The sequence below is a fragment of the Pararhodobacter oceanensis genome (assembly GCF_003076755.1).
Classification (GTDB): Bacteria; Pseudomonadota; Alphaproteobacteria; order Rhodobacterales; family Rhodobacteraceae; genus Pararhodobacter; species Pararhodobacter oceanensis.
Map to the genome: position 1 here is coordinate 1 of NZ_QDKM01000014.1, position 42,320 is coordinate 42,320.

General features: G+C 57.2%; 37 protein-coding genes and 1 pseudogene. 8 read left to right on the forward strand and 30 right to left on the reverse strand.

Translation table 11 applies throughout. The features are described from left to right. Positions 1–458 precede the first annotated feature (458 nt). Complete coding sequence (locus tag DDE20_RS17710; RefSeq protein ID WP_116559866.1) at positions 459–1,343, forward strand: ArdC family protein; 885 nt, start codon at positions 459–461, stop codon at positions 1,341–1,343. 211 nt (positions 1,344–1,554) lie between these two features. On the opposite strand, the gene DDE20_RS17715 is transcribed toward DDE20_RS17710, so the two are convergent. The 8 genes and pseudogenes from DDE20_RS17715 to DDE20_RS17755 form a co-directional block, all read right to left on the reverse strand. Beyond that, positions 1,555–2,388, reverse strand: coding sequence for an ATP F0F1 synthase synthase (locus DDE20_RS17715; protein WP_116559867.1), 834 nt, complete (start codon positions 2,386–2,388; stop codon positions 1,555–1,557). A 721-nt stretch (positions 2,389–3,109) separates the two neighbouring features. Continuing rightward, positions 3,110–3,346, reverse strand: a pseudogene (locus DDE20_RS17725) (transposase); the annotation flags it as partial. 93 nt (positions 3,347–3,439) lie between these two features. Beyond that, a complete protein-coding gene (locus tag DDE20_RS17730; protein ID WP_116559868.1) occupies positions 3,440–4,369 on the reverse strand; it encodes a DMT family transporter in 930 nt (309 codons plus the stop codon). 1 nt (position 4,370) lies between these two features. After that, positions 4,371–4,961 carry a TetR/AcrR family transcriptional regulator gene (locus tag DDE20_RS17735; protein WP_205961704.1) on the reverse strand — a complete coding sequence of 197 codons (591 nt, stop codon included), beginning with the start codon at positions 4,959–4,961 and terminating at the stop codon, positions 4,371–4,373. A 414-nt stretch (positions 4,962–5,375) separates the two neighbouring features. Further along, entirely contained in the window at positions 5,376–6,452 is a 1,077-nt protein-coding gene (gene rsgA / locus DDE20_RS17740; protein ID WP_116559869.1) for a ribosome small subunit-dependent GTPase A, read from the reverse strand. 4 nt (positions 6,453–6,456) lie between these two features. Beyond that, positions 6,457–6,996 (reverse strand): GNAT family N-acetyltransferase, encoded by a 540-nt coding sequence (locus tag DDE20_RS17745; RefSeq protein WP_116559870.1) that lies wholly within the window; start codon positions 6,994–6,996, stop codon positions 6,457–6,459. 29 nt (positions 6,997–7,025) lie between these two features. Continuing rightward, on the reverse strand, positions 7,026–8,195 hold the full coding sequence (locus DDE20_RS17750; RefSeq protein ID WP_116559871.1) for a MerR family transcriptional regulator: 1,170 nt from the start codon (positions 8,193–8,195) through the stop codon (positions 7,026–7,028). Between the two features lie 227 nt (positions 8,196–8,422). Further along, positions 8,423–9,310, reverse strand: a complete 888-nt coding sequence (locus DDE20_RS17755; RefSeq protein ID WP_116559872.1) for a cation diffusion facilitator family transporter — start codon at positions 9,308–9,310, stop codon at positions 8,423–8,425. A 238-nt stretch (positions 9,311–9,548) separates the two neighbouring features. Between DDE20_RS17755 and DDE20_RS17760 the strand changes: the two genes are divergently transcribed. Then, entirely contained in the window at positions 9,549–10,088 is a 540-nt protein-coding gene (locus tag DDE20_RS17760) for a recombinase family protein (protein WP_116559873.1), read from the forward strand. Here the strand turns inward: DDE20_RS17760 and DDE20_RS17765 are convergent. The 10 genes from DDE20_RS17765 to DDE20_RS17810 form a co-directional block, all read right to left on the reverse strand. Then, entirely contained in the window at positions 10,085–11,029 is a 945-nt protein-coding gene (locus DDE20_RS17765) for an O-methyltransferase (protein WP_116559874.1), read from the reverse strand. The genes DDE20_RS17760 and DDE20_RS17765 overlap by 4 nt on opposite strands. Next, positions 11,029–12,396 carry an ATP-binding protein gene (locus tag DDE20_RS17770; protein WP_116559875.1) on the reverse strand — a complete coding sequence of 456 codons (1,368 nt, stop codon included), beginning with the start codon at positions 12,394–12,396 and terminating at the stop codon, positions 11,029–11,031. The genes DDE20_RS17765 and DDE20_RS17770 overlap by 1 nt, the downstream gene beginning before the upstream one ends. A 50-nt stretch (positions 12,397–12,446) precedes the next feature. Beyond that, the gene (locus DDE20_RS17775; protein WP_116559876.1) at positions 12,447–13,235 is read right to left on the reverse strand and encodes an endonuclease; all 789 of its coding nucleotides are present in this window, start codon (positions 13,233–13,235) and stop codon (positions 12,447–12,449) included. Continuing rightward, positions 13,228–14,559: a DNA cytosine methyltransferase gene (locus DDE20_RS17780; protein WP_116559901.1), complete on the reverse strand. Its 1,332-nt coding sequence runs from the start codon at positions 14,557–14,559 to the stop codon at positions 13,228–13,230. Before DDE20_RS17780 ends, DDE20_RS17775 begins: the two co-directional genes overlap by 8 nt. 44 nt (positions 14,560–14,603) lie before the next feature. Next, positions 14,604–14,882: a chromosome partitioning protein ParB gene (locus DDE20_RS17785; RefSeq protein ID WP_116559877.1), complete on the reverse strand. Its 279-nt coding sequence runs from the start codon at positions 14,880–14,882 to the stop codon at positions 14,604–14,606. Then, complete coding sequence (locus DDE20_RS17790; RefSeq protein WP_116559878.1) at positions 14,866–15,534, reverse strand: ParA family protein; 669 nt, start codon at positions 15,532–15,534, stop codon at positions 14,866–14,868. The genes DDE20_RS17785 and DDE20_RS17790 overlap by 17 nt, the downstream gene beginning before the upstream one ends. Positions 15,535–15,645: 111 nt before the next feature. Continuing rightward, a complete protein-coding gene (locus DDE20_RS17795) occupies positions 15,646–16,680 on the reverse strand; it encodes a replication initiator protein A (protein ID WP_116559879.1) in 1,035 nt (344 codons plus the stop codon). 225 nt (positions 16,681–16,905) lie between these two features. Continuing rightward, complete coding sequence (locus tag DDE20_RS17800) at positions 16,906–17,454, reverse strand: hypothetical protein (protein ID WP_116559880.1); 549 nt, start codon at positions 17,452–17,454, stop codon at positions 16,906–16,908. A gap of 18 nt (positions 17,455–17,472) precedes the next feature. Continuing rightward, positions 17,473–19,134, reverse strand: a complete 1,662-nt coding sequence (locus tag DDE20_RS17805; protein ID WP_240608218.1) for a type IV secretory system conjugative DNA transfer family protein — start codon at positions 19,132–19,134, stop codon at positions 17,473–17,475. A gap of 11 nt (positions 19,135–19,145) precedes the next feature. Continuing rightward, positions 19,146–19,433 (reverse strand): mobilization protein, encoded by a 288-nt coding sequence (locus DDE20_RS17810; protein WP_116559902.1) that lies wholly within the window; start codon positions 19,431–19,433, stop codon positions 19,146–19,148. Positions 19,434–20,076: 643 nt separating this feature from the next. Between DDE20_RS17810 and mobQ the strand changes: the two genes are divergently transcribed. After that, positions 20,077–21,363 (forward strand): MobQ family relaxase, encoded by a 1,287-nt coding sequence (mobQ, locus tag DDE20_RS17820; protein ID WP_116559882.1) that lies wholly within the window; start codon positions 20,077–20,079, stop codon positions 21,361–21,363. Here the strand turns inward: mobQ and DDE20_RS17825 are convergent. The 3 genes from DDE20_RS17825 to DDE20_RS17835 all read right to left on the reverse strand — a co-directional run bounded on the left by DDE20_RS17825 (position 21,353) and on the right by DDE20_RS17835 (position 25,425). Then, entirely contained in the window at positions 21,353–21,691 is a 339-nt protein-coding gene (locus tag DDE20_RS17825) for a hypothetical protein (protein WP_116559883.1), read from the reverse strand. The genes mobQ and DDE20_RS17825 overlap by 11 nt on opposite strands. Positions 21,692–21,887: 196 nt before the next feature. Continuing rightward, the gene (locus DDE20_RS17830) at positions 21,888–23,138 is read right to left on the reverse strand and encodes an IS256 family transposase (protein ID WP_116559884.1); all 1,251 of its coding nucleotides are present in this window, start codon (positions 23,136–23,138) and stop codon (positions 21,888–21,890) included. 64 nt (positions 23,139–23,202) lie between these two features. Continuing rightward, the gene (locus DDE20_RS17835) at positions 23,203–25,425 is read right to left on the reverse strand and encodes an SNF2-related protein (RefSeq protein ID WP_116559885.1); all 2,223 of its coding nucleotides are present in this window, start codon (positions 25,423–25,425) and stop codon (positions 23,203–23,205) included. Positions 25,426–25,723: 298 nt separating this feature from the next. Between DDE20_RS17835 and DDE20_RS17840 the strand changes: the two genes are divergently transcribed. Then, positions 25,724–26,038, forward strand: a complete 315-nt coding sequence (locus tag DDE20_RS17840; protein WP_116559886.1) for a hypothetical protein — start codon at positions 25,724–25,726, stop codon at positions 26,036–26,038. 542 nt (positions 26,039–26,580) lie between these two features. Here DDE20_RS17840 and DDE20_RS19355 read toward each other — a convergent pair. The 4 genes from DDE20_RS19355 to DDE20_RS17860 form a co-directional block, all read right to left on the reverse strand. After that, positions 26,581–26,955, reverse strand: a complete 375-nt coding sequence (locus tag DDE20_RS19355) for a hypothetical protein (RefSeq protein WP_116559887.1) — start codon at positions 26,953–26,955, stop codon at positions 26,581–26,583. Positions 26,956–28,061: 1,106 nt separating this feature from the next. Next, positions 28,062–29,333: a dicarboxylate/amino acid:cation symporter gene (locus DDE20_RS17850; protein ID WP_165814564.1), complete on the reverse strand. Its 1,272-nt coding sequence runs from the start codon at positions 29,331–29,333 to the stop codon at positions 28,062–28,064. Positions 29,334–29,759: 426 nt separating this feature from the next. Next, entirely contained in the window at positions 29,760–30,620 is an 861-nt protein-coding gene (locus tag DDE20_RS17855) for a hypothetical protein (protein ID WP_133240372.1), read from the reverse strand. Positions 30,621–31,678: 1,058 nt separating this feature from the next. Continuing rightward, on the reverse strand, positions 31,679–32,143 hold the full coding sequence (locus DDE20_RS17860; RefSeq protein WP_165814565.1) for an HNH endonuclease: 465 nt from the start codon (positions 32,141–32,143) through the stop codon (positions 31,679–31,681). A 155-nt stretch (positions 32,144–32,298) separates the two neighbouring features. On the opposite strand from DDE20_RS17860, the gene DDE20_RS17865 reads away from it, so the two are divergent. Further along, entirely contained in the window at positions 32,299–33,315 is a 1,017-nt protein-coding gene (locus DDE20_RS17865; protein WP_116559891.1) for a nucleotidyltransferase family protein, read from the forward strand. Positions 33,316–33,434: 119 nt separating this feature from the next. Here the strand turns inward: DDE20_RS17865 and DDE20_RS17870 are convergent, their stop codons facing one another. The 3 genes from DDE20_RS17870 to DDE20_RS17880 form a co-directional block, all read right to left on the reverse strand. After that, positions 33,435–34,055, reverse strand: a complete 621-nt coding sequence (locus tag DDE20_RS17870; protein ID WP_116559892.1) for a GNAT family N-acetyltransferase — start codon at positions 34,053–34,055, stop codon at positions 33,435–33,437. Positions 34,056–34,143: 88 nt separating this feature from the next. Then, positions 34,144–34,608 (reverse strand): peptidase S1, encoded by a 465-nt coding sequence (locus DDE20_RS17875; RefSeq protein WP_205961705.1) that lies wholly within the window; start codon positions 34,606–34,608, stop codon positions 34,144–34,146. A gap of 601 nt (positions 34,609–35,209) precedes the next feature. Continuing rightward, positions 35,210–36,103 carry a recombinase family protein gene (locus tag DDE20_RS17880; protein WP_165814566.1) on the reverse strand — a complete coding sequence of 298 codons (894 nt, stop codon included), beginning with the start codon at positions 36,101–36,103 and terminating at the stop codon, positions 35,210–35,212. Between the two features lie 499 nt (positions 36,104–36,602). On the opposite strand from DDE20_RS17880, the gene DDE20_RS17885 reads away from it, so the two are divergent. Together DDE20_RS17885 and DDE20_RS17890 are read left to right on the forward strand one after the other, a co-directional pair. Further along, complete coding sequence (locus DDE20_RS17885) at positions 36,603–36,998, forward strand: helix-turn-helix domain-containing protein (protein WP_116559895.1); 396 nt, start codon at positions 36,603–36,605, stop codon at positions 36,996–36,998. A gap of 642 nt (positions 36,999–37,640) precedes the next feature. Next, on the forward strand, positions 37,641–38,753 hold the full coding sequence (locus tag DDE20_RS17890) for a zinc-binding dehydrogenase (protein WP_116559896.1): 1,113 nt from the start codon (positions 37,641–37,643) through the stop codon (positions 38,751–38,753). A gap of 257 nt (positions 38,754–39,010) precedes the next feature. Here DDE20_RS17890 and trpS read toward each other — a convergent pair whose 3' ends face one another. After that, the gene (gene trpS, locus DDE20_RS17895; protein ID WP_116559897.1) at positions 39,011–40,012 is read right to left on the reverse strand and encodes a tryptophan--tRNA ligase; all 1,002 of its coding nucleotides are present in this window, start codon (positions 40,010–40,012) and stop codon (positions 39,011–39,013) included. 399 nt (positions 40,013–40,411) lie between these two features. Here trpS and DDE20_RS17900 point away from each other — a divergent pair, with 399 nt between their 5' ends. Beyond that, positions 40,412–41,482 (forward strand): hypothetical protein, encoded by a 1,071-nt coding sequence (locus DDE20_RS17900; RefSeq protein WP_116559898.1) that lies wholly within the window; start codon positions 40,412–40,414, stop codon positions 41,480–41,482. Between the two features lie 158 nt (positions 41,483–41,640). Here DDE20_RS17900 and DDE20_RS17905 read toward each other — a convergent pair whose 3' ends face one another. After that, positions 41,641–42,258: an SDR family NAD(P)-dependent oxidoreductase gene (locus tag DDE20_RS17905; RefSeq protein ID WP_276308541.1), complete on the reverse strand. Its 618-nt coding sequence runs from the start codon at positions 42,256–42,258 to the stop codon at positions 41,641–41,643. Positions 42,259–42,320 lie beyond the last annotated feature (62 nt).

Consider the following 42,320-nt stretch of genomic DNA (forward strand, 5'->3'; position numbering starts at 1 on the left):
TCGGAAATATGGGTGATGGTAGACTCTGGCATGTGGCATATCCCTTTCTCGGCTGAGAATTGACGGCGTCTGAACACCGCCATGATATGCCGCCCCTCAGGGCATCACCAACTTCCGCGCATTTCTCGGCTGACGCCCGCTCACCCCACCCCTGACAGTTTTCAAATCCTGTTGATCCGCCTGCCATCCTGTCAGGTCCGAGAAAACCGGCAAGCGCCGCCTTTGGCGTCGGTTCCGGTCGAGAATTCCGGTTCCTCCCACGCGCAGGCGCGCGGTTCCCTCCCAAATTCACGCCCTCCACCCGGTTGTCACGGCCCCGCCAGGCCGCAGGACGGGCTTTGCCCTTACCTGCTCTGCCCTTCGGAATGCATGGGCATTCCAAAGATCAGAACAGGAAGGCCCGCCCATTGGCGGAAAGGGGAAGAGACCCGGCCCGCGTCCTCAAAGGAGGGTCACAAATGACCGCAGAGAAGTTTGACGTTTATTCCCATGTTACCAACCAGATCATCGCGCAGATCGAGGCGGGAACGCCGCCCTGGCGCAAGCCGTGGACCGGTGGCGGGGCATCAGTGAGTTTGCCGGAACGGTTCAACGGCGAGGCCTATCGGGGCATCAACATCCTGATGCTTTGGGCCACCGCGATGGCCAAGGACTACAGCTCAGCCCGCTGGATGACGTTCAATCAGGCCAAGCAGCTTGGGGGCCATGTCCGCAAGGGCGAGAAATCCGCCACGGTCGTGAAATACGGCACTGTCGAGCGCGAGGACGAGAGTGGCGAGGAACGCCAGATCCCCTACGCGAAGGCTTACCGCGTGTTTAACGCAGATCAGATCGAAGGTTTGCCCGCTGAATTCTACATCCTGCCCGATCCGCCCCGTGATCTTGGCACCGTCGCTGATCCGGCGTTGGAGGCATTCTTTGCCGCGAGTGGCGCGCAGATCGACAGCACCGAGGAGCCGCGCGCCTATTACAACATCAAGACCGACCGAATCCACATGCCGCCGATTGCAACCTTCCACAGGGCCGCAGGATATTACGGCACCTTGGCGCATGAGTTGACCCACTGGACAGGGGCGACAAAGCGGCTGGACCGCTTGGGCCGGTTCAATGATCGCAAGGCATACGCGTTCGAGGAGCTGGTCGCGGAAATTGGCAACTGCATGCTGTGCGCGCAGATCGGGGTGGAGCCTGAATTCGACCAGAGCGCTGCCTATGTCGAAGGATGGCTGGAAGCGATGAAGGAAGACAGCCGCGCAATATTCCGCGCCGCGTCCGAGGCGCAGAAGGCTGTGGATTATATTATGACCCGAACCGCGCAGGCCGATAGGATGGCCGCCGAGTAACAGCCCGCACCGCCGCAATGATCGAGGCCCCCGTCAGCAGGCGGGGGGCTTTTTGCGTTGCGGCGTGACTCTGTGCGGGGCGGTTTCAGGGTGACCTGTCGGCGGGCAACCTGAAGGCCACCCGCCGACAGGCCCGGCGCTTCGCGCGGACGGGCATGAAATGCCCGGAAGCGGGGGAATTCCAGATCGGCGAAAACCGTTTAGCGCAAACCTAGCCGATCGCTTGGACGGAGTTCGCCAAACGCTTCTCTTGGCTATGCATTGTTGTGTAGAAGCGCTCTTCGATCCCATACAGAATAAGCTTTAACTGTTGGTCCGTTGACAGCTCGAAGCACTTTCCGTCGGCGGTAAGGGTGACACCCTCCTTGCAGTAGTTTTTGATATATTCGACAAGGTTTTCCCGCTGTGCAGCAGGCATTGCCTGAAGCGTATCGGTAACAAGAGCAAGCCGTTTTCGATTAGGCTTGGAAACTGAGCTATGATCGTATGGTTTCACTAGCTGAATAAATTCAGAATTGAGGAAAGCTTTCACCTCTGCTTCGGTCGCCTCCTTATATAGCTGGTCGATCCCCGGAAATATTGAAGAAACGGAAGCTATGTCCCTGAACAAAAGAACATCGCTGCCTTTAATAAACACGGCATCCGGAACGGATTTTACAACTATCCTGTTCGCGCTTTCTTCTAGGTGCGCAGCCTCCCCAAACTGGATAATCTTGCGCGTGATAAAAGATGATGGCGTAACCTTCTGAAAATAAATGTCTTTTCCTTGGGTGCTGATTATGCAAGAAATGTCCCGAAATTTACCTTTGCTCAGATCGTCGTAATCCTTGGTGTCGAGATCTCCACTTAGTTCGCCAATGTAAAACTCTTGCTCGCTGAATTTTTCGATCTTAAACCATGCATCCTCGTCCAGATTGTGGTCCGGATTGTAGTCCACCATAGATACTGCAGTCGGGTCGAGCGTTGGATACAGTTTCGTATCAGACAGAAGTTTTTTGTAAGGATTCTTTCTTAGGCGTTTCACACGCACCAGTACCTGATCCATTCTATCTCCTTTCAATAAAGGTGTAGTCATTTATCCGTCGTGCCACGGGTATTATAACTGTGCTGGGCTTTTTATACCTCTCGCGGCTTATCAAGAAGATAGTTGTGCCAGATTGAGTTTTGACATTGTAGAATTCGTACCCAAAAAGAAGAAAGATAGGATTGAAATAGAGGGCTTGCGAAAGGAAAGTGAAGACAAAAAGAATCCCGTAAACGAAGATGAGCGCTTGCCAATCCGAAATGCTCAGCGCGACAAAGAAATAGCCCAGGTAGCTAGGAAGAAAGCTGTTGTTCGCGTGCTCAATGGTTTCTGTTTCGCCCTCTTTGAACTCATCTTTGCCGAGGAAGCTGGACAAAGCCAAGCTTAACCAGGTCAGCAGAACCGGCGCTATGGTGTAGGCGAGATATGATAGATAGTCAGGCATGCCCACCGTTACCGGATGGGGATAAAAATATTTAACTGAAAAGTTGTTCTGAATGCAGAAAATGATGACCAGGAGAGATGTTGCGTTGAACGTAAGCAATAGCCTGAAGGCAATATTTCCCATGTTATGCGTCTGCCTCCTTACATAGGTTCTATCAGAAGATGAGGGAATGTCAGGGTAAACAATACAAGTGGGCGTCTCACAGCCGCTTTTTCTTTTCCGGTCAGAAACGGTGGTAAGCGCCGGTGACAAAAACGTACGGGTTTGGGCCCATACTGCGCTGCGGAGAACGTCCGGAAGGAGCCGATTCTGTGGAATACCGAAGCAATAGCCCACCAGGAGCATCCGGATCAGCAGCTCGGGATCGACTGACGGACGGCCCGTATGGCTGTAGAAATCGGCGAGATAGCTGCGGATGCTGCTCAAATCCACGAACCGGTCGATAGATCGCAGAAGATGATCTTCAGGGACGTGATCCTCCAGCGAGAACTCGTAGAACAGCGCCGGCTGCGCCTCCTGTCGCGGTCCCATCATCGCCGACCCTCCCACCCATCAAGGGAATTGAATCAGCGAGATGCCCCTCGATCAAGCGAGAGTTTTTCAACGAAATAAGCCCAAATCCGCTATTCAGGCGGACCTCACTCCGAGTTCAGTCTCTATTTGTTTTCGCGAATAAGGCATCGTGATGATGCCGAGGCATCCCACGACCAGTGCCACGCCAACCCATCCAAGGACTGGCAAGCGCTCGCCCACGATGATCACGGCCAGAACTGCGGCAATGACAGGCTCCAGCAGCGTAATTGTGGTTGCCATGCTAGCTTGCACACGAGCAAGGCCATAGCCGAAACACAGATATCCTAGGAACATTGGCACGGCAGCCATGTACATCCCGACTGCCGCATTTTCCCACGACGCAAGGAATGGCCCGCCTGTCGCAACAAGCACTGGCATCAGCAGAAGGCCACCAAGCCCGAAGGTTGCTCCCATCGCTACGGATGACCTCATGCCTCGGAGCATCATCCTGCGCGCGGTCCAAGAGTATAGGGCGTAGGTTAGCCCCCCGATAAGGCCTAGGGTCACACCAAGAGGAACGTCGTTCCCGCCGACCACCTCGCTATGCGACGCGCTTTCCGCCACACAGATGAAAGTCATACCAATCAGTCCGACCAAGGCTCCGATGGCCAAACGTGCCGTCAGACCTGCCCGATCCAAAACATATTCAATAAGAGCTGATAGCAGCGGTGCGGACCCGATGGTGATGACGGTTCCAATCGTCACGCCCGCCAACCTCATCGAACCATAGAAGGCCAAAGGATAGGCTGCGACAGCAACCGCCCCGATCACGAGCAGCCTGCGTTGATCCCATAGTACTGCGCGGGAACGGCTGATGCCGCGCAGAGCGATCAAGGCTTGCGCGATCCCACCGACCCCCATTGCTGCCGCGCCGATGGCGGCAGGGCTGACATCTGGCGCAAAGGTTGCAGCAGTCCCGGTTGTGCCCCAGACAACGGCTGCGAACAGGATCGCGACAACGCCCCCGACATATCCTGGCGTCATGTCAAAGCGCCTTCAGCATGTCGGACACCATGGCCCGCGCCGATATGACCCTTGCGCTGTTGCCCTCAAGTCCTGCCCGCGTCATGGCTCCTTCCAGCAAGAAGGCGATGTGTGCTGCAAGGCTAGACACACGGTGAAAGTCATCTGGCACAATCTCGGAAAGATGCTGAGCGAGGATGTTTTCTACCTGTTCCTTGTGCCGCCGAACGGCCACGCGACCGGCATCGCCCGCCTCAAGTTCGGCCGCCGCATTTAACAGCCCGCACCCGCGAAACCCATGCTCATAGGCGTGTTCAGCGTGATCCTGATAGGCGTCAAAGACGGCTAGGATGCGTTCTTTCGGATGGGATGCCGTAGCTTCTCGCGCGGCGTAAAGCGCCAGCCATTCCGCATGTCTCGCTTCGATATACTGGTTCACCAGATCAGCCTTCGAGGCGAAGTTATTGTAGAGGCTCTTTTTCGCCACCCCCGCGCGTTCCACGATGGCGTCTATGCCGGTCCCGCTGATGCCATGATTGTAGAATAGGATCATCGCGGCCTGCATGAGGCGGTCGTGAGCACTACCTTTCGGTGTGGCGTCTGGCATGGCCATCAAATTCCCCTAATTTGTAGGTAGATCGGTATACCTACAAAACGGAGGTGGGCACAAGAGCGAAGTCCGTGGTGCACGAATGTCGCGAATGTCCGCTCAGCGGACATAAACCTCCTGCCAGAAGGTGTGCGCCAAAAACGGTGGTAAGCGCCGGTGATAAAAACGTACGGGTTTGGGCCCATACTGCGCTGCGGAGAACGTCCGGAAGGAGCCCATTCTGTTGAAAAACTCTTTGCCGCAACTGCAAATTTTGGGAATGTGGGAAACCGTTCTCCGAGGAGCGGACTGCGCTCCTTGACGCCTTCAAAATTAGAGTAATTCGAAATTCTGTTCTTCCAATCTGACCCCCACCCGCTGTCTGAGGGTTTTTCAACACAATCCGCCCAAAGCGGACCGGATCGGCAGCGGTCGGAGTTATCGCTTTCGATCCGATTTTGCCTTCATTGCGCTGCGGACGAGCTTGCCGAAGGCGCGGTCCTTTTCGCGGCGTTCCGCGAGGCTGGCAGAGTTGAAAGCCTCCTCGGCTTGGAGCTTGCGCCAGCGGGCGAGCCGTTCAGGGTCGAGGCTGTCGTCTTCGATGGCGGCCAAGATGGCGCAGCCCGGCTCGGTCTCATGCCGACAGTCGGCGAAGCGACAGCGAGCGGCCAGCGCCTCGATATCCTCGAACACGTCGGCGATGCCGGTCGCGGCGTCGGTCAGTTGAAGCTCGCGCATGCCGGGCGTGTCGAGGACGAGGCAGCCGCCGGTGGTGGCGTGCAGTTCGCGTCGGGTCGTGGTGTGCCGGCCCCTCGCATCGTCGTTACGGATGCCCTGGGTGGCGATGTCTTGCGTTCCAAGGAGTGCGTTGGTGAGGGTCGACTTTCCGACCCCGGAGGAGCCGAGGAAGACGATCGTCCGTCCCGATTTGCACCAGCTGGCCAGCGCCTTCGCCGGCTCTTCGCCACGGGCGTCGAGCGCCACGACTGGGACCCGCTCCGACACCTTCTGTGCCTCTTCGACATAGGGCGCGGGGTCTTCGGCGAGGTCCGCCTTGGTCAGCAAGATCACCGGCTCGATGCCAGCCTCGAAGGCCATTGCGACGTAGCGCTCCAGTCGCGCCACGTTGAAATCCTGGTTGCAGGAGGTGACGACGAAGACGGTGTCGATGTTCGCCGCGATCAGCTGCACCTCTCGGCCCGTGCCCGGCGCGCGGCGCTTGATCAGGCTCTTGCGCTCCAGCACGCGGCTCGACCGTGGCCGTGCGCGGTTGAGTAGCAGCCAGTCGCCCACGGTTGCGTCGGGCCCCGGCGGGATCGTCTCGTCGATGCCGTCGCCCGCCACCTGTAAGCCGCTGCGATGCACGGCGACCACGCGCACAGGGGGCGTCGCGGTCAGGGCGTCAGTGTCGATCTGGCTTGCGAAGGTCGGGCCCCAGCCTAAGCGCTCCAGCGCTGTGGGTTCGCGGCGCGCCGGAGTGCCACCCGGCATGAAGGCAGAAAAATCGCGGATCATCGGCCTACCAAAGCGCCGGATCGTCGAACGCGGCGACGCAGTGCGCCGGCCCGCTGAGGGGCGTCAGCGGCGCGCCGGTCAGGGACTGGGCGATCCAGCCCTGCGGCTGGCCGAGCGGCTGTGGCGCGGGAACGACGGTCTCCAAGACGGGCCTGAACCCAGCCCGGCCATAGAAGGCCGGGTCGCCATATGTCACGGCGATGTCTACGCCCTCCTGCCGGAGCGCGTCGAGACCATGGGCGATCAGCCGTTGCCCGATACCCTTGCCCTGATGCGCCGTGGCGACCGCCACGGGGGCCATTAGGAAGACCGTGCGCGGATCGCCCGTGTAGGTGAGGCGGGTGAAGAAGATGCCACCGAGAAGCGCGCCGTCCTCCCAAGCGGTGAAGACGCGCAGATCCTCGGTCGACGTCTCTAAGATCAGGCGGCGCGCGAGGGCGCCGATCAACGCGCCTTCCTCCGCGCCCTCCAAGGCTGTGAAGGCGGCCGCGAAGATCTCCACAATTGCTTTGGCGTGGGTGGTGTAATCTGTTGAATAGTTCATGTCTTGATCCTCTCTGGTGCCGGGCTGGGTCAAAGCCGCTCCAGCACGAACATCTCGTAGCCAAATTGCCCGCGCCCGGCCTCCAGCACAGCGATCTCGCGGCGCAGGTCGTCAAGGACACGGGCACCCGCAAGACGCGGCTCGAGCGCGTCGAGCCGCGCGGCGAGCGGACGGTAATAGGTCTCCATCCCCTCCAGCCCGATGTCGAAATGGCCAACGACGCTGTAGCCCGCGCGCCTGGCTTGTGCTGCGTGGGTCGCGGGCGTCGCCATTGCGGGGTATTCCGCGGTCCAGAAGGCGCGGATGGCCTCGTCGGGCGTGTCGGTCCGCCAGACCATGTCGGAGAACACGAGCGCACCGCCGGGCCGGATAAGCGCCCGCCAGGCCGCAAGCGCCTTTTCCACTCCGAGAATATAGGCGCTGCCTTCGGACCAGATCACATCCCAGGGACGCTCGGGCGCGGGAAGAGTGGCCATATCGACGTTCTGCACTTCGATCCGATCGGCAAAACCGCCCGCGTCAATCCGCGCGCGCAGCTTGTCCAGCGCGCCTTCGGCCGTGTCGGTTGCCATGATGCGCGCCGTGGTGGCATCGGCCAGCGTCATTGTCGCCATGCCGGGGCCGCAGCCGATCTCGAGGATCGTCTCGGGCTCGAACGGCACCATTGTCAGCGCCCGGCGTGTCGCTTCGGTCGTTCCCGGGCCCCACCAGTCGAGGTCGGCGAAAACCTCCATGAACCCGGCCATGTAGGCGTCGTGGGTATTCATGTCCTTGGACACCAGCGCGACCAGCCCCGCCTCCGCGCTGGAAAAGCCCTGCGACATGAGCCAGGCGCGGTGCAGATCGGGCGCGACGCGCTCGACCTCTTCGTGCCAGTCCTTGAGGCTCGACTGTCCCAGCAGAGCCGCCAGAAGGTCGCGCGACCGCGTCTTCTCGGCGATCTCCGCGTTTAGCACGGCGAGGCGCTGTCCCAGCATGTCGCGGTCGAGCTTACCATCGAGACAGGCCTGGCATTCCTGAAGGCTCAGTCCGCCGGCCTGAAGCTGCTGCATCAGCCGCAGCCGCTGTCGGTCGGCGTCGGTGTAGACGCGATAGCCGTTCGCCCGGCGCTCGCTCTTCAGTAGCCCAAGCTTCTCGTAATAGAGCAGTGTCGCGCGCGAGAGCCCTACGCTCTCCGCCAATTCCGAGATCTGATACATCCGCCGCCGCCTTGTTCACTCACACCGATTCTCGACCGTCAAGAACTTCCTAAGGTGTAAAGCTATAGACAGGTCAAGTTTGGTGACGCTGAAAGTCGGCTTCGTCCGCACACCGGACATAAACCTCCTGCCAGAAGGTGTGCGCCAAAAACGGTGGTTTTTGGAACAGTGAGAATGCCCTTTTGGGGCCACACCGATACTTGTAGCACAGCAATCAAATTGCACCTTCAATCCGGAATTATCGCTCCAAAATGCTTTAACTTGTGTTCCGGTTCGACATGGATCGTGATCTTGGCTCCATCCAAGAGATCTTTCAGAGAATTCTCTATCCGGTCGCAGATTTCATGCGATTGAAAAACCGTCGTTTCACCGGGCACGACCAGATGGAAATCAATAAATATTGCCGGGCCTGCGTGTCGTGTCCGAAGATCGTGTGCTTGCATTGCGCCATCCAATTGTGACGCGATAACATTACGGATCGCGTCAAGTGTCTGCGCTGAGACGGCCTCATCCATCAGGCCGCTCAGGGACTCTTTGACGATTTTCGAACCTGACCAGAGGATGTTGACAGCCACGAGTGCGGCCAATGCCGGATCCAGTATCCACCATCCTGTTGCGACAGCCAGAATAACGCCAGCGGCAACCCCGACAGAGGTAAGAACATCCGTAATCAGGTGTTTTCCATCGGCTACCAAGGCTGGTGATTTCTGGGCTCGTCCACGCGTGATCAGCACCCAAGCCCATAGCCCGTTTATGACTGTTGCCGCCATGTTCACAAGAAGCCCTGCTACTGGGGCGTCAAGCATGACTGGCTGCATGAAGCCGTGGTAGGCCTCACGAAAGATCAGCAGTGCGGCAACGATGATCATTACACCTTCGAGGACAGCACTGAAAAATTCTGCCTTGTGGTGTCCATAGGGGTGATTGGCATCAGCGGGTTTGGCCGCGATATGGATCGCGACGAGCGCGGCGAACGCTGTTGCTACATTGACCGTGCTTTCGAGTGCGTCTGATAAAAGTGCGACCGAACCAGTTATCCAGTAGGCGAGGGCTTTCAATCCCAAGACAGCAAAGCCGACGAAAATACTGCTAATTGCAAGCTTGATATTGGTCATGTTGGCCGCTCCTCCAGTCCTGATCACGGCAGTTAGTTTGCGCGATACAGTGATGCAAGCCGCTGACTTTGCGAGTGAAAGTCATGTTCAAATTTATCTATATTTTTATAGCTGGGATGCTCCAAAAACCCTCGTTTTTGACCGCGCGCACTGCCCTGCCTAGGATCAACCGCTTAGCTGGGACAAAAACCTCCGGCAAAACCTTTGCGGTTTTGGCAGGTTTTTGTCACACTGAGGCATGATCATCGGATATGCCCGCGTCAGCACTGACGACCAGAGCCTAGATTCACAGACTGATGCCCTCTCGGCAGCCGGTGCCGAGAGAGTCTTCGCAGATAAGATCAGCGGATCAAGGCGCGCCCGCCCGGAACTGGACAGAATGCTGGAGCAGCTCCGGGACGGCGACGTTGTGACCGTCACGAAGTATGACCGCCTGGCGCGCTCGATGAAAGACCTGCTGGAGATTGTCGAGACGATCCGCGCGCGCGGAGCCGGCTTCCGGTCCCTGGCTGAGGACATCGACACGACGACGCCGGCTGGCCGTCTTGTGTTCCATGTTTTTGCTTCCATTGCCCAGTTCGAGCGGGAACGGATTTCAGAGCGGACCAGAGAAGGTCTGGCATCCGCCCGCAAGCGGGGCCGGATCGGAGGAAGGCCCCCTGCCCTGTCGCCCGCTCAAAAGGACGAGGTGCGTCGTATGCGAGATGAAGACCACCGTGCCATCTCAGAGATTGCCCGCTTGTTCAAAGTCAGCGAACGAACAGTGCGACGAGTTTAAGAAACGATTTCGGCGAAGTTTGGTAAGTATTTGTAATATCTTTGAAAAGAACGTATTTGATGCTCCAGGAGATCGAAGCCAAGCTCCTGTACTCTAGCGCGGGTCAAATCCTCCAAGCATGGCAACTCGGCTTGAAGGGTGGCAACTTCCTTTAGCGTCATCGGCGGAGCCTGGATCATCTCATCGACGATACCCTGCCACTTATGATCCGCGATGACAGCTCGTGCTGCTGGTGCTGTGCCAAGAGCTGGTAAGACACCGCCGACAGTTACCATTCCAACTGAGTCGAAGTATGGAATCTTAAAGGAACGAATGAACCCCCCAGGACGAGCGTTGTCGGCGACGACCGAGCTTAGAAAATCCATTGTCAAAGATGCTAGCGTTTGCGGCAGGTTCTCTTGGTTGCAATCCTCGCGACTGAGTTCGTCAGGAACTACTGGACCCAAGATGTCAGCCACGCGCCCGGGACGCTGCGCAGGCTTTCCATAAGCATTTTGTGTGGCACTAAACGTAAACAAGACGATGCTGTTTGGTGGTGCGTTGAGCAATAGCCACCGCATTTCTTCCACCTTTTCCTCATCCAAAGCGCCATCATAGTCGAGCCACACGATCCATGGCCTGGCTTGGTATTCCCCTTGGTTCAGAAGTTCTGGAAGTTTGTCTTCGGATCGTCCTTCGACAACACTTATTGACCGGTAAACCTTGTTAAATTCTGCGCGCCGAAAGCCAACGTCGTTGGCCTCGATCGATATCATCTCATCAATTTCCAGTGCTTTGTGAGCCATCACAAAGTCAGTGAACCATATCGACCCGAACCCTATATATAATGAGTTTTGCAGGGCCATGGCGTCGCTAAGAGCTTTTAGCCCATGAAAAACAATGCCGCGTTGCACACTTTTACTCGGCCGAAGGCTGTAGTTAATCGAGTCGAAGGATGCCATTAGTCTTCCCCGACCAAATCAGCGTAGGCATATTCGAAAGACTGAAGCCCAACCTCTTTGTAGGGCATCCGGATATTCCCCATTGCGGTAGCCAGCTTGAGCAACCTTGGTTTTGGTACGCTGTATAAAACATTCGCTTCTGGAACCCGTTTCTTCGTCGCAACCTGCGGCAAAACCACTGCCGGTTGTGCGGCGACTTCATAGATGGGCACTGATTTGGCTTCCTGCTCCTGCCCTACAACCTCGTCTCTTTCTCTTTGCCTTCGGGCATTGGTGTAGGCGATCCAAGCCTTCGAAGGTTCGCGCATGTTAGGGCGATAGCGTCGATAGAGTTGGGAAGTCGCGTCAACACTTCTTTTCGTTGTGGTCAATGGAAGAAGATCGGCTCGCCGCGAGGAAAAAATGATCAACCCCATAAATCCAGTGTATTGGGGGTGCCATATAGGCCAACTCTCCGTACCCCATCCGGTTAGCGTGGTCTTGTCCGCAGCCAGAACAATCCTGCCGTTACAGACGACATACCAACCAGAGCGGTTTTGGTCCTCGTCCCAGTCGCCATCTGGATCACTGTCCTCCGGGGGAATGGCCTCCATACCAGCAAGAACTTCTACATAGACCTTTTCGCCCTCTATGTTCTCTTCGAAGCTGGCTCTCATGGGCGAAAACTCTCCGCCCTGTCGTAGCTCGATTGCCCAGCCGTTTATCGATTTTCCTTCTACCTCAATAGTCAGGCCGCGATGTAGATGAAGGGCGTAATCGCGTGCAATCGCCCTGCGAAGATCTTGGATGAATCTTGGACTTTCAAAAGATTGGGCTGCCGCTTCGTTGAGGTCTGTCACATCTATTTGGACACCAGGCGCGGCTAGATTGTCTGCTCCTTCGATGTCAAAATCCCAGTTGCCATCGCCAGCCGCCAGCCAAGCATTCACGTCGACAGGAACACGAAACGACATCAAGCCGCCATTATCAGTGAATGTGCTTTTAATACCAATTTTAGAGCCTATTTTGAAAACGGCTCGCTTCATTCCGATGCCGTATACGCCGATGCTGAAGTTTTCGGTTTCTGCGTCGTCCTTGCGGCCAAAAGTGAACGCGTAATTGGCAGCATCGTCTAGCGAGATGCCTCCGCAATTATCATGAATTGAGAATCTATCTGGCTTAATTTCGATGCTTATCTTGTATGCTGAGAGATCAGTATCATCGGCCAAACTCATTGGTCGACCACCAGCCAGCTCCCAAGCCCCGTCGATGCTGTTGTCGATCAGATCAAAAATACAGTCTTCTAAAGTAATGTCCCGTGTGATCATCCTGACAAAGAATGCCTTGGTCGGGTTTGCACTCGCTTTGGATTTGTCACCTGGTATCATGTAAAACTCCCCAAAACCAATGATATAGAAATCACGATAAGGGCAATCTATCAGTCTCGATAGTCCCGTATCGCGTCAGGGTTGAGCTTTTTCGCCGGGACAAGCCGATAGTGCCGCTCTTCCACAACCTTTACCTCATCGTCCTGCAAGGTGAGCTCGAACAGCGCAACCACCTGTGCTTCCATGAATTGCGCGGCGATCGCTCTGCTCCGCATGCCTGGGAACTTCTCTTCGACGAAGCGAATGTCTTGGCTCGTCTGTACGATGCCAATCTGATCCTTGCCACCTTTGGCCTGCACGGGGATGACATAGTGGCAGCCACGCTTGTCGAGCCCGACATAGAGCTCGTCGATCTCGATCTGCCCAATCCCTTTGACCGTTGTACGAAGGTGGTTCTGAAGGCTGTAGGTCGTGAGGCTCAAGAATGTGTCGATCAGCCGGTTGTAGCGCACGATAGCCAAAAGCGCCTGCTCGTCGTCGAGCGCATAGGCCCGGATCAGCTCGGGCGTAGCATCGGGAATGTTGATCGTCACCAAGTCTTCGCGGGGTAGGACGCGATTGATCTTGACCAGGCGAAACTTATAAACGGCACGCCCTGCGAGTTCGATCACCCATTCCATACCCTCGGGCTGGGTATCAACGATGCGCTCGGGCAATGCCGACCGAAACCGAAAAGAGTAGAGCACGTCGCCCAAGTTCTTCGGGAGCTTGATGTCCAAGGCTTCAGCCGCATCTTCGATATCGGTGCGGGCGAATTGGAGTTCGGTTGTTCTGTCACTGTAGCGGTCGAAGAAAATCTTCTCGACGAGAGCGCCATAACGATTGGGCGACTTAGCCATAGGCTACCCTCCCCGCATTGATCTCTTCCTCGATCTGTTCCTGCGTGCGCTTCTTCGCCCCGCTCTTTCGGTCGCGCTTGCTTGGCGGTGGTGTGATCCCGAAGCGGCGCGAGGCTTGTGAAAGGTCGAGCGTCAAAAGCTTTTGGTCACCTAGTGATAAAACTTCTTCAGGCCTAGTGGGCTCGATACCCAGAGCTTCGATCATCTTCGCGGCTATCGCCCTGGCTAAAGGCGGCGGGACCGCGTTGCCGATCTGGCGCGCACCATGCCACTTGGTAGCATGAAGCCGGAACCAGTCAGGGAAACCATGTAAGCGAGCCATCTCGCGAACGGTGATGCAGCGCGCATGGCGATAATGGATAGGTCGCGGGCTGGTGAAGGCCCCCCTCGCTCCGTCTGTTCCCGCACGAAGCGTGTTGGAAACTCCGCCTTGCGGGAGCTTGAAGAACCGGCTGATTGGCTCAACAGCCCCTTCTTCTGTTTGGCCAAATCGCCGCCGTGAAATTTCCGTGTGTTTAGTACGCGCGCTCGATGTCAGAATCTCGGGACTCCACTCGCGCATATAGCCAAAATGCCACGCGTCGTTCTTCAGCCCGCGAAGGCCAGCCGCGTAGACGGATGGTTCACCAAAACGGTTTGTTTTGACCGCATCACTAACATTCAGCGTTTCGAAGGAGTCGGCATCAGGAAGATCCCCGATCGCCTCGGCGCAAGACGGCCCATAGACCAACTCAGGAAAGAGCTTTGGCCGACCGGCAATGTTCGTCATAGGGGTAGGATAGTCGGGAAGCACCCCACCCTTCTTTACACCCATGAGGATGAAGCGCTCGCGCGACTGTGGTGTGCCATAGTGACCGGCATTAAGCACCTTCCACGGCAAGCGGCACTCGTAACCAACCCGCTCGAAGGCCTCCACCAGCTCCTTCAGGAAGGTCTTGTGCCTACCAACCGTGAGTCCTTTGACATTTTCGAAGACGAAGCTTTCCGCGTCGAGCTCATCCACGAGACGTACAAAATCAAGAACTAGCTTGTTGCGAGGGTCGTCGAGCGCTCTGTGACCAATCAGGGAAAAGCCCTGGCATGGCGCACCGCCGAAGACACAATCGATCTTATTTCCCTCAAGGCCAGCACGTTGTCTAATTTCTTCGCCGGTAAGCTCAGCGACCGAAGCGGGGATCACAGTGGTTTCTGGGAAGTTGAACTCGTGAACGGCACAATGCACGGGATCGATCTCGATCGCGGCCCTCACATCAAAGCCTGCTTGCTCGAAGCCGAGGCTCAGCCCCCCTGCCCCTGCAAAAAGATCAATTCCGATTGGTCGCATTGCGCTTATCTTTCTCAACATTTGCCTAGCATCACACCCTTTGGTTAATGCGATCCTTCATATTTTTCCCACATCAGCTCGATCAACTGGCCTTGCGTGACACCGAGTCTTTCAGCTTCTGCTGCAATGGCTTCCCCTACCCAAGGAAAAACCTTGGGGTGTAGTTGATGCGTCCGGGGACTGGGCTTGCGGCCAGGCTTCTTGCGAGGTGTCCTGTCTAAAAACCCCCTCGCCTCTCCGACCTCATCCACGCGCCGGACTTCTTCAACAGTCGTATCCTTGGGGCGTGCCTTCAATCCTGCAAGTCTATTTGAGCCGCTCATAAACAGCCTCCGCGAATGCTTGGGCGTTGATCAACGCCTTATCCACTTTTCCGCCTGTCATCATCTCAGGGTCGTTCATCATCGCGGTCAGATCGCCGCCATAGGCAAACAATTCCGAGAATGCCGCGCGTGCTACCAAGGATGGCTCGATCACGTCGATCCCAGCTCCTCTGAGCTGTTCCTCCAATTCCTTTTGGACGCGGCTTTTGACTGCAGCGCTGGTTTTGGTCAAAACCACGGCATGTCGGATCGAACGTCCGAGCGCCTCTTCTTCCTCTCGCACCAATGCCAGGGCTTCGGAACCGATCTCTGCGTCGAGAGCGGTCGGCTGCATCGGAACAATAACCAAGTCGGCTTGTGAAATCGCACGGCTGACCAGCTGTGATGCGACGCCTTCCAAGTCCACAATGACGATCTTGCCGTCGCCATCAGCACTCCGAATAGTGGGAACGATCTCTGAACGGCCGATCTCGCTCTTGAGCGTCACGCCAGCGGGCAATCCATGTGAAGCCCATCTGGTCAGAGATTTGTTCGGGTCGCAGTCCAACACTGTGACATCCGCTCTCATGCGCGCGAATTCTGACGCAAGCAGTACGGCGCATGTGGATTTGCCGACCCCCCCTTTTGGGCTTGCCATGACGATGACGGGCATTGCTCGATCCTGCTAGTTTTATGTTACCGGATTTATATCTCTTACCAGAAAAAATTCCAATACCTGAATTTAATCTATAACCGGTTTTATTTCGCATACCGGTTTTTAATCTCATGGCCTCCCGCGTTTCTCAAACCACTTCCGGCAAAACCCGACAAAAGCTCGATCAGCATTGCGAGGGGGCTCTACGCACCAGCTGCGCCATTCCTGTTCAAGAAAACGTACATCCCATCCAGGAGCAGCATGGCGCGCTTCTTCGTAGGTATCGGACTGCAAAGGCGGAATGCTGCCCTCTACGATCGAAGTAGGTGACATCGTGCCACGATTGGTGAAAACCACCATGTCGGCTTCATCCTCGAAGGTGACGTGGTAGTCCGGCAAGTGGTCATGCTCTACAAGCTGCCGGATCATCTGCCGGAAGCGCTTCTGAGGGCTTTGAGAACCAGTCTTGAGAAGCAGTTTAGCCAGTGTGATGCGCCAGTATTTCTGTTGGCCACAGTGTTTACGAGCAATTTCATACACCCGCCGTTCAATGGGCTTGCGCAGACGGAAGTAGTCCTTATGCAGAGTCAGAACTTCTTCGTTGCGTATCGCGTTAAAGACCCAATCCGACAGCTTCACCTCACACCAGAGCAGACGACCATCGAGACCATGCTTGCGGCGGATTGAGGAAGCGTCGATCAGGCCGAACCCATCGACCTGTTCTTCGTCCCCGGTCACAATGTTCGTCCTGATACGGGTTCCTTCAAGACGGTCCAGGGCATCGAGAAGGGACTGATACTCTCGGCCACTTGTACCGCGATTTGTGAAGATAAGCAGCTCTCTGGAATTGATCCGAACACGGGGCGAAACTGGAAGGCCCTCTTTCAGTTTCGCCATGATCTGGCTAATGCAGTAGATCAAAATATCTTTGTCGTAGATCGTTGCGAGACCCTTCACACTAGGCGTGATCTGCAGCCACTTATTGCCATTCTCGTATCGCTTGATCGTCGTTTCCGGCTTCTTTGAAAGCGAGTAGAACGGATGCTCCATATGTTGCATCACGTCCTTCAACACAGCGTCAGCCACATCGCAGATGAAGAGGTCATGCTGCGGGTGACGATCCGGGAGGAGCGGGGCGAGGGCGTTCGTGTTATCAGTTACCATGGGCCCACATTCGTGGTTTTAGTTACCACAGTCAAGATTCGTGTTATCAGTTACCCAAAGCAGGATTTCAGTTACCAAGATTCGTGTTATCAGTTACCGAGGATTAGAAGAAGTCATTAAATTTCAAACGACTAAGAGTAATCTTCTCACCCGTAACACAGATTCTAACACATATATAACACCCAGCCTGTCAAGTTGAGACAGTCACTGACAGCACTTCACCCATCACCTCTGATAGAACACACACGCATCAACACCCGTGGTTGTCGTCGTCCAGGACGCTCCAAGAACAGCGCATGTGGCCGCGTTGTTGGCCAAGAAACGAGGAAGCGTCACCGTCAGCACCAAAGCCAGAACCACTGCACCCAGACCAAACCAGGGCAGGCGGCTTTTGAGGCGCTCCGCTTTCTGTTCGCGTTCGAACACCTCTCGATAGGCTTTGGACCTGTCATCTTCAGATTTGGCCAAGGCCACGATGGTTTTTTCTGTCTGGACGCCAAGGTGTCTGACAATCTCGGTCATCGCGTCTGCGGTTGCCCCAAGGTGGCTGTTGAGGGTCTGACCCAGAAGATCCCCGTAATTTTTCGGATTGGTCTGGTCACGTGCGGCGAAGGCCGCGATCCGCGCTTCCGTCGCAACCTTGATCTGCTTGTCCGCCACGGCGGTCAGATCGTCGATCCTGTCGGACATGCTGGCGACAGCCGTTGCCATCAGATCGAGCGTTTCGCGCAGATCATCGTCGGAGAGAGCAGGGGGGTCGGGTTGGTCTGGCATCGGGAGGCGTCCTTCGGATTACTGGTCCTGCGGGACGAACAGCCCCTTGAACTCGGGATCGGTGTAGTAGCGCAGCTTTTGGGCCACGGCGGTGGCTTGCCCCTGCACGCGCAGGAGCTGGTTTTCCGGGCGGAGCTGCATGATTTCATCTGGGGTCAGCAGATCGCGGCCCGTGAGGTTGTTGCTGAAGCTGGGGCCGTCACCGGGCTTGAAGCTGTCGGTTTGGAACCCGGCAGTTTCCTGACCCATCATCTGGCTCAACCACTTGGCCGTCTCGAAGTCATTGACCCCGAAGACCTGCTGCACCCCGGCATTGGCAATGAAGGTGCCCGCGCGTTCGCCGTAGAGGTCCTTGAGCTGGCTCATATCCTGTAGGATCGGCCAGAGCTGTAGCCCATAGCCCGCCATCAGCCCCATGGCGCGCTCCACGGCCTCCAGGCGGCCCAGGGCGGCAAACTCGTCCAGGAGGAACAGCGTGGGCGTCTTAAGGCGCTGTATGCCCCCCTGAGCGCCTGCAGGGTCGCTCTGGGGCCTCACGGACGCTTCTGCGTCCCGTGCGATGTCCTGGAGGGCCTGAGAGACCAGAAGGCGCAGCCAGCGGCTGTAGGCGTCCATCCGGTTCGGTGGCAGCACCAGAAACACCGAAGCGATCCGGTGGCGCAGATCGGAGAAGTGGAAATCCGACTGCGAAAGAACCCTGGCAATACGCGGGCTGTCCAGGAAATGCGTGTGGCGCTGCGCGTTCGACAGCACCGAGGCGGCTTCGCGATCCGCCTTGCCGAGGAAGCGGTTGGCGGCGCGGGCAATCAGCCCGCCCGCCGCATCGCTGTCCTGCATCAGCTCCAGCAGCGCGCGCAGCTTTTCCGGGGGCAGGGCGAGATATTCCCGGACGGTGGCAAGCGTCCGGCGGTTGCGGTCCTCGTGGCAGACGCAGAACATGATCAGCCCGCCGAGGATGGCCTTGGCCTCCTCGTTCCAGTGTGCTTCCGTCACCTGTCCCGGCGGGTCCATGACCAGCGCCTCTGTCAGGGAGGCCGCATCCTCGCCCAGATCGAGGCTGTCCGGTGCCAGCCGGTCGAGCGGGTTGTAGGCAGCAGACGGCATCCCGGAGACCTCAAACGGATCGAGGACGTGGACCGTTCCGAACCGCCGCCGGGCTTCCCCGGCGATACGGGCGTTCTCGCCCTTGGGGTCGATGACCAGCACCGAGCGTTCCGCCGCCAGCAAGTTCGGGATGACGGTGCCGACACCTTTCCCGGCCCGTGTCGGGGCGAGGGTGATCAGATGGGCGGGGCCGTCATAGTGCAGCAGTCGTCCGGTGTGCGGGTTGCGCCCGATCAGAAGGCCGTCTTCCCGCTGGAGCTTCTTCAGCTCCTTGCGGTTGGCGAAGCGGGCGGAGCCGTGGCTGTCGCCGGTCAGCCCGAAGAAGGCATCGGCCCCGGAGGCCATGCGCCAGTACTGGAACCCGAAGACAACGCCTATGAGCATGAACGGCCCAAAGACCAGCCACTGCCATGCGCTTTCGCCGGGCGGTTGGTCGAAGAAGGCGAAGACGAACGGCGTGGCGACAAGTGCCCCGATCATCGCGCCGAACAGGACAGCGCCGATCATCCAGCCCAGTAGGATGGGCGTGAAGATCAATCGACCGAAGAGCCGGAACAGCCCTCCGAAGACAAGCATCACGCCCCGCATCAGGACGATGTGTCCGGATCAGAGCTGGATGGGGCAGGGGAGGGCATGTTCCAGTCGGCGAAGGCCTTGCGATCCTGTTCGCGGGGCAGGTTGCGGATCAGCCGGTCGAGCATCGCGGCAGCCCCGGAATCCCGTTCCGCCAGATCGAGGAGCGCACCGCCCAGGATCACCTTACGCCGCGTGTCGAGTTTGCGCTGTCTGGTACTTTCCCTGTTCTTCAGCGCTTGGAGCCGGGCCTTGGCCTGGGCATATCGTTTCTCGGCGCGCTCAAGTTCTGTTTCTGCCAAATCTCTACCCTCGCCACCAAACATTCTTGTGGTTGAAGTTGTTCTTGCCAGATCAACCGATAGCGCTTACCCGTAGGCCTGTAAAGGACAAGGGCGCACTTATGCAAACTCTTCACCTGCGGTTCCGAGATTTGCGTGCGATCTCTCTGGAGCAAAGCCCCGGCCGATGGCCATCCCCTTCGCTGCGTGCCGCCGCGACATGGAAGGGCGCGCTGCCCCTTCCAAACCATCCCAGCCCAACCTCAGCGGTTGGATCGCGTCCCGCCCGATGCCCCACGGTGGGGGTCGGTCTGCCGCTGGCGTCTCCCTTGCGGGAGGTTCGTGTCGGTGCGAACGCGCACCCCGGCAAACCTGACGGTGCCGACACGAACCGGGTTTGCCCCCAGCAAACCGCCAGTGATCTGTCCCCATATCCCGCCCCCCATGAGGCTGGGGATCTGGGGGCAGATCACTGGCAAGCCCGCGCGTCGGAGAGCTGTTGGCTCGCCTCAAGCGGGCTGTCTTTTCCAGTCGTACCGCGCCGGGGCAGGGCGCGATCCATCGGGGAAAAGACGGCTCACCCGGTGGCCCATGTCGGGGCCTGGGCCGGGGTCAGCAGCGGCGCGCGTCGGTATCGTCTGCATCAGAGGGCGGGGTAGTCAGCATGGCCAGCTACCACCTCTCCGTAAAGACGATCAAACGCAGCGCCGGGCGCTCCGCCACGGCGGCGGCAGCCTACCGTGTCGGGGAGCGCATTGAGTGCCAGCGCGAAGGCCGTGTCCACGATTACACCCGCAAGCAGGGCATCGAGGAGACCTTCATACTGACCCCGAAGGACGCCCCCGACTGGGCCTCGGACCGGTCCCGCCTCTGGAACGAGGCCGAGGCCAGCGAGACTCGCCGCAACTCCGTCACCGCCCGCGAATGGGAGCTGGCCCTGCCCTCCGAGATCAGCGCCGAGGCCCGGTCGCAGATCACCCGCGACTTTGCCCAGGAGCTGGTCAGCCGCTACGGTGTGGCCGTCGATGTTGCGATCCATGCGCCCCACCGCGAAGGCGATCAGCGCAACCACCATGCCCACGTCCTGACTTCCACCCGCAAGCTGGAAGCCGGGGGCTTCACCACCAAAACCCGCGTGCTTGATTCCGCCAAGACCGGCGGTGTCGAGATCGAGCAGATGCGCGGCCTCTGGGCCGAGTTGCAGAACCGCGCGCTGGAGCGTGTCGGGGAGGTCGAGCGCGTCGATCACCGGTCGCTTGAGAAGCAGCGCGAGACGGCGCTGGATCGTGGTGACAAGCTGACGGCCGAGGAGCTGGATCGCGACCCCGAGCTGAAGCTGGGGCCAGCGGCTAATTCCATGGAGCGGCGCGCGAAAGCTGTGGCTGAGCGTCAGGGCCGGGAATACGTCCCCGTTACCGAGCGCGGGGCCGTGGTCCATGCCGCCCGCCAGGCCCGCGCCGCTTTCCGCGAAATGCGTGAGCGGCTGGATATTGCGCGGGAGACTTACGGCATCGAGCGCGAGGCGGGGCAGGGCCGCGTCTCTGCCGGTCTGGCCGCACTCAGGGCCGCGACTGCGAAAGATCGCGACGGACGCACATCGGACGATATCCGGGAGCGGTTGTCGCAGGTTGTGGGCCGGTCGCGGGACCAGGACGACACGCCGAAGCCGGAAGGCCGCAATTATGCGCGCGAGCGCCTGAAGGCGATCATGGAGAAAGACGCCGGTCGCGATGGCCAAGCGGCGGTTCACAAGCTGGACGGGTACAGCGAAAATGACCTTGGCGAAGACACAAGCCGCGAGGCGCGCAAGCCGTCCGTCAACGAGCGGCTGAAGGATGTGCTGAACAAACCGCGCGAGCGGCTAGAAATTGAGGACGAGCGCGACCAGGAGAAGGATCAGGAGGTCGAGAAGGATAGGGACATCGACCGTGATCCAGGTCTCAGTCACTGACGAGGCGATGAGAGGTCGTTTCCCCATTCTTCATGGGAATGCTCGCCTGAGAGAACCCGACACCAACAAGGAATGAAATCACGCCGGTTGCCGTCTTGAATTCGCGCACCCTGATCGCATTCTGCGTCACTCGCGTTCTGGCAGTGACAAGGATTTTCTCCTGCCCATCACTCCCAACCGTCCGCATGATCCACAGGCCGTACCAGCTTGGTCCCTTGCGTTCAGGATCGGCTTTGCACAGCACTTCGACCGTGTGTCCCTCCTGAGCAAGTCCCCGAAGGCCTTGTTCGGTGGTGACGTTTAGTTCGAGGTCAATCGTCTGGTTCATCGCGCATACCAACAGAAACAATGATGGTCGTCTTGTGCCTGAATCTAACGAAGGCATCAATCGTATATTATCGATGTAGATATGGCTCGATAGAGTTCAGTGATCCCGGCAGTGCGCCGGTATCGCTTTGAGCGATAGACAGGACAGGTGATCGACGGGCTGACGCGAGATATCGGCAAAAGTTGGTGACGCTTGATCAGGCGGCAGCTTGAAGTTGGCGGAGCCCGTCGCGGAACTCAACCCCTTGGATGATCTCTGGCAGGCGGTTTCGACCGTCGAGTTTGCGCCATTTCTTCTGCGCCGAGATCATCAGCTTGAAAGCCATGGCCAGGCCGGTCTGTCGGCTGAGGCAGCCCTTGGTGCGTTTCGTGCGATGCCGGACGGTCGCGAACGTGCTCTCGATCGGGTTTGACGTCCGGATGTGTTTCCAGTGTTCCGCAGGGAAGTCGTAGAATGTCAGCAACGCCTCGCGGTCCTTGACCAGCTTGGCAACCGCCTTGTCCCATTTCACACCGTAGGTTTCGATGAAGAAGTCGAAGGCCGCGTTCGCCTTGGCCTTTGTCTCGGCCTGCCAGATGTCGTGCAAATGACCCTTGGCCTTGGCTTGGATGGATTTCGGCATCGCGTTCAGCACGTTCATGGTTTTATGCACCCAGCAGCGCTGCTCCTTGGTGGTGGCGAACACCTCGCGCAGTGCCGCCCAGAACCCCAAGGCACCGTCACCGATGGCCAGCTTTGGTTCCTGTGTCAGGCCGCGGCGTTTGAGATCGAGCAGCAGCTCGCGCCAGCTTTGGGTGCTTTCTCGGAAGCCGTCGGTCATCGCCAACAGCTCCTTGCGGCCATATTCATCCGCCCCGACAATCACCAGAACGCATTGTTTTTCCTCAGCCATGCGTGGCTTGAAGTAAACCCCGTCGGCCCAGATGTAGAGAAAGCGCCGATTGCCGAGGTCACGTTTCTGCCAAGCCTCGTAGTCTGCCCACCAGTCAGCCTTCAGCCGGGAGACGGTCTTGGCGGACAGGCCCTTGGCGTTCGGACCCAGCAGCGCTCCCAGAGCTTCGGTGAAATCGCCGGTGGACACGCCCTTGAGATACAGCCAGGGCAGCAGCTCCTCGACCGATTTCGCCTTGCGCAGATACCGCGGTAGAATGCTTGGCGTGAAGGTGATCTTGTCTTCGCCAGCACCCCGATCCCGCACGCGCGGCACCTTCACGGGCACCGGGCCAATGCCGGTCATTACCTCGCGTTCTGGGAGGTGACCATGGCGGACCAGGCGCGCGCGCCCGTCCTCAAGCATGTCCTTGGAAAACGCGGCCATGAGATTGGCCAGCTCCGCATGGATCGCCTGTTCGATCAGCTTGCGCGCTCCATCGCGCAGGACGTCAGTGAATGGGTCGGAGCCAAATCCTGATGGATCGGAAATATGGGTGATGGTAGACTCTGGCATGTGGCATATCCCTTTCTCGGCTGAGAATTGACGGCGTCTGAACACCGCCATGATATGCCGCCCCTCAGGGCATCACCAACTTCCGCGCATTTCTCTGGGCAAAGAGGTAATTGGCCGTATCTGCGAAGGCGGTGAAGACGACTACCTTGCGGTTACCTGCGTTCAGCGGATTAGCCATCTTGCCTTCAATTTCGGCTATTAGGTGTTGAAGTTTGGCGTCGTCCGCTGGCGTGACACGCTCCATTTCGGCAATCAGGGCGTCGATGATAATCTTGTCGGCCGCCAGCTCGTGCTTCCATGCCTTGATATCCATGTCCGCCAGATCAATCTTGATCTTCTTCCCAACAGAGAAGTCTGCGAAATCGTCGTCCTCTTCAGCGGTGCGCTCGAAGTCGACATTCAAATCACCCACAAGTCCGTCGCCCCCAGATGCTACGAACCGATCGATCGCTTCCAGCGTGCGCCCAATGTTCCCTGAAAGGGCACCAAGGGTCTTGCGGAAAGCGTAGACAGAGCTTTCCAGCCGCTTGAGCAGGTTGGTCGTCATCAGAGCTTGTAGGCTTTTCTCGCGATCTGCCTGCTTCAGCGTGCCTTTACCACCATCGGTCTTGGTATCATAAAGGTCTTCATATTTTTTTAGCCTGCTGGGCTGGATGTAATTGACTGGGGCATATACTGCCATTTTGAGCGCACTTAGCTGCGCAAATATGTCGTTAAACCCAATCACGTCTAATCGATGGGTGATAGGCAGGTGGTGCGACAGCGGCTTTAACCGCGTTGGGAACCTCCCGATGTCAGCGGTGTCGTAGAAGGTCTCGATATGTTTGCGAGATCGAGCGATTGTCACCGCGTCCAAAAGTTCAAAGAAATCAAAATCTAATGCGCGTAGGATCGAAGCAGGGGTTCTCTGACTAGGAGGCAACTCGGACCAGATGTTGAATGCCGCCTGAGCACGGCGAAATATTTCTTCTACGCTGGTCTTGGTCTTGAGGTTCTTACTGAGCGCGTCCGAATGTCCTTCATAGGCCAAAGCCAACTGGTTTCGCAGATCCGTGAAGCGGTTATTCACTGGCGTGGCTGATAGCATCAAAACCTTTGTTTTCACCCCCGCCTTGATGACCTTCTCCATCAATCGCTGGTATCGAGTTTCACGGTCCTTATATACGTCGTTGTTCCGGAAGTTGTGGGACTCATCGATGACAACCAGATCGTAATTTCCCCAATTTACACGATCGAGACGCATCCCGAAAGATTCACCTGATGTCCGAGATAGGTCAGTGTGGGACAGGACGTCGTAACGGAACCGGTCTTTTGCAAAAATGTTCGTGGTCAGATTTGCATTGTAATTTCGCCAATTGTCCGCGAGCTTCTTGGGGCAAAGGACGAGCACGTCTTTGTTGCGCAGTTCGTAATATTTGACGACAGCAAGGGCCGTAAAGGTTTTTCCAAGGCCAACACTGTCCGCAAGAATACAACCGTTGTAGGTCTCAAGTTTGTTAATGATACCGACAGCGGCATCTCGTTGGTAATTGAACAGCTTTTTCCACACCAAACTTTCCTGATACCCAGTGCGATCCTTTGGCAAAACGTCTTCATCGATCTCGCTCAAAAAATCACTGAATAGATTAAAGAGGATCATGAAGTATACTCGTTCCGCTGAGTTTTCCTGATATACCGCCTCGATATACTCCAATACTTCAGTAGTCACGTCGTTTAACTTTTCATCGTCGTTCCAGATTTGGTCAAACAGATTCAGGTAAGTTTGCGCAAATTGAGGCTCATCCATTACTTGTGTGTAATTTGAAACTGCGTTTCCTTGTTGATATCCTAGATCAACAGCGGTGAAGCCAGAGAGCGGCATGTAGGCTGTATGCGCTCCGGTTTTCTGAATATGTGCAAATTGCTGCATTGGACCAGAGGTAGCGTTTGATTTAAAACGTGCCTTCCTACGTATCCAATCAGCGCACTCACGGGCCACTGCCCGCTGGGTCATTTTGTTGCGCAATTGGATTTCGAACTCGCTACCCGACAGAACACTACTGGAGCGCCCATTCGGAATGAAAAATTGGCGCTTCTCTTTTTTGATGCGATCAATCGCGCCGTTTGCCACAAATGTCGGTTCAGTGAAAAGGAACTCAAATTCGTCCAACTTTTCCAACTCGGACCTTAAGGCCTCAAAAGCGTAGATCGAAAAACAACCCGCAGCGACACGGAGTTTCGTCCCCCCAGTTAGCTCGCGCTTGAGGTCGTCGCCCAAGAGGGTCGTAGTGTTGTCGATTATCCGCAAAGTTGAGCTCCATTACCAGATAACGTTGACTTATCCACACCTTATCTGGAAGGCGTAAATGTGCAATGTGATCAGCAACTTTGGGCCGGTGATTCCGTGCGCCCTTCAAGCTTGGCTAAACATGAAAAATCGACCCTGACCTGCCTCTGGGTCAAGATCCATAAGCAGAGCAGAACCTTGGCGGCGAGGGCACAGGCAAGTAAGTCGGCATGGCTCTGATGCGAGATTGTCGGACAATCGGGTTAGCGAGAAAGTATCACGGATCACACCTCAGCCCATCGCCCCGAGGTGCCGGAAAATGCAGGCACCTTCAAGGTGCCTGCGTCGGTCAGGCAGCGCGCCGACCATTTTCGTCAAGCCGGATACCGAAGGATCGCTCAAGCTGTTCAAGCCGGTTCATGCGCGCGCGGGCGGATTTCAAGAACTGCCTGCGACCAACGCTAGTATTGAGAACTCGGCGAGCTACTTCACTTTCAAGGCGCCGCCTGTGGCGGGCGAGCGATGCGGTGCGGTCGTAGTGGGACATCTTTTCGAGAGCACTTGCGCGGGGCAGATACTGGTCGCGCGGCGTCTTGCAATATCGCTCGGCAGTCAGATGAACCAAATTTTGTAGCAACGGGTTTAGGGTCATCACGCAACCTCGCTGATGAAGGCTTCGGTCTGGGCGCTGGTGCTGTTAATCGCCAACAGGAGTAGCATTGCGGGGTCAGGTTTCTTCGTAGTGTCAGGTTTCATTTCGGTGCTTTCGATGCAGTGGAGGATGGTCGACTTTGGGCGTTCGTTAATTTCTGAACCTCCTAGGAACGTTTCGTGGCAAGTAGGGAGCCAGCCGGAGAATGCTTGTGGCGACTGCAATTGCAGCGAGCAAACCTACTAATAAACACGATTTTTCCTCCTGTCGCCCGGCAAATGAGCGGCAAATTTACATTCTTAACTCATTGATAATAATGGATATGTGTGGTGAAAAGTCACCAAAAAGCCACAATCTAACAGTCAGTGGTGCGCTCAGGCCATTCGAAATCATCCCTGAAGCCCTCATGACCTGCCCTTTTTTCAAGGCCATTCGTAATTCGAGCCTGTTCTCCATTGGGGCCGCCAGCACATTTGCCGATTTTATTTTGGATCGCCATCTATCTCAGGCCTCTCCCGAGGCTGCTAACTGTAGATTTCCACGCGGAAGTGACCCAGGTTTTCCATCGAGAACTGACCGACCTTGAGGTTATGTTTTCGAGGGGCAGTCTGGGGGCAAGACATCAATACCCTCCCGCTTCTCTCGTGCCGCGACGGATGCGTTTGCTTTGAAGTGGAAGCTGTCTTGCCGGTTTTGAGGGTGTGGCAGCGGTGGATCAGGCCGTCGAGGAGTGCGGTCGTCATCTTGGGATCGGCGACGTCCTCGAGAAAACTGGCAAGCCAGGCTCCGGGGTTTGCGCCGTTCATGCGAGCGGTTTCGATGAGCGTAAAGGCGTTCGCCGCAGCTTTGTCGCCGCCTGTCAAGCCCGTGGAGAGGTAACGCCCCGTGCTTCCGCCCAAGCATCTCGGTCCCGGACCGATTAGGTATGCGCACCTCCCCGCTCGTCAAGTGCAACGGCGTGTAGCGCGACAATCTGGGTGAGAAGAGCGCGTCAATCACGAGCGACAAACCCCTTGCCCGCGACAATGGAAACCGTCATCGTCCCTTTGTCGCGACCAAGGATTCTCAACCTGATTGACGCTGGATTCTCATCTTGTTTGTCGCGCTGCAACGCATTAACGTAGCTCGACAGGATGTGGTTTGCCCATCTCTGACCTCCGCATCCACTTCAACAGCAGAGAAACACAGATCACTCCTTGTGAGGACCGGTAACCACTCCTTTTTCTTCACCTAATAGCTGCGGAAATAGGTCTTTCCCCCCAAAGGGAAACACGAACGCCAATCCATGTCACCTTGAGGGGGAATCTGCGTCTAACAGGTTGTGAAGGGCTCGTGACATCAGGTGGCTTCCATTGACCTGACAGCGCCCCGCTTCCCGGTCTTTCGACCAAGCGGTTACAGTCTCACGACTGCGCATCGCGACCGGCTCACCAACGACCGAACCGCGATCGGTTGTTGTGGCCCAGAACCGAAGTTCACCGCACAGAGCAACCGTCTTGCTGTGCCATTTCGCCCAAAGGGCCGGCGGCAACTACTTGGGGCGTCCGATGTTCTCCACCGGGGGGCGATCCAAAGCAATCTTTCCTGCGTCTCCAGCTAGACGACTCGCTGCCCGGTCATGTTCCCGGTGCCGGCGGTAATTACGGTGCTGGTATATTGATGAGTGCTTTGTGATATGATGTGCTTTGTGCTTTCAGATTGCCCTAAAGTAATCTGCGATTGCAGGATAACGGTTTCGCATGAGTTGTGCAATAGAGCTATCGCTATATATGCGTTCTGCCAGCTTATTATTGTAAATCAACTCGAGTAGTTCCACCAAGGCCGGCGCGCGTGTGCACTCTGGGGACCTCAAGAAACAAGTGTGCGGTAGGGAGCTCAAGGAGACTTTACTCTGCTAACGACTGTGATGCCGCGCACCGGGCGTTTTTGCTGCGATACAGTGCGCAACTACCCGACCAATGCTAGCGTGCGATTCTATTCTGTCGGCGCGAGGCGCGAACCAAATTCAACTCGCCCGCGCCGGTTCTCGCCCGACAGACCGCAGCAGCACCGACGCGACCAGATCGCCGGTGACATTGACCGAGGTCCGGCACATGTCGAGCAACCGGTCAACGCCCAGGATGATCACCATGCCCTCGACCGGGATCCCCATATTCGTGGCGACGCTGACCAGAATGGCGATACTCACCCCTGGTGTGCCAGGTGCGCCGATGCTGGAGGCGACAAGCGTCCCAACCACTACCGCGATCTCAACCGGTGTCGGCTCAATGCCGGCGAGTTGCGCCAGGAACAAGATCGCCACCGCCTGATACAACGCGGTGCCGGCCATATTCATCGTTGCGCCCAAGGGCACGACCAGATTAGCGATATTTTCCGGCACACCGAGCTGTCGCGCGGACTGGATTGTCACCGGCATCACCGCCGAGGAACTGGACGTCGAGAACGCCAGCAGCAGATTGCTGCCTGCGGCCTTCACAAACCGCATAGGCGTGATCCGTGCAAAGACGAAAGCGATCAGCAGATATAGGGCCAGTAGCAGCGCCAGCCCCAGCAGCACGGTTCCGACGTAGCCCGAGATGCCAATCATGGTCTCGAACCCCATCCGCATCACCAGCTGCGCCATCAATCCGAAGACCGCGAAGGGTGCCAGAAACATCGCCCATTTCACGATGTTCATGGAGATCGACAGCAAGGCATCCATGAGGGCGAGAAAGGGCTTTGCGCGCACCGGCTGCACCTGCGTGACCGAGATGCCAACCAGCAACGCCAGAACCACCACGGCCAGCATGTCGCCCTGCACGATCGAGGCGGTGGGGTTCGTCGGTAGAATTTCCACAATCATATCAGGCACCGAGACCTGCGCGGGCGGGTCCGGCAGGTCCGGCATTTCGCCGTTCGAGGACGGTGTGTCGGCGGAGGTTCCTTGCGAAAACCCGGCCAACCCGACACCGGGCCGCAGCCACTGCGCAAGCGCAACCCCGATCAGTGCCGCCGCTGTCGTGGTCGCAAGGATGAAGGCCACGAGCCGCAAGCCAACCGAGCGCAACTCCTCGCCGGACCCTGCCCCTGACAGTCCGCCCACAATCGACGAGAAGATCAGCGGAACCAGCACCATCGCGATCAACGCCAGAAATATGCGTCCCGGCATGGCCAGCCAATGCCCGACAATCTCGGCGGTTTCAGGGTCTATCAGCCCTGCAGACTCGCTCAGCAGTAAGCCAAGGCCAAACCCCAAGACCATGCCCAGCATCACCTGCGCCCAAAGCCGAGAAGTCATCCAGACCCGCAGCTTGAACCGCTGCTGAGAAATCTGTATCGGTGTATCTTGACTATCTGCTGCCATGTGTGGGCTTTCTTGTGACGTGTATCGGCTCGGGCCATCATATGCTGCGAGCGTTTACCGGGCCAATCAACGCGCTACGTCACGCAGCCGTTCCTCGACAAACACTAACCTGCAATTCTATGTCTCTGCGATGACATACGGCCGGTGAGCAAGAAGCTCCAGAACGGCTCTACCCTCACCGCCGCACTGACCGCCCTAATTTCGGAATCGGCGACACTTTAGAACCGAGTCGCTTACACACTGCAATGCAAATTCAAATCGTGATCGCCCCCTAGGGAACACTCCTTGCTTCCAGCGCGAAGGGCCGGTTTGTGCCGAATACGTTTTGCCCCCTGATTCAAACAGGTTGTTTGCTACCGCCTATTCCGTTACGCGGCGCTCTTGATGGATAACAGGACCAGCTCCGCGAATATGTGGGGTTCTGAAACTTAGGCCACCGGCGGCGGTTCGCATCCAATGGCCGCGAACCCAGTGCGCGCGGCGCTTACCTTCTACGGCCGGATCATGGTTCCGATCTCGGCTCATAGCGGCCAGCTGGCCTCGGCCTGCTTGGCCCAAACTAATCTTTGAAACACGGATATCTGGCAAGGGGCGTCCGGCCCTTTCGGCGCGACGGCGTTCCGCGCGAGGATAAGCCGATCCTTTTTCCACCTCAAGCATACCCTTATATTTCAGAAGAGTAGCTATCCCGACACCCATTGAGAGCAAGGTGAGTGCATTGGTCCGGTCTTGCACCATGCCGCCAGAAAGGTTGGTTATGCTTGAAACTACACTCGCTAAATCTGCCGTCGGTGTAGGGGTGACTTTAAACGGAAAGCTGTCTGTGCTAATTATTGTCAAGCTGGGCATTAACCCACCAGTATGGACCGCATGAAACTGAGCTTCGATCGCAGCATCTATTTGCGTCAAAAGCCCTATTCCCATAAAATCTAGGACTGGTGTTCTCTTTTCAATTATCATTGCAGGAAACGGCAGTTTAACGTGTTGAAACGTGTCCTCCAGAGCTTCACTCGACATTTCATTCATCAAGCCAGCCAGCATTGCCTCGGCTTCGTCATCGATTTGAAAAATCTCCGCCTGGGATAGGTTGTGTATTTGAACATCTCGATATTGAGTGAGCCTATCGAGCAGGTCGGGAGAAATTTCAGATCGTCTTTTGCCGAAGACGCTTAGCAAGCTATCCGGGAAACTATTGTAGAATTCGATGAGCGCTTGAAGCATAGAAAGGTCTTCCCATAGTCTTATGTAACTCTCGGAGCCGTGGACAGACGACGCGGTGGTGCAGGCGGGCATTAGGATCATATGCATTTCTACAACGCAACTGCAGCCTAGTAATGTAACCTCCAGTTTGCCAAGGACACTATCTGCGCACAGATGCCGTTCATGGCCGGTGTCGCGAATGCCTGCTTCCTGCCGATCCAGTTGTTGACGCCAAGAACGGACGAAGCCCCCTCGCCAGCAAACCGTAATCATCAGGAACGCCTGCGTTGCGCCTGAGACAGCATCGCGCAAGATGCCGGAGGTCTAGGGCGGCCGCCGAGATCGACGGAGGACCGAAGCGCCTGATAAGCCCTCCACCGATTCGATACACGCTTCAGCGAAGGCGCAGCGGCAAAGCTAGTTAGCCCTCACCCACAAGCACCTCATAGGCGCGCCAGGGCGGTCGCTGAGTCGCGCCTTCACCAGAAACGAGCCCGAGGTGCAGAGGCAATGTGGAGCCAGCCAGTGACCGCCCTATGCGCTCAACGCACTCAGCGCCATGCCGGGACCGAGGGTGGTCTAATCCCGATCCGGTTTTCATCATATATCAACAGTCAATTACTCAAGTAGTATAGTTATAGTATATGAGAGAAGGATTGGGATGGCGCAGGATTTGACCACCTCCGATCATGACCGATCCCCTGGTTGTCCCGTGCCAAATCCCATCGTCCTTGCTCCATTTGGGTCCGACCTCGAGCGAGCTGCTTTCGATTTGTCCGCGCCGAATTTCGATCCGAGGTGCTGTCCTTTCATCCGTCTCTTCGGGGGAATTTGAATTTTCGGCTCAAAAACGTAAACTTCGTGTTAAGCGCGCAAGTGTATGCCCTTATAAATATGGGTTTCGCTTTGCGTTGGGCTTAACGTTCTGAGGTCAGCCCACACCGTTTTCCGACCGAATGTTAACCTTCTGACCGCGTTTTGGCCGTCAAACCTACCCGTGTGAACACATCTGCCTGACGTATGGACAGTTTCGTTAACGCACTCGGCACGAATGTTAACCTGTCACGCTGCTATTTGCCTTATAGACTGTCGCTCACGACTGTGCGTAACCGTCCAGAGATTGCGCTCTCTGCCGCTTTGGCTGTAGAAAATCTACCGAGGTTGAGCACGCCATCCTCAGCTACGATCAACGCTTCAAAATGATCCCCGATGCGGACAACGCCTCGCCGTCCGGTCGGTTCAGCATAGGGCGTGCGATGATCTCTTTTCTGCGCGCGGTCGCCTTCACGCAGGTTGGCCCAGCGATTGTTACTCCGCACTCCATCGATATGCTCGATGTTCCACCGGGGCATCAATCCCGTCATCCAGAACCATGCCAGCCGGTGCAGCGGGTATCGCTTGCCATCGATCGAAACCTTCAAGCTGCCGCGCGAGTCATGGATGGTTCCGGCGATCCGACCCGCCCTGAGCCCCCGCGCCCAGGTGAACTGGCCGGTGGTGGGATCGTAGCGAAGCACCGCCCGCAGGCGCTGTTGGGTGAGCATGGCGTGTCTCCTTTGGCGTTGCCCGCTGCCTCGACGGGCCGGAATACTCTTGCGCAACACCATACCACACAATAAATACTTTGTGTGGCAATTTGCGGCGCCATGCCGTATACCACACAACGAATCTCTCGTGTGGCATCAACCGGAGTCCCCTCATGAAGCACCACTCCCTGATCGGACAATCCGCGTGGCAGGATCTTCGCCGCCTACTCGGTGAGGCCGTGGCTTCGGATCTGCGCGGCAAGCCCACGCTGCGCAAACGCGAGGAACGGGGGTATTGGTATGACCGGTTTCGCCAAGGAGATCAGATCGTTGAGCGCTACATCGGTGAGGATACCGACGAGCTTCGCAGCCGATTGGAACGCTACGAGGCCCTGCGCGACGCGGCTAAGGCTCGCAAGGTCGAGACCAGCCGCCTGATCCGCCTGTTGCGCAGCGAAGGCTACCTGACCCCTGACCTTGCCACCGGGCAGATCCTGATGGCGATGGCGAAGGCGGGGGTGTTTCGTCTTGGCGGCACGGTTGTCGGCACGCAGGCCTTTCGGCACTACGAGGGCGTCTTGGGCGTGCAGATCGGCGCTGATCAGGCCGCGCAGACCAATGACATCGATATCGCCAGCTTCGAGCGCCTGTCGCTGGCCGTCGATGACCAAGTCGATCCCACACTGGGCGAGGTGTTCAAAAGCCTTGATTTCGAGCCGCTGCCCTCGACCGACAAGCGCAAGGCCTGGCGCTGGAAGCAAACCCGGCAGCAGACTTTGGTCGAGTTCCTGACACCCTCGTTTCGTGAAAACGAAGAGCTGCGTGACCTCCCCGCGCTTGGCGTCAGCGCGCAGTCGTTGCATTTCCTCAACTACCTGATTGCCGAGCCCTTAACCGTGCCGCTTCTCTACCGAGAAGGCGCCCTGATCCAGATCCCCCGCGCCGAACGCTACGCGATCCACAAGCTGATCGTGTCGGTGCGCCGTCGGGGCGGTGATGACGCGCTCAAGGCGCACAAGGACCGGGCGCAGGCGGCGTTTCTAATCGCGGTGCTGAAAGATGAAGACCCCTACGCATTGCTCGACGCCTGGGAGACCGCCCGCGCCAAAGGCTCTGCCTGGCGCGAGGCGCTGGATGAGGCGCTAAGCCAGATGCCGGAGACGGCGGAGGCCTTGCGCGATCTGGCATAGCTGAGCTTTCTCGGCGTGGATCAGCGCGCCGAGATAGCGTCATCCACACCCGCGCAGAGTCTCTGAGCGCGCCCGTGGCGGGCATCACAGGCGATTAGGCAATCAATACCGGCCACGCCTTAGCTCTGCCCCACCGGCCGATACATAAACCAATTGCGCATGCCGAGCACCGAGACACTGCCCTCCTTGGAAAACCCCAGCGTTTGGTAGAATGCGACATTGATCGGCAGATCGGTCTCCAGCCAAGCGGGCGCGTGGCAGGCATCGACCCGCCGACAGCCCGCCGCCATCAAACGCCGCCCAACGCCGCGCCGACGGAAGTCCGCGTGCACCGCCAAAGGGCCGATGTGCCAATGTGGCGCGTCGGGATCATGGCGCGCCCAGATCGTCAGCCAGCGATAGAGTGGCCAGAGCGTGGTCGGCGGCAGTCTGAACATAAACCCGCGCCCGATCTCGACGCGGTCGCGCAGGCTGGGCCGGCACAGACCCGGACCAATCAGCCCCAAAACACCGATCAATTCGTCTTGGTGAAAGGCCCCTAAAAACTCGCCGCGCTCGTGGATATAGTCGACCATAATCTCGAGAAATCCGGCTAATCGCCGCTGGCGTCGCGTGGGATCAGCCCCGAAAACGCGGATATGCAACGGATTGTCGCACATCGCCGCGGCCAACAAAGCCACCGCGGCGGGCAAATCGTCAGGTGCCAATCCTCTAATTTGAAGCTTGAGTTCCACCGGCATGCCGACCTCCGGACCACTTGGGCCGTCGAGTTGAACCAAAGCGCACCGAAGGCCGCCTTACCCGAGGATCAGGGCCGCCGCCGCTTCATCAGTATTCAGATATATGCAGCACTGCATTCCGCACGCGGGTGCGCCCGTAGGTGCCTACCCAGATGTCATACTGCCCTGATCGCGGGTTATTGAGACGGATGACCGGATCCAAACCATCACCGTCATCATTGCAATACCACGTTGCCGTCGGATCGTTGACCAAAAGCATCGTGTCGCCTCGCGCACGCACATAGAATGTCAGACTGTATTGCCCCGCATTGTAGTGTAGCCGATAATCCGGCGCACTGGCAAACCAACCTCCGTAGGGGCACCCGCTGCTGCCGCTAAAATGGTTATCACCACCGGCCTGAACAGTTTGAGTCTGCGGGTCCGGTCGGAAGTTCCAGTTCAGCGAGGCGGTGCCGTAAGATGGGTTCAACCGCCAATTCTGCGCACTCACCGGCGTCGCAGTCACCGAAAATACAGAAATACAGGCGCAAAGCGCAAAAACCATCAGCCTCATTTATGTGCCTCCGAAGCAAATTAAAAAAATACCAATCAAGATTCAGTCGGTAGTGAACCAGGCAAGCAGACGCTGATTCGAAAGAAATCTTGCATCTGCTCGAAGGCCCTGTCCAGATATTTTATAATCATGACAACTGTCGATGCAGGTCATCGATTTAGATTTGTGGGTTCCTAATCCGCATCGACTTCCTACATTAAGGCGCCTCGCGAAAGCGCGGGTTATGCGTCGGGGCTGCGTTAGGCTTGGAGTGCTTTCTAAGGTGGATCACCCGGCAAGCACTCCTTTCGGGCCATCAAGCCGCCAGCGTCGAAGACTCCGCATGGCGCACGGCGCCAACTACCAGAGACGGCAGAGGCCTAGCGCAACTTGGATTGACCGGTAGTTCTTGTGGCATGCCGCTTCATCGCGCCTGAGGTGGAAACACAGGCACCCACACAGAGGCCCTGAGGGCGTCACTGACGGGCGTCACTGCTGTATGCGTGACCAATAGGTGTCACCCACGCAGCGCCCTGAGCGCCCTGTGGGTCGGACGCCTCGGCGAGCCTCGATCGCTTGGCCGAGAAGTGGTTTTCCCGACCGAAGCATTGCTTGCCATTGGTTAAAACATTCCAAAAAAGGGATTTTTCTTCATCTCGGCATCTTCATCGTCTTCTTGCTCGACAACCGGAGTAGTGTCAGGCGTAGGGGCGTGCGTTTGGGGCGAGGTTGCAATAGGTGAAGGCGCTGGCTCCGACGTGACAGTCTGCTTCGGAAGCTCGACCACCGAGACGTCATCATCCTCCACATCCGTCTCCCATTCCAGAAGTCGCTTTTTCGCGCGCACGCGATGACGCTTGATCGTATCGCGAGTCCACGGATTGTTTGCGCCTGTGAGAATTCCGCGACTATTTAGTATAGCTGCAAGTCCTTCGTTGTTCAGGCCTCGATACGCTGGATTCTGCAAAAGGATCGATGCTATTTCGTCGACGAGATTATCAGATTTTATTGCCCGTGCTTTTGCCGAAGCAGCATTGGCCGCCGAACGATCTGTTTTCGAACCAAGTTTGACCCCTGAGTTGCGCTTCTCAGCAAGTGCCTTCGCGGTTCCATCTCGGGTCGCCTGCGCAAATGCCTCACCGCTTTCGACTGCCGTCAGTATCTGTTGCCTGTCCAGCACTGCATCGTGATAGACGGAGCCGACCGGAACAGAGTGCTTATCGAGCCAATTGCCTGCAGCTGCAGCGTTGCGAAACAGCCTGGTTGGCTCAGGCACAATCAAGCAGGCGTTCTCACGCGTTGCAGACGCCAATGCATCCCTCAACCCAGGACGGCGCTCCGCGCTGAGATCGTGAGTTGCGGAGCTGGTATCGTCAAAGATGGCTAACAGACTAATCCGGCGAGTTGCGCACCATTTTCGAATTTCCTCTGCCTGTCTCTCAAGGGCGTGATCTCCGTCGTTTTGCTTCTCCGTTGATACCCGTATGTAACCAACAGCCTTGGTAAGTGTGCTCATAGACGGTCTTCTTCTTTTATAAATGTTCCCGTTAGGGGGTTTTTGCATACGGCTCGGACAGGCCCAGCAATCCTATAAATGTTCTCTTATAGGAACATTTATAGGATTTGGGAACATTTGCAACAATTTGCGTCCTTCCGCACGAATGTTTTTCCGTCGTGGCACCCACGGCAGACATGGACGGGCACACGCCGTCTACCTCCTGAGGTCAATTGCCGGTGTTCGAGAGCATGAGATAAGAATACCGGGACATATGCGATGCCGCCCAACTGCTGGCGCACTCACACACCCTCGCCCGCGCTACGCGATCTGCGCGATACGTGGAGGGTTGAAGCGCCCCGCATGGCTGGCACCGCTTGCACCCCCATGACCGCTGCGGTTTTTCTCTAGGACTTCGGTTTCTTTGCAAGTCCCAACGCGACAGATGAAAGTCCCACCCGACCGTGCTGTGGTGATGCGGTAAGTAGGTGCTGCAACCATTCACCGCAGCGAGATCTCAATGAACCCATACCAGAACACCCCTACCGCTCGACTGATCGCAGATCGTATCCGCGACCTGTCGCACAGGAAAACACAGGCCGAGATTGCGTCCGAGGCTGGTTTTCCCAACGCCAACATGATGACATTTCTCAAGAACGGGCGAAACAAGGTGCCAATTGACCGGGTGCCATCCCTAGCAAAGGCGCTTGAGGTCGATCCCGCATATCTGATGCGGCTTGCCCTCGATCAGGCGGTGGGCGCAACCGCTGCGCAAGCAATCACCGACATCTTCGGCACCCCCACCACGGTTAACGAGCGCACTTGGCTCACCGAGCTGCGCAATGTATCCGACAATTCAGACCCCAGACTGACCGCGCGGTCGCGTGCAGCACTCAGAGGAGTATTCGGCAAATGAACGAACCTGTTTTTACGATACCGACGGCCCCAGCGGGGCCATGGGAATCGCTCACCACGAACGAGAAGGATTGGATCGAATTCATCAGAGTCATCTCTGCGGGGAGTGACCCAAAAGTGACCCCAAGCCGCGTCCGCGCCCTGCGGGCTCTTCTCGACGCGGGATGAGGCGGCGGCGCAGAGAAGTTCAGCCGTTTCCCGTTTTACTGAGCGGACACCGGACTCAAGGTGCCCGCTCGCTGAAATAGAAACGCTATCGTGTGCCTTAATGTTCAACTGCCACGATGAGCTTTCTTGTGCCAGAATGAGTGCGTTCCAGCGTGCCAGAATTCGGTGTAAGTAATTGGAATATATAAGGTTATGGAGGGTTCGAATCCCTCCGGGCCTACCAGTGCTTTCGATGGTGTAGAGATCAGAGCTGCTGATCCCGTGTTCGCGGCACGGTTCGGATCTCTTGCCGAGAAAATCCTACCTTTCAGCACCGCCAGTTCGAGGGGGATTGTCCAGCCGCGGCGATTGCAGTGCCGAGGCCCTCCAAGTCCACTAAAGAGCCCTGGCTGCAAGTTGTCGTCGGGTCCCTCTGGAAGGGGCGATCCCTTGGACCTATCTGTGCATTCTGAAACCGAAATCTGGAGATATCGACATGAGCACCACCGGCAAGCAGCTATTCACCACATTGGAAAGCAATGGCAGGCTCACCGTCGCGATCGAGGATGTGCGTTTTCCCAATCCGACCGGCAATCAGGTGCTGGTGAAGATGGAGGCAGCGCCGATCAACCCTTCGGATCTGGCCATTCTGACCGGTGCGGCGGATCTGGAAAACGCCGAATACTCGCCCGGTAAATACGTGGCCCAGATGCCCGAGCCGTTCAATTCAGGCTCCAAGGCGCGTCACGGGTTGAAACTCCCTGCCGGTAATGAAGGCGCGGGCACGGTCGTCGCAACCGGCGATGGCGAGATGGCCAAGGCGCTGATGGGGCAGCGGGTCGCCTGTGTGCCTGGCAATGCCTACAGCCAATATTGTATCGCCGAGGCCGCCATGTGCCTGCCGCTGGGCGATTATTCAGCCGAGGACGGAGCCAGCGGTTTCGTCAATCCGATGACCGCGCTCGGCTTTGTGGAAAACGCCAAGCTCGACGGGCAAAACGCGATCCTGCACACGGTCGGAGCCTCTAACCTCGGCCAGATGCTGACCCGGATCTGCAATGAAGACGGCATCGGGCTGGTCAATATCGTGCGCAAAGAGGAGCAGGTTGACCTGCTGCAGAAGCTGGGCGCGACCCATGTGGTCAACTCCTCCGCTGATGGTTTCAGGGAGCAGCTGCGCTCGGCAATCGACGACACCGGCGCCTTTTATGGCTTCGATCCGATCGGCGGCGGGCAATCGGTCGATAGTGTTTTCAAGGCGATGGAACAGGTCGCGGTTGGCAAGATGAGCGAGTTCTCGCGCTATGGCTCCAACCAGCAAAAGCGGATGTTCATCTACGGTCGGTTGGACGTTTCACCGACGATCCTGTCGCCAAGCTACGGCTTCGGCTGGACCCTGTCCGGCTGGCTCCTGTTCCCCTTCCTGCAATCGGTCGGCATGGAAACCATGGGCCGGATGCGCAAACGTGTGCTGAACAACCTGACGACGACCTTTGCCAGCCATTACAAGAAGCGGGTGAGCCTCGAGGAGATGCTGACCAAGGACGCGGTGACCGACTACCGCGCGATGAAAACGGGTGAGAAGTATCTCGTTATGCCGTGGAAATAAGGGGCTAACGCTAAGCCATGCGAGGCCGATTTGGGTGAGTGAACCTCTGCGCCGCAATCTGCAGGCGCAGAGGGTCCACACATCCCGCCCTTTGGCAGGGGCGTTGAGAGCAGCTCAATGCTGGCTCTCGTCGTCCTGTCCAGATGGCACGTCACGGTCCTTGGCGGGGGCCTTCGCTGCGCGGTCGATAGGGCGGAGCGGTGGGTTTGTAGGGTGCGGGCGAGATCGGGGGATCGGGCTCGCCCGCGGTTGCTCGCCTATAGCTGGAACAGGCCCAAGGCGCTGACCACGTCGCGTTTTGTTGCCTCGGTGCGTGTTTGCGCCCGCTCGGTGCCGTCCTTGATCACCTCAAGCACATACCCCCGGTCCTTGGAAAGCTGCGCCCTGCGCGCGCGGATCGGGGCGATGAGCTCCTGAAGGATGGCCTCCAGACGTGCCTTGATCTTGCCATCACCGAGCCCGCCGCGCTGGTATTGCGCCTTGAGTTCGGCAAGCTCGTTTTGGTCGGGGTCGAAGGCGTCGAGATAGGTGAAGACCACATTGCCTTCGATGCGCCCCGGGTCTTGGACGCGCAGGTGGTTGGGGTCGGTGAACATCGCCCTGACCGCGGCGCGGATGTCGTCGGGCGATGCCGAGAGCGGAATGGCGTTGCCGGTGGATTTCGACATTTTCGCCTTGCCGTCGATGCCGGGCAATCGGCCCGCCTTGGGGATGATCGCCTGCGCGTGCGGCAGCACGGATTGGCCCGCGGTGGCGTTGATCCGGCGCACGATCTCGTTGGTTTGTTCGATCAGCGGGGCCTGATCCTCGCCGACCGGCACGAGGGTCGCCTTGAAACCGGTAATATCCGCCGCCTGTGCCGCCGGATAACAGAGGAAACCGGCGGGAATATCGCGCCCGAACCCGCGCGCGCGGATCTCGTCCTTGATCGTCGGATTCCGTTCGAGCCGCGCCACCGTGACGAAGTTCAGATAGAGCATCGACAGTTCGGCCAGCGCCGGTAAATGCGATTGCAGGCAGATCGTGCTGCGCGCGGGGTCAATGCCCACGGCCATATAATCCAGCGCAACCTCGATCACGTTGCGCTGCACTTTCTGCGGATCATGGGCGTTGTCGGTCAGCGCCTGGGTATCGGCCAGCAGCAGGAATTGCTCATGGCTGTCCTGATAGCGCAGCCGGTTTGCCAGCGAGCCCGCGTAATGCCCGATATGCAGCGGCCCGGTGGTGCGGTCGCCGGTCAGAATGGTTGATATGTTCATGTGCCTATTCTCATAAAATGAGAGGCCGCGCATCGGGAGGTTCGGAAAACAAAAGGCCGCCCATGCGGCGGCCTCGGACTGCGATTGGTCATCCGGCCACCCTGTCAGGAAGCCAGCCACCAAGTGATTGCGATGATCGTCGTGTTTTCCATAGGGTGCTGCCTAACCCCGGCGCGATCACGCGTCAATCAAATGATGGACGGGGTGCGAGGCGGAGGTTGGTGAAGCGGACACAAACGCCAGATAGGGGGCGCCTGCGAAGGCGCAAGACGTTCTGTTCGCATTAGATATGGACGGCTGTATTGCTTGTGAAGCGGCATGAGGTAGAGTTGACCCGAAGACCCTCGCAAAGCAGCTTTGCTGCGCTGAATTTTCTTGGATCATCTTGGAGGTAGAGTAATGCCGCAAATCGGATACCTCAGCGAAGATCGCCTGCGAAACATTCCCAAAAGGCAGTGGGCGGCGCATGAATTTTCTTTTTATTTGCATGATCTGATTGCGCATTTGACTTCAGCGGCGGAACGCCACCGCGCTGGGCATATTCAAATTAAAATCGAGACGGAAAAAGATATCGAAGCATTAAGGGAAGCATCCGATCCGATTGATTTTCTTTCTGTCACTGGCAGGACAGATGAAGAGCGCAGACTAATGGTCAATCACATCTGTGCTGCTTTGTTGCCAGATATGCTTCATTTCATTCATGCAGGCCTGACCGCTTTGGAAAAGCGTAAGTTCACACTTGCGTTCGCGTGTCTTAGAAAGCCGTTCAATGAGGGAATGCCTCTCATCGCTCTGCTGTGTGCAGACGAAGAAAAATTCTTCACGAAATTTAAAACCGATCCTGTTGACTTTCTTGATGGTCGTAGATTCCACCGCACAGCCAAGAGGTTGGCAATCGAAGCGGCAATTGCGAAATGTTCTGATTTAGATTTTCTATCTGCGGACGTGTTGTATGCATATCTATTCGATTTCGAAAACCCATCCGGTTTTGCTGGTCTTTTCGACAAGGCAATGCATCTGGTCACACGAAACTCTAGCATTAAGACAGAAGCCTATAACCTAAATTTCATTTTCAAAGATCCAAGGCAAAACGATGTTTATGAATCGTCGTATCAGGTAATATCTTATGTTCTGCTTTGCATACACTTGATGCAAGTTGAGTTGCTAAAACGAATGCATTTCCCAGCGGATGATTATCTGAAACAGCTAAGCATCAGAGCTGCAGGAACTTACCAGGCTTTGTTCCTCAAGGGGCGCTCAGAAATTGCGGGCAGTATAAATGAAACACTTGGTGGGCTGATGAAATGCCCAGTTTGCAATGAGCGTGTTCGACTGAGGAAGCGAACTGTCCCGATGTTCTTTGTTACTGAGAATCTTGAATGCGACCAATGTGGCCATGTTAACCAATTTCCGTTGGCGTGGTTGATGAGCAATCATGCTGGTGATGGGGTTAATAGCCAGCATGATTGATAGATAGTAACTGGGTGGCTTCGCTGCTGGCGAAGAATAACCGAAAGCCGCCTAACAGAAACACAACGCCAATTCTAGGCCGGCTGCATAACCCAGTACATGAAGCGACCGAGGGCCTCGGCCCACACAGCAGGGGCGCGCGGGGCGCGGCTGGTGGCTTATGTCAGGAACTGTTCAGCGACTTGCGATTGTTGTTTGAGCCCGTCGGGATCAAGCCCCGTCTTGAGGCTGGTGAAGGCTTCGGACCAGTCGGAGGTGCGGGTGCGGATCGGGGGCTGTGGCAGGGCCATGACCTGCATAACCACCGCGGCCACCTCGTCGGCAGTCTGGTAGATACCGGTCTCCTGACGGTTTTGCGAGCCCGAGATGTATTTTTGCAGGATCGGCAGGTATTCGTCCTCTAGCATGCCGCCGGTCTGGGCGACCTGTTCCAGCACCGTATTGGCAAACTCGGAGGCAATGCCGCCCGGCTCAATGGCGGTGAAATGGATGCCGAAGGCGGGGGTGATATAGCTTGCCATCGCCTCGGTCAGCCCCTCGACGGCAAATTTCGCGCCGCAGTAGACTTCGTTGAACGGCTGCCCGACCAGACCGCCAACCGAGCTGATGTTGATCACATGGCCAGCGCGGGCTTTGCGCATATGCGGCATCACCGCCTTGGTGCAGCGTGCGACCCCCATATAGTTGATATCGAGGATCTTCTGGATATCCGTAAGCGGTGTGCCGCCCTCACATTGTAGTGCGTTTCGCGCCCTGCGAGATGTTTCGCATCTCATTACGGGGAGTGCGTTTCGCAATGTGCGCTATAAATTCGTTTCTAAAATCACTTGGTGTCGAG

Coding starts and splice junctions, on each gene's coding strand:
- DDE20_RS17860 (WP_165814565.1), bottom strand. CDS start 32,143: ATGCTCACCCAACAGCGCCTGCGGGCGGTGCTTCGCTACGATCCCACC.
- DDE20_RS17770 (WP_116559875.1), bottom strand. CDS start 12,396: ATGATACCAGGTGACAAATCCAAAGCGAGTGCAAACCCGACCAAGGCA.
- DDE20_RS17900 (WP_116559898.1), top strand. CDS start 40,412: ATGCCGCAAATCGGATACCTCAGCGAAGATCGCCTGCGAAACATTCCC.
- DDE20_RS17870 (WP_116559892.1), bottom strand. CDS start 34,055: ATGCCGGTGGAACTCAAGCTTCAAATTAGAGGATTGGCACCTGACGAT.
- DDE20_RS17850 (WP_165814564.1), bottom strand. CDS start 29,333: ATGACTTCTCGGCTTTGGGCGCAGGTGATGCTGGGCATGGTCTTGGGG.
- DDE20_RS17780 (WP_116559901.1), bottom strand. CDS start 14,559: ATGCGACCAATCGGAATTGATCTTTTTGCAGGGGCAGGGGGGCTGAGC.
- DDE20_RS17790 (WP_116559878.1), bottom strand. CDS start 15,534: ATGCCCGTCATCGTCATGGCAAGCCCAAAAGGGGGGGTCGGCAAATCC.
- DDE20_RS17755 (WP_116559872.1), bottom strand. CDS start 9,310: ATGACCAATATCAAGCTTGCAATTAGCAGTATTTTCGTCGGCTTTGCT.
- rsgA (WP_116559869.1), bottom strand. CDS start 6,452: ATGATCCGCGATTTTTCTGCCTTCATGCCGGGTGGCACTCCGGCGCGC.
- DDE20_RS17775 (WP_116559876.1), bottom strand. CDS start 13,235: ATGGCTAAGTCGCCCAATCGTTATGGCGCTCTCGTCGAGAAGATTTTC.
- DDE20_RS17890 (WP_116559896.1), top strand. CDS start 37,641: ATGAGCACCACCGGCAAGCAGCTATTCACCACATTGGAAAGCAATGGC.
- DDE20_RS17880 (WP_165814566.1), bottom strand. CDS start 36,103: ATGAGCACACTTACCAAGGCTGTTGGTTACATACGGGTATCAACGGAG.
- DDE20_RS17735 (WP_205961704.1), bottom strand. CDS start 4,961: ATGGCCATGCCAGACGCCACACCGAAAGGTAGTGCTCACGACCGCCTC.
- DDE20_RS17825 (WP_116559883.1), bottom strand. CDS start 21,691: ATGAACCAGACGATTGACCTCGAACTAAACGTCACCACCGAACAAGGC.
- DDE20_RS17840 (WP_116559886.1), top strand. CDS start 25,724: ATGCAGGCACCTTCAAGGTGCCTGCGTCGGTCAGGCAGCGCGCCGACC.
- trpS (WP_116559897.1), bottom strand. CDS start 40,012: ATGAACATATCAACCATTCTGACCGGCGACCGCACCACCGGGCCGCTG.
- DDE20_RS17885 (WP_116559895.1), top strand. CDS start 36,603: ATGAACCCATACCAGAACACCCCTACCGCTCGACTGATCGCAGATCGT.
- DDE20_RS17830 (WP_116559884.1), bottom strand. CDS start 23,138: ATGCCAGAGTCTACCATCACCCATATTTCCGATCCATCAGGATTTGGC.
- DDE20_RS17805 (WP_240608218.1), bottom strand. CDS start 19,134: ATGCTTGTCTTCGGAGGGCTGTTCCGGCTCTTCGGTCGATTGATCTTC.
- DDE20_RS17710 (WP_116559866.1), top strand. CDS start 459: ATGACCGCAGAGAAGTTTGACGTTTATTCCCATGTTACCAACCAGATC.
- DDE20_RS17795 (WP_116559879.1), bottom strand. CDS start 16,680: ATGGTAACTGATAACACGAACGCCCTCGCCCCGCTCCTCCCGGATCGT.
- DDE20_RS17760 (WP_116559873.1), top strand. CDS start 9,549: ATGATCATCGGATATGCCCGCGTCAGCACTGACGACCAGAGCCTAGAT.
- DDE20_RS17865 (WP_116559891.1), top strand. CDS start 32,299: ATGAAGCACCACTCCCTGATCGGACAATCCGCGTGGCAGGATCTTCGC.
- DDE20_RS17730 (WP_116559868.1), bottom strand. CDS start 4,369: ATGACGCCAGGATATGTCGGGGGCGTTGTCGCGATCCTGTTCGCAGCC.
- DDE20_RS17800 (WP_116559880.1), bottom strand. CDS start 17,454: ATGCCAGACCAACCCGACCCCCCTGCTCTCTCCGACGATGATCTGCGC.
- DDE20_RS17750 (WP_116559871.1), bottom strand. CDS start 8,195: ATGTATCAGATCTCGGAATTGGCGGAGAGCGTAGGGCTCTCGCGCGCG.
- DDE20_RS17745 (WP_116559870.1), bottom strand. CDS start 6,996: ATGAACTATTCAACAGATTACACCACCCACGCCAAAGCAATTGTGGAG.
- DDE20_RS17765 (WP_116559874.1), bottom strand. CDS start 11,029: ATGGCATCCTTCGACTCGATTAACTACAGCCTTCGGCCGAGTAAAAGT.
- DDE20_RS17875 (WP_205961705.1), bottom strand. CDS start 34,608: ATGAGGCTGATGGTTTTTGCGCTTTGCGCCTGTATTTCTGTATTTTCG.
- DDE20_RS17715 (WP_116559867.1), bottom strand. CDS start 2,388: ATGGATCAGGTACTGGTGCGTGTGAAACGCCTAAGAAAGAATCCTTAC.
- DDE20_RS17905 (WP_276308541.1), bottom strand. CDS start 42,258: ATGAGATGCGAAACATCTCGCAGGGCGCGAAACGCACTACAATGTGAG.
- DDE20_RS17855 (WP_133240372.1), bottom strand. CDS start 30,620: ATGCTTCAAGCGCTCATCGAATTCTACAATAGTTTCCCGGATAGCTTG.
- mobQ (WP_116559882.1), top strand. CDS start 20,077: ATGGCCAGCTACCACCTCTCCGTAAAGACGATCAAACGCAGCGCCGGG.
- DDE20_RS17785 (WP_116559877.1), bottom strand. CDS start 14,882: ATGAGCGGCTCAAATAGACTTGCAGGATTGAAGGCACGCCCCAAGGAT.